This window comes from Vibrio sp. FF266, from assembly GCF_041439695.1.
Lineage (GTDB): Bacteria > Pseudomonadota > Gammaproteobacteria > Enterobacterales > Vibrionaceae > Vibrio > Vibrio tasmaniensis_A.
In genome coordinates, this window is record NZ_JBGOOO010000013.1 from 57,672 (window position 1) to 114,814 (window position 57,143).

Below are 57,143 nucleotides of genomic sequence, written 5' to 3' on the forward strand. Positions count from 1 at the left end.
CGAGAACATCAACCTTAATACCAGAATCCTTTTCGAACTCAGGCAATAAGTAGTCCAGTAAGCCTGAGTGGTAGGTACTTGTGGTTGTCGCCAATTTGATATGAGTGGTGTCTTCCGCGCTGCTAGCCGTGTAACTGACGATAGATAGAGCTGCAATAGTTAGAGGAATTGCTTTCATTATTATTATGTCCATTCTGTTATAAATGAATGACATGCCTCTATTTTTAAAGGGCTCAAAGAAGGGCATGTGCATAAGACGCTAATTGTTGTAATTAGGAATCTACACCTAATAAGCAAGCTTAATGCCAATAAATAGTGCATCAAATTTCATTAAATTGCTGTTATATCGAACAAAACTGCGTCATTTAGGCTAACAAAATGCATTAAAATATGAGCTAGGACAAAATGTCGCACATTGTCCCTGTCGCACAAAAGGTTAATTGGTACACTCTGTCCCAACTTTCCCCATCGGTTAATCATTATGTCTTTACCTAGTTCACCTGCATCGAACCTCAACCCAAACACATTGACTCAATATCAAGCGTTTTCCGTCTTGGTCGTGGACGATGAAGTAGGGATGCAGGCTATTCTAAAGAAGGCTCTGGGTAAGTTCTTTGGCAAGGTATCGAGTGCAGGATCCGTTGAAGAAGCTGAAATACTGCGTTCAAGCGAACATTTTGATCTCATTGTTCTTGATATCAACCTGCCAGGACGCTCCGGCATTGAGTGGGAAGAGGCTTTTAACAACAACGACAAACGTGCTGATGTTATTTTCATGACTGGCTATGCTGATCTAGAGATGACCATATCCGCGCTTAAGCTTGGCGCTTCAGACTTCATTCTTAAACCTTTCAATTTAGAACAAATGATACAAGCTGTACTACGTTGTATGGATAAGCGACTCGACCAAAGAATGCAGTACGCGTTGAAGCGTGATGTTAGTCGTCATATCAAGACCGAACTGATCGGCAATTCAGACAAGACCAAACAGCTTAAATTGCTGATCAGTCAATTTGCTCCGTCTCGAGCTTCCGTTTTGATAGAAGGTGAGTCGGGTACAGGTAAAGAGTTGGTTGCGCGAGGTGTACATGAAGCCAGTAAACGCACAGGTCCATTTGTGCCAATCAACTGTGGTGCGATTGCTCCAGAACTTCTAGAAAGTGAACTGTTTGGACATACATCAGGCGCATTTACCGGTGCGAAGAAAAACCGTGAAGGCCTTTTCCGAGTCGCAAGTGGCGGCACCTTGTTCCTAGATGAAATAGGTGAAATGCCACTGCCAATGCAAGCAGCGCTGTTACGTGTGTTAGAGCAACGTACTATTCGTCCAGTTGGCAGTGAGAAAGAGATCGCTGTCGATGTACGTGTCGTCGCAGCAACAAACCGAAACCTTCAAGAAGAGGTCGATAAAGGCCACTTCCGTCGCGATCTGTTCTACCGACTCAATGTACTTAAGATTGATGTTGTGCCATTGAGAGAACGACCGTCTGATCTGATAGAGCTTGTTCCATACTTCACTCGTCTTTTATCTAGTGAACTGGGTATGCCGGTTCCAAACTGGGCACATGAAGATATCTTGGCAATGAATGAATACGAATGGCCGGGCAATATCCGCGAACTTAAGAACTTAGTCGAAAGATGCATTCTTTTAGACAAGCCACCAGCACACTATTGGCGAGAAGTGAATGGTGATCCAGCCCCAACCAGCATTTCAGTGACGGTGTCACATGGGGCGGAAATACCAAACTTGAATAATGTAGACGCAGCTGAGGGTTACCCGAACACTTGGACACTCAAAGAAGTCGAGAAATCTCACATAGAACAACTGGTGAGTTTTCATGATGGCAATAAATCTGCAGCAGCGAGAGATCTCGGTGTGGCGCGTAAAACACTAGAGCGTAAGTACAAAGAATGGAACACAGAAGGCTCTGAATATGCCGATTAGACGTCATTGGTGGACAAAGTGGGCGTTCCGGTTCAAAACCATGGTGCGTTATCGCCTGCTATTTCTAACATCCGCTCCCATCATTCTTACTTTGTGTGCGCTTGTCGCTATAACACTGTATTGGTCAGTACATTACACGTGGCAGGGTGCTCTGATTGATGTCGATGAGCGTTTGGATGTTGCCGACAACAGTATCCATTTAATTCAGAACCAACAGGCCTATAACGTTCAAGCATTTGCTGAGTCTTACAACTTCCGAATCAAACTCACGAGTGATATTTCGAAAGAAGAGCTCACACGTTGGGTTTCAGAAAACAAATCTCGCTATGAACTCGATTTTCTACGCTGGCGTAGCGTCGAGAGCATGGAGAAAAAGCTTGAATACCTCAACCTGACACACAAAGAATCGTTCTTTAGTGTATTGAGCCAAAACGAACTCAACGATTTAGACCAAAACCTTGCCAGGCAAGCCGAAGTCCCAATGCTCAATAGTCAAAATGTTGAAACTCGAGGTTTAGTTAGCCGCACCGTTGTGTCGATTCGTGACAAGAATGATCATGTAATTGGTTTTCTTGATGGCGGGATCCTCCTTAATAACAGCACACAGTTAGTTGATCAGATCAGCAATCTCATTTATCCGCAACGCGAGGGCTTTAATCGCCGCATTGGTACCGTCACTGTGTTCCTTGATGACCTACGTGTCAGCACTAATGTACCGTTGAGCAGCGAAGAAAGTGCAGGGCGCGCAATTGGTACTCGTGTTTCTCACGAGGTTCATTCTAGAGTATTGAATGAAGGCAAAGAGTGGCTAGATAGAGCGTATGTTTACGACGCTTGGTACATCACTGCGTATCAACCGATTCATGACCAATTCGATAACGTCATCGGCATGCTCTATACCGGTTATCTGATTTGGCCATTGGTGGAAACGTACTTAACCAACCTTGGTGAAATCAGCCTTACGATTGTGTTGTTGTTACTGGCTTCTGGTTTGATCGTTCACCGTGGTGCGCGTGATCTTTTTAATCCTATTGAACGCATCCATAAAGTCGTCAAGCTAGTGCAGATGGGGCAAGACAAGCGAATTGGTACTCTTGGTTTGAACGATCAACACGAGCTGACTTTGCTCGCTAAACAATTCGATAAGATGTTGGATTTGCTGCACGAACGTAATCAAGAGATCCAACAAGCCGCTTCAGAACTCGAATGTAAGGTTCATTCTCGTACTGCTAGCTTGAAAGAGAAAACCGAAGAACTCGAACTACATATCAAACTATTAAACCAAGCTCGAGACAAGCTGGTGGTCAACGAAAAGTTAGCCGCGCTAGGCGAATTAACCGCGGGCATTGCCCATGAGATTAATAATCCGACAGCGGTGATTCTTGGCAATGTCGAATTAATGAAGTTTGAACTCGGTGACGAAGTCGCTCGTGTAGATGAAGAAGTCCACGCGATCATGGAACAGATTGACCGAATCCGAAATATCACACGAAGCCTGCTTCAGTATAGCCGTCATGGCGGTGTACAAGATGAGATCACTTGGCAACACATTAATCCAATCGTGGATGAAAGTATTACGCTCGTAAAAACAGGCGCGAAAAAGAAAGGCATTGTCTACGTATCACAACTGCATGCTAAAACGTCTGTGGAAGTTAACCGAAACCAACTTTTGCAGATTTTGGTTAACCTACAGATGAACGCGATTCATGCCATGGACGGACAGGGCACATTGACTATCTCAAGTGAAGACTGGGTGGAGAATGGCGTGTCTCATGGTGCAATCGTTCATGTTGAAGATGAAGGGTGTGGTATCAAAGAAGAACAATTGAAACGCATCTTTTCACCTTTCTACACCACCAAACGTGACGGTACAGGCTTAGGCTTATCAGTATCTCAAAGTATCTTGAGCCAAACGGGTGGCGAGATACGTGTCGAATCAGAAGTAGGCAAGGGAAGCCGCTTTAGTATCTACCTTCAGCAAAAAGCGACGCCACAGTTGTTGGTGTCTAACCTATAACTTTTTAGCTTTAACCTCGAATCGAATCCAACCATATTATCACCCGATAATATTTCTACTGCGTTTGGGCTGTTACATGAACGTTTCAGCCCAAGCACGAAAATCCCGCACTACTAAACTATCGCCAACTAAATCTCAACCTCTGCCTGTTTGACGAGTACCTCTTTTTTAATATGTAACACAGTGTATATCTTTTGATCTTGATGCATATCATCTGAACTGTAAGGATTTTTGATACATTGACCCCAAATTCATAATCAAAAAATATAATAAAGTCAGTCAGCTATGAAATTAAGTAATCTATCTATTAAATCAAAACTTATCTCCATCGTCATTTTATCGGTTGTTCTATTGGTAATGGCGTCATCTTTCAACCTAATGCAACAACGTGAAAGCTCAATGCAAGAGCGCCAAGATAAACTCAGTGCCCAAGTCGAAACCGCGGTCAGCTTAGCGAGCTACTATTACAGCCAACGTAACGTGCTCGGTGAAGAAGCAGCAAAGAAACAAGCACTGCAAGCAATTGAAACGCTTCGTTACGACACCACCAATTATTTCTGGATCTTAAACCAACAACTCAACGTTGTTATCCATCCATTAAAACCTGAACTCAATGGCAAGAACGCAGGTAACTTTAAAGATGGTGCAGGTAAACACCACTGGCGTGAGATGGTCACCATTTCACGTACCCCAGAGGAGAAAGGGTTTCTTGATTATCAATGGATGAGCCCGCAAGGTGAACTCAAAGACAAGATCTCATATGTACAGCTATTCCCTGAGTGGAATTGGATTGTTGGCTCGGGAATCTTAGTTGCGGATATTCAAGACGCTTTCTATGCATTAGCGCTCAAAGAGGGACTGGTCGCGGTTGTATTATCAGGCCTGTTATTTGCTATGGGCTACGCGATTTCTAACAATATCCTTGTGCCACTTAACAAGCTTATCGACAACACTCACAAAATTGCCGATGGCGATCTTCGTGTACGCATGAGCATGACACGCAAAGATGAACTGGGCGATATGAGTCAGCAAATTGATACCATGCTCGACAAACTGCAAAGCACGCTTCGCACAGCCAATGAATCGGCGGATTTGTCCAGCAACATGGCGAGCCACATTGCTCAAGCCAGTGAAGAAGCAGCAACCAGTGTTAACTCACAACATGCACAGCTTGAATTATTATCGACTGCAATGACAGAGATGAGCGCGACCATTTCTGATGTCGCTGTGAATGCCGAAAATACAGCCGCTAGCACCAATAAGGTTGTCGACCACGCAAACCAGAATGACCAAAACATGCAGGTAACGTCTGAGACTATATCTCAGGTTTCAGAGAACATTTCGACCGCGAACAACTTAGTCAGAGATCTGCAATCAGGCGTGACTGAAATAAGCCAAGTTGTTGGAGTGATTCGTGATGTATCAGAACAAACGAACTTGTTAGCGCTCAACGCAGCAATCGAAGCGGCGCGTGCAGGAGAGCAAGGAAGAGGATTTGCGGTTGTTGCTGATGAAGTCCGTAACCTTGCTAGCCGCACTCAGAATTCAACCAACGAAGTGCAATCCACGATTGAGAAACTGACTCAACAAGCAGAACGCACCTTTAAGGCAATGCAAAGCAGCAACGAGAAAGTTGATCACAGCGTTAACGCGTCTAACGAAACTCGCCAGCAACTCGATGTGATTGTGAATGAACTGCATAACGCTAACGACATGGTCGCACAGATCGCCGCAGCCTCAGAGCAGCAAAGCACGGTAGCAACTGAAATGAGTGAAAGTGTCACTGGGATTCATCTCGCTGCAAATGAAGTACTGCAGGCCTCACAATCGCTCGCAGAAGACAGTCAGAAAATGGCGAACACTACAGAACACCTTACTGAGCAATTGAAATACTTTAAGGTTTAGCCTCAATAGGACTATTAGCTTGAAGATAAAAAGCTCATAAAAAAACACCTCCGCACTTGCTATAAGTTCGGAGGTGTTTTTATTTATGGCTAGTCATTTGCTATAAGAAACAAACATCAAAAGCATCAAGCCTAATGCGCTGCCACTGAAATCTTCGGTGGGTTGATGTTGTGCTTCTTAAACTCTTTCATCACACGCAAGGTAATGTCGGTTTCAAATAGCTTCTCATACGCAGTATCCACAACATAAGCCTTACAGGTTAGCTGTATCGCTAGGTAGTTATCGGTAATCGTCTGTTTAACCAAAACCGTTACAGGTTTCGGCAAGTGGATATAACGACTAGAAGACGCCGCTTCTTGAATCAGGTCGCGGGCTAGGGTGATGTCTTCATCCATACCGACGTAAAACGGAATCACCACCTGCATGTCCAATGCGCCATAGTTACCACTGGTGGTCACTTCATTTAAGAACTTGTTGTTCGGAATAGTAATGATGTCATCGTTCAGGGTTCTCATTCGTACCGAACGTAAACCAATGGTGATGATGTCGCCGTAGTTGCCTTCGAACGTGACGCGGTCACCAACCTGAAAGGGTCTGTCAATCATCACAGTGATGCCGGCGATAAACGATGCTGCCAAGTCTTTAAGCGCAAAGCCGACCGACACGGCGAGGGTACCACCAATCAAAGCTAAGATTTGGTCGTTGATTCTAAAGCTCATCATGAACACGATAAGACCGGTGCTCACGTAGATAAAGAACTGAGTAAACGATTGCAGTTTTTGTAGCAGCATTCGATATTGCACGAACTGACTACCAAAACTGGTCACTAACGAATTGATGAACTTAAGCAACAACCACATTGCGGCAATAACGATCATGGAGAAGAACACGCCGCTCCATCGCACCAAGCTCGCTATCTTAGAGATGTTTTCTACGTTGGCTAACTCTTCCGTCGCAAAGGTCGGGAAACTGACAGCACTTGCCAAGCCAACAAATAGTAGGATAAATAACTTCTTCATTTTACTTCACCAGTAGATGTTGACGATCAAGAACGTTAGTAATGTGGCGGAACCAGTGCTCGGAAATTCGAGCCTTTTCTTCATGCCAACCAATATAACCACGGCTTTCAAAGTAACGCAGAATCCCCGTTATCTCTGCCGTGCTCAGCTGTGTACATTCAGACAACACTTCCGGCGAAGCGATTTCCAGTTGCACGATAGAACGAAGTACAGCCAACATAGGTTTCGGCATATTCTCTAGTTCCTGCGCTTCAGGGACATGGAATAAACGTACTACCGCTTGATCTGTCTCTTTATTTCGGTTCAAAGAGAGTCGGAAGAAACGCAGCGCAACGGTAGGGTTGCCATCAGAGTAGTGCCACAAAATTCGATAGAAACCTTGGCGTGCACGTTCTTCTTCACTCATATCATCTTGGTCCCATTGCTTAGGGACCACTAAGCCATCAAAAGACAGCGGCTTCTCAAGCTCCGTATTGATACGGCTATTTAGAAGTTCACCCACTTGTTTCTCTGTCCAACGCGGAAGGAAGCACACCAAATCAAACAGCAGACGCTCACCACGCGCTCTATCCACAAATCGCCAACTTGATTTGGCGATCGATATCACGACACGGTGGTTCTTTTTAGAACGACGCAGAAGGTTGGTCAAACGAATCAAATCAGACAGACCGCCAACCATTGGTTTCACCAGTCGTTGAGCGTTATCTATCGCGATAAGGTAAGTGGTATTGCTCTTACGAAGGTGCGCTAATATTTGAATTTCAGTTGCTTCTTCTTCCAAGCCAATGCTCACGGCTAAATGCGCTAAGAGCTCTTGGTAACCCGCGTAAGGGCAGCTTACATATACGGGCTCAGCGTTAGATACTTTGTGCAGCAAGGTATAAAGCAGCGTTGTCGCGCCCACACCACGCTCACCTGAAACAATACAGATAGCCGGGCTGTCTGACATCAAGTAGCGAGACAGTTGCTTAACCTCGTCACCGGCATAGTCAATTAACGTACTGTCTATATTACCTGGCAGAATGTATTCATAGGTTTGATCGCCTTTGATTCGAACCAAGTTTTGCTGATTCTTATCGAGATCTGACTGCTTAGCCACTTCGATTCTAAACAGATACGCCAAAGCTTGGCTAAACAGCGTGTAGTTAGACAGAAGGGCCATAATTCGGTGTTGGAAGTTGTAAACGCTCAGCCACACGATACCAATGGCTGTCGCCAATATATTAAGTAACAACGTATCCTTACGGTTTACTGCCCAATTCACCCAAACCGGACGATCAGAGATGTGTTGAAGTGTATCGAAGACCTTCGCTCTCCATAATCGGAGTACTGAAACCGTAACCAATACAAACCAGAAAAACAGAGCACTATATATCCAACTATAAATCGTGCCTTTGCCTAGCGTAATACTTGATATTTGCAGAATCACACCCGCCACGATGAAGCTCCACACGTAACGGCGGATAGTCGATAGGCGCAGCGCGATCACTTCTTGATTGGATGTACGACCCAAACGGTAGGCAAATTCCAAAATAAAGCTGATGGCAATCGAACCACCTAGAATCCACCACGTGAAGATCTCCAGGAAAATCAAATGTTGCAGACTAGGGATACTAGAAAGCACTCTCAATGACAATGTGATGGCAATTAGCCAAGCAATCGCACTTTCAGCGCGGCTGATGTACCAAATGACACGAACCAGAAGAGGAGGGTTCGTTTTCGCTTCAAGAAAGTTAATTCGAAACAACTCAATTAAGCGAGTGCTGTTAGCAAGCCACCACACTAAACCGAAATAGATGAACAACACTTTTAACGACGCACCAATCACAGGCACGGGCGAAATAAAGATATCGTTAACTAACGCCTTGAAGCTTCGGATTTGGAAGTATGCAAGATACTCAATATTGAGCTTAGTTAATTCCCATTCTTGCTTAAACTGGGTAACACCATAAGGGCCAAAACCGGTTAGGCGCTCTTTGTTCGCAGAGTTCGTCTGTTCCAGAAGATGTTGTTTACTGACGTTTAAGCTATTCAAAGTGACGTAACTGGTTTGAACCTCAAACCATTGAACGACGTCGTTGTTATCTCTATAAGCTTTTATCTGTTGCTCGAAGATTTTGATTTCCTGCTTTTGAACTCGCAGAACTTCAGCTAACAAGATATTGACTTGGCGTCGGTCCGACGACTCCATAAAGAGGGGATCGGGTAACGAATCAATTCGAGCATCGAGGTCAACAGCAGAATCGGATACCTGCGGCTGAGATTGTAAGTCATATTCCAAGTTGGCATGACTAGGCCATGAGAGAATGGCTAAAGTGAGGAGTAAGAAGCGCGATAGTGAACGCATAAAAGTCTCTTAGAATTATGAGGTTAGGATTACTATAGTTAGATAATCTTACTTTGTGAAATCCAACCCCGTATCGGGGGCGAGTACTTTATTCCTGTTTCGATCGATTTTGTCATGAAATTGTCAGGGATTAGGCTAGTATTTGAGCATCTTGGCTATGTCTGTGCCTGCTTTGATCGGGTTGGTTTTACTGTAACTGATCAGCATACGATATATTCAATGGTCGGCATGATTTGGGACGTTATATCTCTCCCATTTTAGGGCGCCGTTTGATATTTTGTTTTCCCTGAAAATCAGCGGCTTTTCGTCGATAAATAGAAAATCAAAAGTGTGAGTCAGCTCAAACTATGATTTGGTTGGGTTATCACTCACTTAATAGCGGGTAATTGCAATCAAGACTTGCAGTTAAAGCCCCGAACAAGTAACGTTGCGGCGTTTTTCACATTAAAAAGGTAACGGCATTGATCTCCACAGCAAATATCACCCAACAATTCGGCGCTAAGCCACTTTTCGAAAATATTTCAGTTAAGTTCGGCGAAGGCAACCGCTACGGTTTAATCGGCGCGAATGGCTGTGGTAAATCGACGTTCATGAAGATCCTATCTGGTGAACTTGAGCCAAGTGCTGGTAACGTAAGCTACGATCCAAACGAGCGCGTAGCTAAACTAAACCAAGACCAATTTGCTTACGAAGAATTCACGGTAATCGACACGGTTATCATGGGTCACAAAGAGCTTTGGGCTATTAAGCAAGAGCGTGACCGCATTTACTCTTTGCCTGAAATGAGCGAAGAAGACGGCATGAAGGTAGCTGATCTTGAAGTTCAGTTCGCTGAAATGGACGGTTACATGGCAGAAGCGAAAGCGGGTGAGCTTCTTCTTGCGGTAGGTATTGAAGAATCTATGCACTTCGGTCTAATGAGCGAAGTAGCACCAGGTTGGAAACTTCGTGTTCTATTGTCTCAAGTACTGTTTGCAGACCCGCATATCATGCTTCTTGACGAACCAACGAACAACCTGGACATGGACACCATCAAGTGGTTGGAAGATACGCTAAACCAACGTAACTGCACAATGATCATCATTTCGCACGACCGTCACTTCCTAAACTCTGTTTGTACACACATGGCTGACCTTGATTACGGCGAACTTCGTCTATTCCCTGGTAACTACGATGAGTACATGACAGCTGCGACTCAAGCTCGTGAGCGTCTACTGTCTGACAACGCTAAGAAGAAAGCACAAATTGCTGAACTTCAAACGTTCGTATCTCGTTTCTCTGCTAACGCATCTAAAGCGAAGCAAGCAACGTCTCGTGCTAAGCAGATCGATAAGATTCAACTAGACGAAGTTAAAGCATCTAGCCGTCAAAACCCATTCATCCGTTTTGAACAGTCTAAAGAGCTATTCCGTAACGCACTTGTGGTTGAAAACCTATCTCAAGGTTTTGAAGAAGACCTATACAACAAGTTCGACGGTATTTTCGAAGTAGGTGAGCGTGTTGCTATCATCGGTGAGAACGGTGTGGGTAAAACAACGCTACTTAACACACTAGCTGGCGCTCTTGAGCCACGCACTGGTGAGTACAAGTGGTCTGAAAACTCTAACATCGGTTACTACGCTCAAGATCACGCACACGATTTCGAAACAGACATGAACTTGTTTGATTGGATGAGCCAATGGCGCCAAGAAGGCGAAGACGAGCAGGTTGTTCGTGGTTTCCTAGGTCGTATGTTGTTTGGTCAAGACGACATTAAGAAATCTGTAAAGGTTATCTCTGGTGGTGAACAAGGTCGTATGCTTCTTGGTAAGATCATGATGCACAAGCCAAACATCCTGCTTATGGATGAACCAACGAACCACATGGATATGGAATCTATCGAAGCGCTTAACTTGGCTCTTGAGAACTACAAAGGCACATTGTTCTTCGTATCTCACGACCGTGTGTTCGTAGACTCGCTTGCAACTCGTATCCTTGAAATCAAAGATGGCAAGATCAACGATTTCCGCGGTACTTACGCTGAGTTCTTGAAAGCACGCGGCTAAGCTTTAAGTTAGCCTTAGTTTTCAACTCAATGCGTTGGAAATTCAGGCATAAGCTATAAACCGAAAATTAAAAATTAAAAACGCCGTCATACTGAAAAGCATGACGGCGTTTTTGTATCTTGTATCTAGCTAAGTTTCTATGTATCTATCCTTGAAGGGTCACTAACTCTTTACATCAGAACTTTACAATTAGAAGCGGTTAGTGAATCTCCAATCGAACCTACGCTTTTTTCCGACTGCTGATTATTCACCTTTCACATCAAATTCAATCTTCTCTGCGCCAGTGAACACTTGGAAACGCAGGCCTTTAGCGCGAGCAATGGTCGTGATACCAAATTGCTGAGCCAAGTCTAAACCCATTTGCGTTACGCCTGAACGTGATAACAGAACAGGAATACCCATCTGCGCCACTTTGATGACCATTTCAGAAGTCAGGCGGCCAGTAGTGTAAAAAATCTTATCTTCACCAGACTCTTTGTTAAGCCACATCTCACCAGCCAACGTATCTACTGCATTGTGACGGCCAACATCTTCAACAAACGATAGAACCTTGTCGTCTTTGCAAACAGCGCAACCATGTACCGCGCCAGCTTTCTTGTACGTGTCGTTGTAATGAGTCAGTGCTTCTAAAGCCGTGTAAATTTCAGATTGCTTAATTTTGGTCTGAGGCACTTGGTAATCTTCCAACTGCTTCATCACGTTACCAAACATGGTGCCCTGACCACAGCCAGAGGTCACCGTCTTCTTCTTAAGCGCTTGCTCAAGCTGGCTCGTATCTTCATTGGTAATGACCGCTGCAGAGCTGGTTTCCCAATCGATGATGATAGATTCAACTGCTTCAGGGTCAGAAAGGAAGCTTTGGTTCTTCAAATAACCCAAGACTAAAGATTCAGGACGCGAGCCGAGCGTCATCAGAGTTACGATCTCTTTCCAGTTCAACATGACGGTAAGAGGGCGTTCACAAGCGATCTGTTTGGTTAGCTTCTCACCATATTCATCAAACACTTCAACTTCGATTGTTTGAAGTGGGTTTTCACTAGTTTTTATTATGTTTGGTTTTACCACAGTCACGTCCTACTTAATGAGATAGCGATTTAAAGAGATAAGAAGTTAACAAGAGGGTCTAACGCCGATCTTGTTCATCGATTCTTTAACTCATGCTTAAAGCAAATCTTATTCCAAAATAACGGGTATTCAGGAAAACATGAAGCATTTGATTAAAATAGCGCAAAATATGGGAGTTCACCGAGTGGAGTTGTCTGAAATAACCAGTATCGACTAACGTTAAGTGACAACTTGATGACGAACATCGTAGATGCGCTATTGAAGTTAACCTGTATTGGCGTGTTTATTGCTTTATAGCGCTTATAGGATTGAGCTAAGTACAAAATGTCCTAAGCACATTCAGGCCAAAGAAAATCAATTGGGTGAAGTATGTCTGAGATAAAAGAATTCAAAGAACAATACGAAAAAACAGAAGCAGCTTGGCCAATAGGTGTCCAAAGAATAGAGAAAGAGATCAAAACAGGTATCTGGGTAACCACTCAATGGGAATTGAAGGGGTTTGAATTGTCACCAGAAGATGACGCCCCAGACGTTTGTTTACTTCAATTACATAAAGATGAACGTACAGACTATCGATTCAACCTAAGCTCTCAGCAACCTAAGCTTTTCTTAGTAATGGATAATGTCGATTCTGATGTTAAGCCCGTCATTCAGTTACTTACTGCCTCACAAACCGTTGCAGGGCAATACATGGACGGTGACAACCAAGTACTTTCCTACGACATTCCATTACCAGTACAAGCTTGGATGGAAGCGTTCATCGGTCGTCATGGCGAGTTATTAGAAACAAGACGTAAGAAACGCAAAGGCGCGGGAAGATCAAATGGCAACTAACTTCTTTAGCCGTTGGTCTCAACGAAAGCTTGATGAATCCACTGACGAACCTTTGGAAGTAGAGCAAACACTGGAAGCAGCAGCGCCTCAGTCTTTAGAGAGTGAAGCTTCAGAAACCAATGAAGATGTTCATGTTGCTGACGTTCAAGATCCCGCACCAGAAGCCACTGAAGATTTGTCTGTTGCCCAATTATTGGTATCAGAAGCCTCTGAAAGCGTAAAAAAAGCGGCATTGCGTAAACTATTCCTCTCAGAAGAGTTCAACGTTCGTGATGGTTTAGATGATTACGACGACGATTACAGCAATTTGAAGTCTCTGTCTGAAGGAGTTGCAGAAACTCTTCGCGATTGGGTAAAAGACAAGACAGAAGAAGACACAGTAAACGAACCTGAACAAGCCGCTGATAATGAAGAAGAAACTTTGATTGATGAGGTTGATGACTCTATTAATGAAGCCGAAGAGACCGAGTCAGAACTCAGTGAAAGTGACGAAATTGCGGGTGAAGAAAAAGGACTGTATAAAAACACAGTGACCGATAATAAAGCTACAATGTCAGACGAAGCTGACCTAAAAAATGTGGGACAAAATATACCACACAAATAATAGGTACATTTTGACTAAACACTCAATGAACCGCTTGCGACAAAATGTCCCAAGCGGTTTTTTTATACGCACAATAAACGCTATAAACCATTAAGTCACTGATATATAACACTTATTAAATTGGCATGGCATTTGCTAAATAACGTTCATTATCAACTTTTTTGTAGATAGACGAGTTCAGGGTCTAACGAATGGCACACTAGCTAAAGAGTTAGTTGTTAACGGATTACTCAGCAAGTTCTCTATCGCTTACTACAATGAAGGTTGAACAGATTATCCATGTCCATAGATGGAACTGAGCAATGCTTAAACAATTATTAGAACAAGCAACTTCAAATAACGCTAAAGCAAGACTGTATGCATTTGAAAATACAGTAGAGTTAACAAATCTGATTCCACCTACTGTTAGCTACGAAAGCGGCGGTAACACACTTGTTATTGGTCCAACTGCGATCATTGAAAGTGCTGCGGCGCAATTACCTCAATTAACGAGCTTAACCTTATTGTCAACAGACGGCGAAAAGGGCACAAACCCAGAACTGTACTTCGCGAATTCGGTTCAAGTATCGGGTTTCCTCGGCACGTTTGAAGTCATGATTGAGAGTAAAGGCACATCAAGCAACCTAGCGAAAGTCGCCATTAATCACGATTGTTTCGATGTTGTTCTAGACCTATGTCTGAACAGCTGCATGACAGAAGAAGTACCTGTTCCTGGTTATTACCCAGTAGGGCGAGGCTATCCAAAACTGGCCGAAGCACTGGAAGAGATTCCAACGCTAATGGGCACGTTCGATAAGCCTAAGTTCTTCCGTTTAGACACCGACCTTTGTGCGCACAGTTCACGTGGCGTTAAAGGCTGTGAGCGTTGTGTTGATGCTTGTCCTGCTGGCGCACTATCAAGTGAAGGCTCAGACAAGACAGGTCACAAGATCGAGATTAACCCTTACCTATGTCAGGGCGTTGGGACTTGTGCAACAAGCTGTCCTACAGAAGCGATTACCTATGCGCTTCCAAATCCTGACGATACGCAAAAGTTCATTGAACGTACGCTAGCTAACTATGAACATGCAGGCGGTCTGGACCCAATCGTACTTATCTGTAGCTCACGTCATGAAACTTACAACGTGATGGCTCTTAAAGCGCTACCAGATAACGTGATTCCAATCGTTGTTGAAGAATTGCCTTCTATTGGTATTGATACTTGGTTTGCAGCGTTAGTGAATGGCGCAACTCAGGTTCTGTTTGCTGCTTCTCGCTTTATGCCAGAGACGATCATTCGTGTCCTAAATAACGAAGTAGGGATCGCTCAAGAGTTACTAGACCAAATCGGTGTTCCAAAAGAAACCATCGATATCCTGTATTTGGAATCTCTACGTGAAGGGCCTCCAACACTGTGTGTTGATTCGTTCGATCTTGCACTTGGCGATCTTCAAGGCAATAAACGTCAACGTCTATTCACAGCACTTGACGCGATGTCTTCATCTCGTATTCCTGTTGAAAACATTGTTGAGCTTCCTTCGAATGCGCCTTATGGCACGGTTTCATGTGAAAGCAAAGATTGTACTTTGTGTATGAGTTGTGTGGCGGTTTGTCCTACACGTGCTCTTCATACCGATGGCGCGTCTCCATCACTTAAGTTTGTAGAACAAGACTGTATTCAATGTGGTCTGTGTGAAAAGGCATGTCCTGAGAATGTTCTTACTCTGACTCCTCGTATGAATTGGGTGAAAGAAGAACGTCAGAAGGCTGTTGTGATTCATGAAGAGAAAGCAGCGGAATGTTTACGTTGTCATAAACCATTCGCACCGCAGTCTATGATTGACATGTTACAAAGCAAGTTACGCGGTCACTCTCATTTCTCAGATGAGACAGCAATTAATCGTATTGCGATGTGTGAAGACTGCCGTGTGGTAGACATGTTCGATTCAATGGCTCAAGACCCATTGAAACAATTGAAATACTAGGAGTTGGCCTTGGATACTCATTTGGATCAGGCACAAGAGCCTGAGCTCGCAAAAGAATTAAAGCAAGAACAGACACTAAGAACTGAAATCTATCTGGTTCTTTCTGCATTGTTTCGTAGCGCACCTTCTGAAGAGGTGATCAACTTTCTCAAGACGCTAGACATTGAAGCGTCTGAGAGTGCGATGCAAAAGGCTTGGATTGCGATTCAACAAGCCGCAACCGAATCAAACCGCGAAGCACTAGAAGATGAGTATCAGAATCTTTTCATTGGCATTGGCCGCGGAGAGATTGTTCCATTTGGCTCTTGGCATAGAACTGGCGCCATGATGGAAAAACCATTAGCAGAGATTCGTCATGACCTAGAACTTTTAGGCATTGAACGTGATGATCAAGTGAAAGAACCAGAAGATCATATCGCGGCTCTTTGTGAAGTAATGGCGATGCTAACCGATGAAGAAGACGCGCTACAACAAGCCGTTTTCAATAAACATATCGGGCCTTGGTTTAACTCTTTTACACGTCAGCTTGAAAGTGCAGAAAGTGCGAACTTCTACAAATCAGCAGCACAGCTATGTGAAGCATTCTTAACGTTGGAGCAGGTTCGTTTCAGCGTGAATACAAAAAGCAGTAAACACAAATTAAAGATTGATGTGAAAAACGTCACTGATTACGAGTAATCGAGCAGTACGCGATTATATCGATAGAGGGGCATGAAGCCTCCAAAAAGATCTACCGCAAGGTAAGGAAGCAATGATGAAAGATAACAAAGAAATAGATACAAGCCGTAGAGACTTACTCAAAGGTTTAACGACTGCAGCCGTTGCTGGTGCCGTTGTCGCTGGTACAACGAAAGTGGCAACTGCTTCAGAAACGGTTGAAATGCCGAAAGAAGACGTGAAGAAGACGGGCTATCGTGAAACGCAACATATTCGCGATTACTACGACACACTTTAGGAGATAACGGATGAAACTTGTCAAACGCTCCGATAGTGTGAGCAAAGAAACCAATCAACTGGGTGTGTCTCGACGTGCCTTCATGAAAAACACCTCATTAGCAGCTGGTAGCGCGGTAGTAGGCGCAAGTCTATTCGCTCCAGGCATGATGAAAAAGGCGCAAGCTAAGTCAGTCGATCCTGAAGCAAAAACAGAAGTGAAACGCACTATCTGTTCTCACTGTTCTGTGGGTTGTGGTATTTACGCTGAAGTTCAAAACGGTGTTTGGACGGGTCAAGAGCCTGCATTCGATCACCCATTCAACGCTGGTGGACACTGTGCTAAAGGTGCAGCTCTGCGTGAACACGGCCACGGTGAGCGTCGTCTTAAGTACCCAATGAAATTGGAAGGCGGTAAGTGGAAGAAGCTTTCTTGGGAACAAGCGATTGAAGAGATCGGTAACAAGGCACTAGAACTTCGTAAAGAGTCTGGCCCTGATTCGGTTTACTTCCTAGGTAGTGCAAAACACAGTAACGAGCAAGCTTACGCATTCCGTAAGATGGCGTCTTTGTGGGGAACAAACAACGTTGACCACCAAGCGCGTATTTGTCACTCAACCACAGTAGCCGGTGTTGCAAACACTTGGGGTTACGGTGCGATGACAAACTCGTTCAATGACATGCACAACTGTAAATCGATGCTGTTCATTGGTTCAAACCCTGCAGAAGCTCACCCAGTAGCAATGCAGCACATCCTAATCGCGAAAGAGAAGAACAACTGTAAGATCGTTGTGGCAGATCCTCGTCGTACGCGTACGGCTGCGAAATCTGATCACTATGTTTCTCTACGCCCGGGGTCAGACGTTGCGTTTATCTGGGGTGTGCTATGGCATGTCTTTGCTAATAAGTGGGAAGACAAAGAATTCATCCGCCAACGTGTATTTGGCATGGACGAGATCCGTGAAGAAGTCGCGAAGTGGAGCCCAGCAGAAGTTGAACGCGTAACAGGCGTAAGCGAAGAAGACGTTTACCACACAGCAAAACTGCTTTCTGAGAACCGTCCAGGTTGTATCGTTTGGTGTATGGGTGGTACTCAACACACGACGGGTAACAACAACACACGAGCTTACTGTGTACTTGAGCTTGCGCTAGGTAACATCGGTAAATCAGGCGGCGGTGCAAACATCTTCCGTGGTCACGATAATGTACAAGGCGCAACTGACCTTGGCGTACTGTCTGACACACTTCCAGGTTACTACGGCTTGTCTGAAGGTTCTTGGCGCCACTGGTCTAAAGTTTGGGACATCGATTTTGACTGGGTGAAAGGACGTTTCGACGACAACGCATACGGCGGTCAAAAACCAATGAACAGTGCAGGTATTCCTGTATCTCGTTGGGTTGATGGCGTACTTGAAGACAAAGACAAGATCCGTCAGCGCGAAAACATCCGTGCCATGTTCTACTGGGGTCACGCGGTGAACTCTCAGACTCGTGGTCCAGAGATGAAGAAGGCGATGCAGAAGCTGGATATGATGGTTATCGTTGACCCATATCCAACAGTTGCAGCAGTGATGAACGATCGCACAGATGGCGTTTACTTGCTTCCAGCAACCACTCAATTTGAAACCTACGGCAGCGTAACGGCATCAAACCGTTCTCTACAGTGGCGCGACAAGGTTGTTGATCCTCTGTTCGAATCTAAGCCTGATCACGAAATCATGTACCTTCTTTCTAAGAAGCTTGGTTTCTCTGATCAACTGTTCAAAAACATCCGTGTTGAGAACAACCAACCGTTGATTGAAGACATCACTCGTGAATTCAACAAAGGTATGTGGACGATCGGCTATACAGGTCAAAGCCCAGAACGTTTGAAAGAACACCAGCAAAACTGGCACACGTTCCACAAAACAACGCTTGCTGCAGAAGGCGGCCCAGCGAATGGCGAGACTTACGGTCTTCCTTGGCCATGCTGGGGCAACCCAGAGATGAAACACCCAGGTACGCATATCCTTTACGATACGTCTAAACCGGTTGCTGAGGGCGGCGGTAACTTCCGTACTCGTTTCGGTGTCGAATTTGAAGGTCAAAGTCTATTAGCTGAAGACAGCTACTCAAAAGGCAGCGAAATCAAAGACGGTTACCCAGAATTCAGTGACAAACTGCTGAAACAACTGGGTTGGTGGGACGATCTAACCGCAGAAGAGAAAGCTTCAGCGGAAGGTAAGAACTGGAAGACTGACGTTTCTGGTGGTATCCAGCGTGTGGCTATCAAACACGGTTGTATCCCGTTTGGTAATGCGAAAGCGCGTGCGATTGTTTGGACATTCCCAGACCGTGTACCTCTACACCGTGAGCCACTTTACACGCCACGTCGTGATCTTGTTGCTGATTACCCAACTTGGGACGACAAAGAAGCGATTTTCCGTGTTCCTACGTTGTACAAGTCAATTCAAGACCAAGACAAGTCTGCTGAATACCCAATCATTCTGACTTCTGGTCGTCTGGTTGAGTACGAAGGTGGTGGTGAAGAAACACGTTCAAACCCATGGCTAGCAGAACTTCAACAAGAGATGTTTGTTGAAGTGAACCCGAAAGACGCAAACGACATTGGCTTTAAAGATGGTGATGATGTTTGGGTTGAGGGTGCAGAGAAAGGCCGTATCAAGGTGAAAGCGATGGTCACTCGTCGTGTGAAACCGGGTTTAGCGTTCTTGCCGTTCCACTTCGGTGGTAAGTTTGAAGGCGAAGATTTGCGTTCTAAATACCCTGAAGGCACTGATCCTTACGTTATTGGCGAAGCAGCCAATACAGCAACCACATATGGTTACGACCCTGTCACGTTGATGCAGGAAACGAAAGTAACCCTTTGTAATATTCGTAAAGCGTAAGGAGTCTTAAAATGGCTAGAATGAAATTTCTTTGTGACACCAAACGTTGTATCGAATGTAACGGTTGTGTCACTGCATGTAAGAACGAAAATGATGATGCTCTGGAATGGGGTATTCAACGTCGCCGCGTTGTGACACTGAACGATGGTGAACCGGGTGAAAACTCTATCTCAGTCGCATGTATGCACTGTACTGATGCCCCTTGTATGGCAGTTTGCCCAGCAGACTGTTTTGAACATACAGAAGACGGCATCGTACTTCATAATAAAGATCTATGTATCGGTTGTGGTTACTGCTTGTTTGCTTGTCCGTTTGGCGCACCTCAATTCCCTAAACAGGAAGCCTTTGGTGAGCGCGGTAAAATGGACAAATGTACCTTCTGTGCTGGCGGCCCTGAAACAGAACCAGGTTCTGTGGAAGAGCGTCAGAAGTACGGTGCGAACCGTATTGCTGAAGGCAAGCTACCAATGTGTGCTTCGCTTTGTTCAACAAAAGCGCTGCTTGCAGGTGATGCTGAGCAAGTCTCTGATATCTTCCGTCAGCGTGTTGTAGAACGCGGAGCGAAAGGTGCTGGTTGGACAGACGGCAACGACCTTTCTTACGATGCGATGAAGAGCTAGTTAGGAGAGACATATGCTTACAATGTTTAAGCGTCTCTTCCTTGTTGTGCTGCCGATGTTGGCAGCACTAGCAATGCTGTCTCCTTTGAGTCATGCATCTGAGACGAACTCATCACAAACTCAATCGAGCTCTGCTGAAAGAGAAATCACACAACTTGCTGGCGCTGATTTTTGGCGACAAGTAAGAAACGGTGAGGAAGGTTACACCACATCTCAATCTGCTGAGCACGGTGTGTTAATCAGTACGCCCGGGCAAACGTGGTACATATTGAAAGAGAAGTGGATGTCGCCAGCCGGTGCCGTCGCTATCTTTGGCAGTATTGCTTTCGTTACTCTAATGTACGTTGTGATTGGCCCATTAATGCTGAGTGCGCCAAGAACTGGCCGTAAGATCAAGCGTTGGTCTCGACTGGATCGTGCGTTGCACTGGAGCATGGCGTTTACTTTCTTAACGCTCGCGTTCAGTGGTTTGATGTTGGTTTACGGCAAGCACTTTTTGAAGCCGTATATTCCAACTGACCTTTGGGGCTTTATCGTTCTATTGGCGAAGCAATACCACAACTACATCGGCCCGATTTTCTATGTGCTATTGATGGCTGTTCTTATCAAGTGGTGGCGCAAGTCGATCTTCAAAATGGTCGATATTCAGTGGTTCATCAAACTAGGCGGCATGGTAGGGAAACACAAAGGTTCTCATCCATCGGCAGAGTTTTCGAACGCGGGTGAAAAAGCGCTATTTTGGCTGCTTATCGTTATGGGCAGTGTCGCAGCGATCAGTGGCTTGGTGTTAGATTTCCCAATCTTTGGCCAAACACGACGTGATATGGAGCTTTCGAACTTAGTTCACATGCTTGCTGCTCTGATCCTTATCTGTGGTTTTGTGTTCCACATCTACATCGGCCTGTTCGGTATGGAAGGCGCACTAGAAGGTATGGTAACGGGCGAAGTCGATGAAACTTGGGCTAAAGAACATCATGACCTTTGGTACAAAGAAGTGATGGAACAAGAGAAAAACGGCGTTGAACAAAGCGCTAACGTAGCAACAGAGAAAATGGAAGGGGTGAATAAGAATGAACAAACCTCATAAGGGTATTTGGGTTGCTTACATCCTAAGCTGCTTTACACCATTTACTTGTCTTCTCTCTGGTGTGATTGCCATTATCTACGCGGGCTATCGTTTAGATAAAGGCGAAGACGGCGAAGTAGTGGATACCCATTACTACGGCTTGATTCGCTCGTTCTTTTTGAACCTGACGTTTTTTGTTGTGCTTATCGTCACGGTAGCGACCTCAAACGGCGTGTTAATTGGTGTGAACGATTACTGGTATCAAAACCATATTATCGATGACATCGCTTACTACATTCCATATGTGGGCATGTTATTTGGTGGTGTGGCGATTGTGGTGTGGTTTATTCGTATGTATCAAGGCATGCAGCGTTTAAGTCAAAACCTACCGCAAAACCCGACAACAGGTCCAAACCTTTAAGCGTTTATATGTAAGCCGTTCGGGTTACCAAACTCGATAATAGCTCCTTTGCGATGAGTTAACTGTAATCAGCGAAAGACCTTAAAAGCCCTGTGATTCATTTCACTGGGCTTTTTGTCGTTTGGGCGCTAGGTAACTGATCTAATGCCTTATATTGACCGCATCAATATGGTGCAATTCCCACAATTGGTGCAATCAGTTATCGAATGTTTTCTCTCTCTGAGAACCAATAAAGTGCACCTAAGAAATTAACCACAAAGAATCAATAACTTAAAACCAAACTCTGTTGCACGTTTTTTGCGTAACCAAGTTGGAACGCATCTTGCGTTTACTGTTGAGTCTTTAATTAATTACGACATCAATTCGCACGGTTCTAGTGCAATTGAGACAAAGCTAAGGGAGAGAGCTTTAATGAGTCAAACGGTTAACCAAGTTCATAGCGCAGTACAGAGCTTGACGCAGAGTTCGGATACTCTGTTTTTATTATTAGGCGCCATCATGGTCTTCTTAATGCACGCAGGCTTTGCATTTTTGGAAGTAGGTACAGTTAGAAAGAAGAACCAAGTTAATGCGTTGGTTAAGATCCTCTCGGACTTTGGAGTCTCCGCCATTGCTTACTTCTTTATCGGTTATTGGGTCGCTTACGGCGCGCACTTTTTTGCCGACGCAGAAACGCTATCGCAAGGGAATGGATACGAGCTAGTTAAGTTTTTCTTCCTAATGACCTTTGCCGCAGCAATCCCTGCGATTGTATCCGGTGGTATTGCAGAACGTGCACGTTTCTATCCAATACTCATCGCAACACTGTTCACCGTAGGCTTTGTTTATCCATTCTTTGAAGGCATCATCTGGAACGGTAATTTTGGTTTCCAAGATTGGCTTGAGGCGCAATTCGGTCATGGCTTCCATGACTTCGCGGGCTCTGTTGTCGTTCATGGTGTTGGCGGCTGGATTGCATTGGTCGCGGTTTACTTCCTTGGCATGCGTAAAGGCCGAATCCGCGCTGGCAAACACACCAACTTCGCACCATCGAACATCCCTTTCTTAGCATTAGGTTCTTGGATCTTATGTGTGGGTTGGTTTGGCTTCAACGTGATGTCTGCTCAAGCAATCAATGGCATTAGTGGACTCGTGGCGATGAACTCACTCATGGCAATGGTCGGCGGTATTCTTGCGGCTCTAATTGCAGGTAAAAATGACCCAGGCTTCATTCACAATGGACCTTTAGCTGGTCTCGTCGCTATTTGTGCGGGTTCAGATTTAATGCACCCACTTGGCGCTTTGGTGACTGGCGGCGTGGCAGGCGCGCTGTTTGTTTACCTATTTACTTACATGCAAAACAAAACACAGATAGATGATGTACTGGGTGTGTGGCCTCTACACGGCGTATGTGGTGCTTGGGGTGGCATAGCAGCAGGTATCTTCGGTTCGCAAACATTCTGGGGGCTAGGGGGCGTAAGCTTTACTGCTCAGGTGATTGGTACACTAGCAGGCATTACGGTAGCTTTAATCGGTGCATTGGTTGTCTACGGTGTGTTGAGCAAAGTAACTGGCCTAAGGTTAAGTGAAGAAGATGAGTTTAATGGCGCGGATCTTTCAATCCATAAGATCTCGTCTATCAACGAAGACTAACGTCGTTCGTTTTGATGGGGTAAAGCTACATCTAGTAGACATCAGTTAACAAATCTAAGCGGCTTCGGTCGCTTTTTTATTTCTGTGAAAAGCAAAACAGAGAGTTTGAGTAAGAACGGCAACAACTATCAAGCGAGTTATGTCACAAATAGCCAATGAATTCAGTTGGCTAAGACTATGGTCTAATCCCTAAAACTATTGTTGGAATTTGAACAGTGCTAAGCTGTTACCAAGTGACATATTGAAAAGGACGTTATATGCATTTCCCATATCGAAATATCGTAATTCTTACTGGCGCCGGTATCTCTGCGGAGTCGGGGATACAAACATTCCGAGCACAAGACGGATTATGGGAAAACCATAAAATCGAGGATGTTGCGACACCTGAAGGTTTTGCAAAAGATCCTGACCTTGTACAAGCGTTTTACAACAAGCGTCGTCATGGATTACAGAGTGAAAATATCTTTCCAAATTCAGCCCACAAGGCGCTAGGAGAGCTTGAAGATAAGCTCGATGGCAAAGTAACTATCATCACTCAGAACATCGACAATCTGCACGAGAGAGGCGGTAGCAGCAATATCATCCACATGCACGGTGAGCTTCTTAAGGCACGTTGTAGTGAGTCAAACCAAGTTCTAGAGCACAAAGACGACATTCATACTGGTGAATTGTGCCATTGTTGCCAGATACCAGCTCAAATGCGCCCTCATATTGTGTGGTTTGGCGAAATGCCATTGAGGATGGGCGACATTTATTCAGCGTTAGAAGAAGCTGATTTGTTCATCTCGATCGGCACGTCAGGTGTGGTTTATCCAGCCGCAGGTTTTGTACATGATGCTAAAATGCATGGAGCACATACGATCGAGATAAACCTCGAACCCAGTGCGGTAGAGAGTGAGTTTGAAGAGAAACGTTACGGTAAGGCGAGTATCGAGGTACCTAAGCTAGTCGGTGAGCTATTGCTGTCAGAGAAGGGGTCTCTAACGGCCTGACCTTGTGCCAATAAATTGATTGACCCGCTTAAGGTTGGAACTTGAGAGCTCGTTATCAGCAACAGTTATCATTTATCAGTGGCAAACTGACATTTATTCAGATAAGGCTCTAGTCATCGGTTTGCCTTGTTGTTTCTATATTCAGGCAATTTGTCTCTAGATTAGGACAAGACGTGCACCAAGAGTTTTGAACAGGTCGTTGAGCTTTTTTCATTTCGTACATCGCCTTATCGGATTCAACCAATGCCTGTTTAAAATTATCTCGGCTGGTCACTTCGATACCGTAAGAAAAACTAATGTTCTCACCATGCAGTAAGTTATTGACTTGGCTGACAAACTCACCACCACGACCGAGCTGAGCCGTTGCAACAAACTCATCACCACCCACTCTAAACACCATTTCATCTTCCAAAGCAGTTTGCCTCAGAGCCTGAGAGAAACGAACAATCATTAAATCTCCAACTTTGTGGCCTTTAAGGTCGTTTGCCTCTTTTAGTCCATCTAAGTCGAAGTAAATGAGCTCAAACTCTGCAAGTTTGATCGCGTCAAACTTCTTGCGATTATACAAACCAGTAAGCTCGTCGCGTTTACCTTGGTCTTTGATTTTTCCAGTTAATTCTGTAATGCCGTAAGCGATCAATAGAAATGCGATTTGTAGCAACCCGTCTTCCAAGAAGGTATCTATTAGTTCATTTTGGTCAGCCCACTCATCAAGATGTTTAAGCTCGGTTGATACGTCATAAAATAGGTTAAAAATGAGTAATAGAGCGCCGTAGCGAAGAACTTTGTGGGGACGAATTGAATGACGCGCAACATAATAGATGTACATAGTGATCACGAGGGTATTTGTTTCGAAAAACAAATCATAGTTTGAATCAATATGAATAAATGAACTCAAGCCAAGCATCAACAGTGATGCTAACAGCATAAAAGTCACAACTAACAGGATAGGGTTTGCTTGCATATGTAATCGCACTTCGTATTGTTTGCTCAATCCTATATAAATTCTGAATAAAAATAAAGCGGCTTACGCCGCTTTATTTAACTTACTAGCAACAATTAAATTTTTGCTAACAAATTAGTTGTCTACTTTAAGTTTTTGAAAGTACTCGTCATAAATAACGCTCGCTTCGCCAACTTCGTCTTGCCAAACACCATTATCCATCACTGATTGTGGCGGGAAAACGTTCTTATCTTCAGAAAATTCTTTCGGAAGAAGAGGGTAAGCAGTTTTAACGGGTGTTGGGTAACCGATCTCAAGAGCAATTTTCGCAGCGTTTTCAGGGCGAAGTAGGAAGTCGATCATCTTATGTGCCGCTTCAGTGTTCTTAGCACCAGCTGGAATCGCTAGGCTATCCATCCAGAAGATAGCGCCTTTCTCTGGCCAGATAATGTCAATCGTTGCGCCTTCTTGACGTGCCATGTAAGCAGAGCCATTCCAAAGCATACCAAGAGACACTTCACCCGCTAGGTAAGGGTTTGCTGGGAAATCTGAGTTAAATACCAATACGTTTGGCATTAGCTTACGAAGTTCTTCGTACGCTTCTTTGATTTCTTCAGGATTAGTCGTGTTTGGAGAGTAACCCAGTTTAGACAGTGCGATATGGAAAACTTCACGAGAGTCATCCATCATCATCAGTTGACCTTCCCACTGTGTATCCCACAGATCGCCCCAGTTTTTAACTGAAGACTTGTCTAGCATATCTGAGTTGATACCAATACCCGTTGCGCCCCAGATGTATGGGATCGAGTAGTTGTTATTTGGGTCAAATGGCTTATCTAAGTAATTTGGATCCAAATCTGCAAAGTGGCTTAGCTTAGTTTTATCAAGCTCTTGAAGCATGCCTTCTTTACGCATCTTAGAAACGAAGTAAGTAGAAGGAACGACCAAGTCGTAACCCGTACCTTGAGTTTTTAACTTAGCGTACATGCTTTCGTTAGACTCATAAGTTGAGTAATAGACTTTAATGCCAGTCTCTTCGGTGAAGTCTTCTAGTACTTCATTTGGAATATATTCAGACCAGTTGTAAAAATACAGTTCTTGGTCAGCTGCGAAAGAGGGTGTAGAAAGTAAAGTAGCAGCACACAATGCGCCGGTATACAGTGTTTTTTTCATTACTGTTCCGTTCATTTGTTTGATTTGGAGCTGGGTATTGAACCCAAAGTAAATGGATTTCTAAAAATCGCGCTAAATTATAGCAGTGATATAACAAAATAGGCAGCCTAAGCTGCCTATTCATTGATATTCTTATTTTTAGTTTGTTGATTACCTAACTAGGCTTGTTAAGTAAACCAGTTACTTATTAGCCTCTTTTGACCGGAGCAATTAGATAACAAACTCGCTTACTGACCGGCTTTAAGTTTCATGAAGTAATCTTCGTACTTCACCGTCTTATCACCAACCGCAGCTTGCCATTCCACACGATCAAGGTCTTCTTGAGATGGGAACAGCGCAGGGCTGTCTTTAAACTTCTCGTTAGACGCTTTAACGGCTGTTAGGTAGCCTGTGTCACGAGAGATTTGCTCTGCAATTTCTGGGCGAAGTAGGAAGTCGATCATCTTATGAGCTGCATCTACGTTTACCGCACCAGAGCTAATCGCAAAGTTATCAACCCAACCGATACCGCCTTCTTTAGGGAAAACCAGTTTGATTGGTAGACCTTCGTTTTGCGCAGCAGCAGCAGAACCATTCCAAAGCATACCAAGACCCACTTCACCAGACATGTATGGCGCACCAGGGTTATCTGAGTTAAATACTAGAACGTTCGGCATTAGCTTTTGTAGTTCAGCGTAAGCTTCGTCGATCTCTTTCTCGTTGGTTGTGTTACCAGAGTAACCTAACTTACGCAGTGCGATGTGGAACACTTCACGCGTGTCGTCCATCATCATCAGTTGGCCTTCAAGCTCTGGCTTCCATAGATCAGCCCAGCTTTGGAAGTCTTCCGGATCGTATATTTCAGTGTTAACAGCAAGACCTGTAATCGCAACTACGTGTGGAATAGAGTAGTCGTTGCTTGGGTCGTACGGCTTATCTAAGTAGTTAGTATCTAGGTTCTTGAAGTTGTACAGCTTAGTTTTGTCGATTTTTTGTAGCATACCTTCGTCACGCATCTTAGAAACGAAGTAAGTCGACGGCACAACTAGGTCGTAGCCTTTGTTGTGTGTTTTTAGCTTTGCGTACAAGGTTTCATTCGACTCGTAAGTTGAGTAGATAACCTTGATTCCAGTTTCATCAGTGAACTGTTCTAGAATCTCACTATTGATGTAAGGTCCCCAGTTCATGAATACCAATTCTTTGTTATCTTTTGCAAATGATGATGCAGATAACATTGAAAGCGCACATGCACTACCAGCTAATAGAGTAGCCCATTTTTTCATTGACGTTAGCTCCAAACTAAACGTTGCCTAAAGGCAGTAGATAGAAAAACAGAATGGCAATTTACCATTCTGTTTATGAATAACACTTTTGTTAAACTTGAATCTTATCAAGTCCGTCTCAGTAAACAGTAGGAGACTTACTTGATTTTCTCTCTCGCTAACAACTGAGAAATAATCACCAGTATTAACGACACCACTAACATCACTGTTGCTAGGGCGTTGACCTCTGGAGATATACCGACTTTAACCATCGAGTAAATCTTCAGTGGCAAGATTTCGTAAGTTGGACCTGTTACGAAAGAGCTGATGATCACATCGTCCAAAGACAGAGTGAAGCTCAATAACCACCCCGCAGCAACCGCTGGCTTAGCAAGAGGCAGGATGATCTGTTTTAGAATCGTCCACTCACTTGCACCTAAGTCTTTTGCTGCTTCTAGCATCTTCACATCAAAGCCATTCAAGCGACTGTAAACCGTTACCACAACGAACGGTTTACAGAAAGTAATGTGCGCTGCAAGTAGGGTAAAGAACCCAAGTTGCACACCCATAACCAAGAATAGCGCAAGAAGCGAAATCGCCATTACGATATCTGGTGACATCATCACGATGAACAACATGCCATTGACGATGCCTTTACCTTTAAATTGGTAACGGAATAGGGCAACGGCTGTCAGGCTTCCGACAATCGTTGCGGCAGTCGCTGAGAACACCGCTACGTTGATCGAATGCCACGCAGCCTGCATTAGGCTGTCGTTGTTAATCAGCGCGTCATACCACTTGGTGGTAAAACCACCCCATTTCATGCCGAATTTATTGGCATTAAATGAGTTTGCAATCAATACGATAATAGGTAGGTATAGAAAAGCGTATACCAACGCCATAAAGCTGAACTTAACTGTGCGACCCATTAGTCTAGCTCCACTTTCTTATTCAATAACTTGCCTGCACGGTAGTAGGCATAAAGCATCACAGCCATTGCCACGGTCAGTGCAATACTCGTCGCAGCGCCAAACGGCCAGTCCCGAGCATTGAGTACTTGGCTCTTAATCACGTTACCAATCAGCAGGTTCTTTGCTCCGCCTAATAGGTCAGAGATGTAGAACATACCTAATGCAGGTAATAACACCAATAAACAACCGCCGACAATACCTGGCATAGTCAGTGGTAACACGACTTTCAATAGCGTTTGCAGTTTGTTCGCACCTAAATCTTTAGCCGCTTCTAAATAAGTGTCGTCTAGCTTTTCGATTGCTGAGTACAACGGCAAAATCATGAACGGGAGTAGGATATACACTAAACCGATCATTACTGCCGTTTCTGAATACATAATACGAAGTGGCTTATCGATAATGTCTAACGCCAACAAGCCTTTGTTCAACACACCTTGAGTACCCAGAACCACTTTTAATCCGTAAGTACGAATCAGTGAGTTAGTCCAAAATGGCACAATCACTAAAAACAACATGATTGGACGCCACTTCGCAGGCATCTTTGCCACGATATAGGCGAACGGGTAACCAATGATTAAACAAAGCAGGGTAGCAACGATTGCCATATAGAAAGAGTGCATCAGCACTTTAAAATACAGCGGATCAGCCAAACGCACATAGTTATCGAGAGTAAAGGTCATCTCAATCAAGTTAGCTTCATCACGAGTTAAGAAGCTAGTACCGATGATCATGATGTTTGGAATCATCACGAACAGCACTAACCAACCTGTGATTAAAGCAACAATTGCGTTTTGTAAATTAAACTTCTTGCTCATCTTCTAATACCACTTCCCAGCTCTCAACCCAAGTTACTGCAACTTTTTGGCCCAGTGAGTGATCAACATCAGGGTCATCTTCGTTGAAGAATTCGCTAACCATGACACGCATACCCGACTCAAGTTCTACGACTGAATCTAATGTCATGCCTTTATAGGTTCGCTCGACAATGTAACCAACAATACCGCGTTGCTCAGATTCTTTGATTTCTTCGATACGAAGATCTTCAGGGCGAAGCAATACTTGCAGTTTTTGACCCGGTGTTACGTCTTTATCGTGATAGATAATGGACTCTTCACCTTCGATTGTCGCAACAATGCGCTTTTCATCTTGACGAGATTTAGCTGTCGCTTCGAATACGTTAATTTCACCAATGAAACGCGCTACGAATAGGTTCTTAGGCTCTTCGTAGATCTCTCTTGGTGTTCCGTCTTGTTCAATCACGCCATCACGCATAACAATAATGCGGTCGGACATAGAGAGTGCTTCTTCTTGGTCATGCGTTACAAAAATGAACGTGATACCAAGTTGGCGTTGCAGTTGTTTCAGCTCGATTTGCATCTGTTTACGTAGTTTGTAATCAAGAGCAGATAAAGATTCATCCAACAAGAGAACTTTAGGCTTATTAACGACAGCACGAGCGATTGCGATACGTTGCTGTTGGCCGCCAGATAGCTGGTGTGGCTTTCGTTGTGCCATTTGCTCTAAGCGCACCATTTTCAAAGCATCCATTACACGAGGTTCAATCTCGCTGCTTGGAACTTTCTGCATGCGTAAGCCAAATGCCACATTATCGAAAACGGTCATATGCGGGAATAGGGCATAGCTTTGGAAAACAGTGTTTACATGCCTTTGTTCAGCAGGAACTTGGGTTACGTTCTGTCCAGCTAATAGTATTTCACCACTATCCGCCGTTTCAAAACCCGCAATCATTCTTAGCACGGTTGTTTTACCACAACCTGATGGGCCTAAAATCGTGAGAAACTCACCATGATTTACGTTTAAATCCAGATTGCCGATGACTTCCTTACCATCGAAACTTTTACTGATGCCAGTTAGCTGTACTACTGGCTTCCCTACTGATTTTTTAGCGTTCAACGTCTGTTTTTCTCCACCTTGGTTCTATTTGAGACCTGTTGCTATACACCTCTAAGGCGCGCATCATAATCACCAAAAACGTGAATTCAAAGCATTTTTTATCTTTCGAAGACAAAAAAATTCGCAGGTAAAAGTAAACATCCTTTACCATACTGTTATTTGTTGGGTTCACACCCTAACAAGTGTCTAATTATTAACCATTAAGACGTAAAAGCAAGCCTTGTTACAGATTCATATTTTAGTTTGCATCCGACATATGGGTATAATGAAGGTAATTTTTTATCAATAAGTTAGGTGCCTTCGTTTAGTTGGCGCACCTAGGTATCAATATGAACAACGACATCGAAAAAGATTTTAATTTGGGCGGTAGTATCGACCGTGCACTTTCCGGCGATTATGAGCTCAAAGCAACGGCTGTATTCCAAGAGGCTTGGAAACATACGATAAGTCACTTTCTTTCGTTTTCCCCTGCGATTGTTGCGCTAATGTTCGTACAATTGGCTATCTTTTATATCGCACTAAAACTGCAACTTGGTGACCCTGCAGTTATCTTAGATGCGGTAATCGACCCTGAGGCCTTTACACCCCAGATCGTTGAATCGATTTTCATTGCGAATTTTAGCTATGAAGTCGTCAGTGCACCTATCTATGCCGGCATCTGTTTAATGGCAATGAGCCATGCTGCAGGTCTTCAAACTAAAGTGCGCCACATAGGCAAAGGTTTACAGTTTACGATCCCCGTTATTCTAGTGACTTTGTTCAGCCTAATGCTTCAAGGCATCGCTGGTATGATTCTGCCATTTCTGTCTATCTACTTCTCACTTGCGTTCAGCAACTCAATTCTGCTGATTTGTGATAAAAAAGTTCCACCGATGCAATCGCTATTACTTTCTCTAAGAGCAGTAAATAAGAAGATCTTCGTAGTCGCGTCTATATACCTAATGGTTATGCTGATGTTCATCGTTGCTGCGATGATGTACGGCATTGGCTTGATCTTCGTTCTTCCATTCTTCTTCCACGTGAAAGGTATCGTTTACCGTGAAATGTTTGGCATCAAGCTGAAGATAATTGCATCAGACCGCCCAATGAGCGATGACGATAGCGATGGCGGTAACAATAACGGCAACAACAGTAGCCATGGTAACAAGAACAAAAACCCGCAGGTCTTCGATGCGTAATAACGACAAAGGCAGCGCGAGTAAATCTCTTGCGCTCAAGGTAACAACACTAGCAATCGTGGGTTCTATCTCACTGATTGGCCCATACCTTTACCAAGAAGAAGAACGCCGACGTACGACAGAACAGAGCTCTACTTCAGCAGACCAATTTGATGACTTGACTGTTGCTTCAAGCGCACCAAACTTTGCGGCTATTAAGGATGTAAACGAGAAAAAAGACGCGTTTTTCTCGTTCCTACGCCCAAGCATCAAGATTGAAAACAAACGTATCACCAAAGAGCGTGCGTTTTTAACTAAGATCTCTGAATCAGGTATTACGAATATTGATTCAGAAGACATGTCGTATGCGAAAAGGCTAGGGAAGTTATACAGCTTGCCAGTGCCATCTTCAGGATTAGATCAAGCTTGGCTTACGGAAATGCTTAGTCGCGTAAACGTACTGCCAGAGGCGCTTGTATTAACACAGGCTGCCAATGAATCGGCTTGGGGGACATCACGTTTCGCCACCAAAGCAAACAACTATTTCGGACATTGGTGTTACAGCAAAGGTTGTGGCCTTGTTCCGCTACAACGTAACGAAGGCAGCTCGCATGAAGTAGCAACATTTTCTTCAAGCCAAGAATCCGTACACCGTTACTTCATGAACCTTAATCGTAACCGTGCCTATGCAGATTTAAGAGCCATTCGTGCGCAACTGGCAGCAAATGGTAATGATCTGTTAACCAAAGAAACGGCGACCGAATTGACCAATGGCTTGTTAAAATATTCTGAGCGAGGTTCAGACTATGTGACTGATTTACAAGCTATGATCCGTCACAACAAGGTATACTGGGAAAAGTAACTCATTTGGATATCCGTTTGATTGACTTCTTTAGTCAATTTGACACCAAGCAATATCGCAAAAGAACAGCTCATTGGCTGCTCTTTCTATTTATAAACGCTCAACTTCAACAAGATTATAATAATGAAAAAGACAGCACTCGCTTTATTAGCCACTTTAAGTTTTGGGGTTTCTCTTCCAGCTTCGGCGCAAGAATACATGTTCACGTATTCTAAACTCTATACTCAGCTGAAAAACAACACCAAAGAAGGGCACGATGATGTCAAAGTTGCGGTGTTCTTTGTTGACCAACAAGCACAGAAAACCTGTCACATCAGCAAAGCTTGGATGGAGAAAGAAGAGCACTACGAAGAGCTAAAAGTGTCTCCTGCGAATGAGCTGCTTCTACCTGTAGATCAAAACCTGCGCTCAGCAAATCCTCTTATCTTTGTGCAAACCCAAGAACAAGAGTGCGCATATTCGCTCGTTGTAATGACTCAAGAGCCTTTAGCTGGCAATGTTGAAGTTGCACAACTAGAAAGCCTGTTACCACAGATGCAGGCAATGCTAGAAGACGTCAGCGGCATGTTCTCTAGCTGGTTCACACCTGATATCCAAGGGTTAACGTTGGAGTTCAATGACAAGCTTGAAGGCAACATTGCTCTATCTAACGGTAAACAGATCCCAATTAAAGAAGGGCGTGCTAAATTCACCTTAGAAGAGCTGAATGGAAGTGACAGCATCACTTTACCAGAGCCAACGGTTCGCGTATTACCGTACATTCCCGCGCAATAAGTCTAGCTAGAAGCACTCCCTACGCTTTGAGGAAGTAGTTCTTAAGCAGCCTGGTCTTTTAGAGAAGGCTGCTTTTCTTTGTCTACTATACAAACCTCGAATTTGTTAAGACGCGTTTATCTAACCGTTTAGAGAGCTTAAAGCTCAAAAGAATCGGAATCTTTCCAATACTCAGCTTGTTAATCCTGCCGTTACTATTTCAACATCAAATAAAAATCCGTATAATCCACGCCCTAAAACAGTCCCACTAGCAATCTACAGTCGGTAATACGACGGTGTGAGAGTCGCAATGAACCAAAACGAAAATAAAAAAGAAACACTTGAATTCAACAAGCTTCAGAAACGTCTGAGACGAAATGTTGGAAATGCCATCGTTGACTACAACATGATCGAAGAGAATGACGTAGTAATGGCATGCATTAGTGGCGGTAAAGATTCATTTGCGATGCTAGATATTTTGCTACGTTTACGTGAAGCTGCACCTATCAAATTCGATGTTGTTGCCGTAAACCTAGACCAAAAACAACCTGGCTTTCCTGAGCATATTCTTCCTGAGTACTTCGAAACTCTGAACATTCCTTACTACATCGTAGATAAAGATACGTACTCCGTAGTTAAAGAGAAAGTGCCAGAGGGTAAAACAACTTGTGGTCTATGTTCTCGTCTTCGTCGTGGTACTTTGTACTCGTTTGCAGAGAAAATTGGGGCGACTAAGATTGCTCTTGGCCACCACCTAGACGATATTGTTGAGACGATGTTCCTGAACATGTTCCACGGTGCACGCTTGAAAGCAATGCCGCCAAAATTGCGTTCTGATGATGGCCGTAACGTTGTTATTCGTCCACTGACTTATTGTCGTGAAACGGACTTAATCCAATACGCAGAGCACCTAGATTTCCCAATCATTCCTTGTAACCTGTGTGGCTCTCAAGAGAACCTACAGCGTCAGAACATTAAAGCGATGTTGATTGATTGGGATAAGCAAACGCCAGGTCGTGTTGAGAAGATTTTCAAGTCAATTCAGAACGTAAGTCCAAGCCAACTGGCTGACCGAGAATTGTTTGATTTCGTAAACCTTCCACTAGACCGTAGTGAAGATCGCAAGGCCTACGAATTCGAAGAAGCTGAAATTTCCTCTTCAAATATTGATGAGTCAATGTTCATCGACGTGACTAACGTATAATACCAATCGTAGTAAATAACTGTTCATCCTAGCTGGTTAAAACACTCGATAACATCGTTAGAAATTTTGATTGTAGAATAACTACTTATCGAAAATTTCTGCCTTGTTCTCAAGCATTTTTCCTGCGCTATTTATTATCACTTACTTACTGTGATTGGTATAACGAGATATTCGCGATTCTGTATTTGGAATGGCGGAAGCTCTAGATAAATAAAAACGCCTCAAGCAGTGCTTGAGGCGTTTTTTTATGATTTTAAATCAGCTATAGGGGATTAACCTATAGACAAATTGGGATCAAGTGGACTTACATAACCCGACGGTTTAAGTGCAAGTACGTCACAGTTAATCTTGTCGATTACATGTTCCGCAGTATTACCAATAAACACAGCAGACAATCCGGTACGGCCGGTGGTACCAAGAATCACCATAGCAGCGTTGTTTTCAGACGCGACACGAGGAATAACATCTTCTGGCAAGCCTTGCTCAACAACAGTTTGCTCTTCACTCATACCGTGTTTCTGGCGCAACGCTTTCATCGCTGTTAAGTGATGACCACGAACCGCGTCAGTATAAGAGGTTGGGTCAAACTCTGGCAGCTCGATTGTGATATTAGCAGGTGTCACCGGGTAGGCGTTTACCAATAGCGGCTCAGCATCTAAACGACCTGTGATTTCAAGTAACCTGTCGACCATCGTATCATTGAGCTCTAAGTGAGCTTCGGTTTCAGAGCCAACATGGACTGAAGCGTAAATCTTCGCGTGTTCTGGCCAGAAATCATTTTTAACCAATAGCACTGGGCTAGGGCATTTTCTCAATAAGTGCCAGTCGGTAGGAGTAAAGATGACAGATTCTAAGGTATCGTGCTTACGCGTACCTTTGATTAGGATGTCATGCTCGCCACTGTAAACCTCTGCAATGATCGCTTCATACGGGCGGTTATGCCAAACCACTTGCACGTTAAATTCAATGGAATCATCAAGGTAAGGAGCCGCCACTTTATTCATCCAAATTTCACGTTGATGAATTACACCTTTACGCATTGCGTCTCTTTCATCGACAGAGAGCATAGATGTCATGTCATACGAGAAATCGTAGATCGATAAAAAGAAAGTGATGTGGCTTGTTGATGTGCTTTTCTTGGCAAGTTGGATAGCACGAACTAGAGCAGGTTGCTCATCGTGATTAATGTCTGCGACAACTAAAATTTTGTTATAGATACTCATAACTAAGCCTACTTTTCAGACCGAACATATAAATAATGTAGCGTAGTTATGGAGAGAATAAGAGAAATATAAGAGGTTTTAAGAGAGAAACATGATGTAGCTCATTATTGAACTACATCATTGATATCTAGACTATTCTTTTGAAACGCCAGCAAGTTCCATCAACGCATCGTGATCTTCGATAGTGATATATTTGCCTTTAACGCTCAAGATGTCTGCTTTTTGGAAGCGACCTAAAAGACGGCTAATTGTTTCAACAGTCAAACCAAGGTAGTTACCAATATCGCCACGAGTCATCGTTAGGCGAAACTCACGTGGGCTGAAGCCACGTTGAGAGAAACGAGTAGAAAGGTTGTAAAGGAATGCAGCAAGACGCTCTTCCGCGTTCTTCTTAGAAAGAAGCAGAATCATTTCTTGGTCACCTTTAATCTCATTACTCATCAGACGCATAATTTGCTGACGCAATTTAGGCATTTTGCCTGATAGGTCGTCTAGAATTTCGTATGGAATTTCACAGACCATAGAAGTTTCTAACGCTTGTGCGAAACTAGGGTGCATGTCACCAGTAATCGCATCGAAGCCAACAAGATCGCCCGCTAGGTGGAATGCAGTAATCTGCTCATCACCTTGCTCGGTAATCGTGTAGCTCTTGATCGTTCCAGAGCGAATAGCGTATAGAGATTTAAGCTCGTCACCGGCTTTAAATAACTCTTGGCCTTTTTGAATAGGCTTTTTTCTCTCAATGATCTGATCAAGTTGATCGAGTTCAGATTCATTCAAAGTAAACGGAATACAGAGCTGGCTAATACTACAATCCTGGCAATGGATCGCACAGCCACCAGACTGAACACGTTTCGTCACAGGCTTTTCAGAAATCATAACAATCTTTCACTATTTGATATACGTCAATATTTTAGCATTCCTTAATCCTAAAGGGTAGTAAAAAAACCGGATTAAAGACGCCGCTATACGGTATAAATAATAAGCTGTAGCGCCATATAACCGGTATAGAAGCCGTAAATGAGGATTAAAATTGCACCAAACTGACGAAATAAGTCAGCTTGTTGCAGTTTTTTGAGGAAATTTGCACCCATTCCAACCGTGAGCATCGCAGGGAGGGTTCCTAAACCGAAAGCAAGCATGATACCCGCTCCGTTATACCAACTTCCTGATACGGCCGCCCATGTCAGCATAGAATAAACAAGGCCACATGGTAACCACCCCCAAATGAAACCAAATGGTAGAGCGTGACTAGGATGCTTCAATGGTAGAAATGATTTACCGACAGGAGAGATATAGCGCCATAGTTTTTGTCCGACTTTTTCAAAAAACAACAAGCCGAACCACCATTTTCCAATATACAAACCTAAGACGATCATAAAGCCAGCAGCAAATAATCGCAGCCAACCAAGCAGAGCGTTAAAATCGCTTAGCTGACCTATAGAAGAAATTGCACCGCCAACCACACCGCCAATCACGGCATAGCTTAGCAAGCGTCCTAGGTTATATAGCAGGGGAATGACAGGGGAAGGTTTACTGTTGCCAATTGAAAGAAGCGACGCAATGCCACCACACATTCCCATGCAGTGACCTGCGCCGATCAACCCAACAACAAAAGCTCCGATCCAATCAGGCGTCATCGTTCTTTTTGTCTAAGTTAGTTTGGCTTTCTCCGTTAGCTTTCTCGTTCTTAACAGGTTTACTATCAGAATGATGATGAGCATTAGTGTCTTCATCAAACAGAATGTTGTGGCCTTGACGCTCAAGGTCTTCAAACTGCTCACTCTTAACGGCCCACAGAAAGATACCGACAGCGATGCACACAAGTACGATCGCAATTGGAATAAGTATGTATAAACTTTCCATTATTTACCTTGCTCTTTTAAGAGCCTTAACGAGTTAGACACAACAATAATAGAGCTAGCAGACATGCCAACAACGGCAATGTATGGAGCAACCAAACCCGCTACGGCCAATGGAAGAATAAGTAAGTTATACCCCAACGACCACGCTAAATTTTCACGGATTATCTTACGCGTTTTAAGCGCTAATGTTCGTGATTTAAGTAATCTATCGAGTTTGTCACCCAATAACACCATATCCGCTGAGGCTTTCGCCACGTCGGTACCGCCGCCCATAGCAACCGAAAGGTGTGCACCTGCAAGAATCGGCGCATCGTTAATACCGTCACCAACCATCATGGTGATGTCACTAGCGTCTCTAGAGTTTAAATAAGCCAGTTTATCTTCTGGCTTCGCGTTAGCAACAATGTCAGTAATACCAATCTCTGCCGCAACAGCTTTCGCGTTAATCAAGGAATCGCCAGTCAGCAGCGTGGTTTTGATTCCCGCTTCTTTGAATTGCTTAATGAACTCAATACTTTCTTTACGAATCGGGTCTTCATAAGTGAATGTTGCGATATGTCGACCAGACATCGACAAGTAAATACCATTGCTTTCCGATGTTTGTGCATCACCAAGAATGAATTCACTGCTGCCGATAGCGACTTCTTGTCCATTCCACTCACCAGTGATACCAGAGCCAATTACGTTATTGACAGACTCTACTTCGATATCATCAGAAAGATGAGTCTTGAACGCTTTCGCAATAGGGTGGTTAGCATGTTGCTCTAGGCTCGCCGCTACTTTCAGACAGGTGTCTTTGTCAAGTTCTGCGAAGGTTTCAACTTGGCTGATACGAATATCACCCTCGGTCAACGTACCTGTTTTATCTATGATCAAGTGATTCACTTTGCACAAAGTTTCAAACACATGGCCTTTGCGCAGCAAGATACCGAAATTACCCATACGAGAAGTTGAGCAGGTGATGGCTGTCGGTGTTGCAAGCGATAGAGCACAAGGACATGTCGCAACAAGTACCGAGAGCATAATCCAGAAAGCATCTTCTGGACGTGTTTGGTGCCAGTAAAACCAAGTGCCGAACGAGATAACCAGAATCACAGCAACAAAGTATCGAGCAACCACATCGGCAATCTCTGCGATGCGAGGCTTAGACAGTTGCGCTTCATCCTGAAGGCGAACGATATTGGAAATCACGGAATCCGCTTTAGACGTCATCACTTCCAATTCAAACGATTCATCACCATTCAATGTACCAGCAAAGACGGTATCGCCTTCATTCTTAACCACATGAATCGATTCGCCAGTCAGCATCGATTCATCAATATGAACTCTACCAGACAGTACTTTACCATCCGCAGGGATATGCTCACCGGGTAGAACCCGAATCTGATCGCCAACCTTCAAGGTTTTTACCGGAACTTGCTCACCGTCTAAAGTTGTCGCCATCGCAGGAACCAACTTAAGCAGGTTACCACTCGCGGCTGCTGCTTTACGACGCGCGCGCATCTCAAGGAAACGACCAAGCAACAAGAAGAAGGTGAACATCGAGATAGATTCAAAGAACACTTCGCCTTGCTCTGTCACCGTTGCCACTAAACTCGCAACATAGGCAAACAATAGAGCGATCGACACAGGAACATCCATGCCCAAGGTTCGGCCTTTAATACTACGCCAAGCGTTAATATAGAACGGTAATGCAGAGTAGAGAAGAACTGGCGTTGCGAAGATCAAACTCACCCAACGAAAGTAGCTTTTGAATTCCGGCTCAAGGCTGCCAAAAACTTCGAGATAAAGCGCCACGGCTAGCATCATAACTTGCATGGTCGCTAAACCCGCGACACCAAGACGATAAAGGTAGTTTTTCATCGAACGATGATAAGCAGCTTCTTGTTGGTCAGCCTCGAATGGTGCGGCTTTGTAGCCCAACCTATGAATCGCGGATAGCAAATCGCTCAGTTTGGCCTGAGTGTTGTCCCAGCTAAGCAGGGCACGGTTAGTCGTGGTATTAACACGAATACTCACAACGCCAAGCTTTGAAGAAACTTGCTTCTCAATAAGCCAAGCACAAGCCGCACAAGAGACACCATCTAGTGACAATGTCACCTCAGAGATGTTTTCGGAGTTACGGACGAACTCAAGTTGAACATCTTCATTGTCATAGTGACTGAGAGCCAGAAGTTGCTCTGGCACCAGATCGGCTTTTTCAGCCGGAGCAGTACGGTATTGGTAATAAGAGACCAAACCGCTATCTATGATTGTCTGGGCTACGGTTTCGCAACCCGGACAACACATCGGACGAACCGATCCTAAAATTTCCACTTTAAAATCCGTTTCCGCTGGTACATCTTCACCGCAGTGATAACAGGATTCACACATAAGCTTTAATTCGTTAGTTGAGTAGGAGTATCAATAGGGAAGTTCATGCGACCTTGCACTAACCATTCAGAATCATGCGGAGAAAGCTCAATAAACCATGGTCCTTGCATTTCGTGATCCAAAGTCATGGTGTAGTTGCCTTTCGCATCCGCTGTCAGTAGTTGAGTAAAATCGCGGTCAGGCAGTGTTCTGTGAACAAACATTGCGTTAATCGCAGGGAAGTGATCGAGTTTACCTTTCTCAAGAGTAATGATAACGGAGTTACCTTTCTCGTTAACTGAAGCTGAAAGGCCGAGTTCCTTTGCAATATTTACTTTTGAAATGTCGACATTAATGCCTTTTCCTTTTTTATAGTAATCCTCAGTCACTAGGTCTACAGAGTTCTGTGTGAACACAATAACCGTCATGATGGTCCAAATAACTACTGTCGCTGGCAACGCGATTAAGAACCACGGCCAAAACTGTTTATACCAAGGCTTTACCATAAAAAAGATCTCAAAAAAGAATAAAAAGAAGGGGTTATAAAATAAAGGAAAGACAGCCTCTTAGAAAGAGGCTGTTATTGAAATGTTACTTATTATCCGAGTTGCTTAAGCTCCACACGTATGATGAAATCAGTTGTACTTTATCCTCGCCTAGAATGTCTTTCCAAGCAGGCATAACGCCAGAGCGTCCGTACATTACTGTTTCCGTCACAGCAGCGCGAGAGTCGCCAAACAACCAGTCGCGGTCGGTCAGGTCAGGTGCACCTACAGCAGGGTTACCCTTACCATCTGTACCGTGACATGCAGCACATACAACAAAGCGTGCTTTACCAGCTTCAGCTTCACGAGCATTCACACTACGTCCAGAAAGGCTAAGCGTGTAGCTAACCACTTCTTTAACGCCTTGCTCACCAAGTGCATCTTTCCAGCCAGGCATTTGGCCAACACGACCATGCATGATTGTTGTCACGATAGCTTGTGGTTCACCACCATATAGCCATGCGTCATCAGTTAGGTTAGGAAAACCTTTTTGACCACGAGCATCAGAGCCGTGACACTGAGAACAGTTTTGCAAGAATAAACGTTGGCCCACTTTAATTGCGTCAGCATCTGATGCAATGTCAGGGACAGAACGTAAACCATTTTCGTCGTGAGCTAGCTTTTTGAATGCTTCACCAAAATAGGTGTTGGCGTCATCAAGCTCTTTCGCGTACTCGTCTAACTGCTTGTTCGCTTGAGCCGCAGCAATCGAAGAGCGAGACTCTTCAATACTACGAACTTCTTGGTTTGAACTTGTCCACCCTAGTAGACCTTTAAAATTGCCAAGGCCAGGGTAAAGAGCAAGGTAAACCGCTGCAAACACAATCGTACTGATGAAAAGGTATGTCCACCATTTTGGTAGTGGGTTATTAAGCTCACGAATACCATCGTATTCATGGCCCATATCATGACCTTCTTCTACGCCAGTTCGATCTTTAAAACACCAACGAAGCAAGACAGCACAACCAATTAGGGTACCAATCGTAATCGCACTAACCCAGATACTCCAGAATGTACTCATTACTTTGTCACTCCTTGATTTTTAGAACTTGTTGCCGGCTCGTCGTCTGCAAACACTAGGTTCGCATCTTCGTCGAAACGTGATTTACGATTCTTGCCGTATGCCCACCAAACGATGCCGATGAAGCAAGCAAAAACAGTAACAGTCCAAACACTTTGAAATGTAATAATGTCCATAATTATTCCTTATTTCATTGCGTGGCCAAGCGATTGAAGGTAAGCGATGATTGCATCCATCTCTGTTTTTCCTTCAACATCTTGTTTAGCGTTAGCAATTTGTTCGTCTGTGTAAGGAACACCAAATTGATTACGGAAGAGTTCAAGCTTCTGTTGAGTCAATTTGCCATCAAGTACATTCTCAGCAAGCCATGGGAAACCAGGCATGTTTGATTCAGGAACAAGTTCACGAGGGTCGATAAGGTGAACACGGTGCCACTCATCAGAGTAACGATCACCAACACGCGCTAGATCTGGACCAGTACGCTTAGAACCCCATAGGAATGGGTGTTCCCAAACGCTTTCGCCCGCTACAGAGTAGTGACCGTAACGTTCAGTTTCAGAGCGGAAAGGACGAATCATTTGGCTGTGACATACGTTACAACCTTCGCGGATATAAATATCACGACCTTCCATTTCCAGAGCAGAGTAAACGCGTAGGTTTTCTACAGGTTCAGTCGTCTGCTTTTGGAAAATAAGAGGGGTAATTTCTACTAAAGCACCAAAACTGATAGCAATAACGATCAAGATCGCCAGTAGGCCAACGTTCTTCTCTACCAACTCATGGCGATTATTTGAATTTGAGCTCATTCTAAATCTCCTTAAGCCGGTTGAGGGATAGCTTTAAGGCTATCTTTAGGTGCAGAAACAGTTTTGTACGTGTTGTATGCCATTAGGAACATACCAGATAGGAAGATAAAACCACCTAAGAAGCGTACAAAGTAGAACGGGTAAGATGCTTCTACAGATTCAACGAAGCTGTAAGTTAATGTACCGTCAGAGTTAACTGCACGCCACATCAGACCTTGCATCACACCAGAAATCCACATTGCAACAATGTAGAAAACCGTACCAATCGTTGCTAACCAGAAGTGAACATTGATTAGAGATACAGAGTACATACGCTCTTGACCAAATAGTTTAGGAACTAAGTGGTAAACCGAACCGATAGAAACCATCGCAACCCAACCTAGCGCACCAGAGTGAACGTGACCGATAGTCCAGTCCGTGTAGTGAGATAGTGCGTTAACCGTTTTGATTGCCATCATAGGGCCTTCGAAAGTCGACATGCCGTAGAATGATAGAGAAACGATTAGGAAACGTAGGATAGGGTCGTAGCGTAGCTTATGCCACGCACCAGATAGAGTCATAATACCGTTGATCATGCCACCCCAAGATGGAGCAAACAGAACCAAAGACATAACCATACCTAGAGACTGAGTCCAGTCTGGAAGTGCTGTGTAGTGTAGGTGGTGAGGACCAGCCCAAATATACAGAGACACAAGAGCCCAGAAGTGAACAATCGACAAACGGTAAGAGTAAACAGGGCGACCAGCTTGTTTAGGAACGAAGTAATACATCATACCTAGGAAACCAGCTGTCAATAGGAAGCCTACCGCATTGTGTCCGTACCACCATTGCACCATTGCATCGATCGCTCCGGAATAAATCGAGTACGATTTAAACGCAGATACAGGAACAGCCAGGCTGTTAACGATGTGCAACACGGCAACCGTGATGATGAAGGCTCCGAAGAACCAGTTAGCTACATAAATGTGCGATGTCTTACGCTTAATCATGGTTCCGAAGAACACGACCGCATAAGCTACCCACACAAGAGTAATAGCAATATCGATTGGCCATTCAAGTTCTGCGTATTCTTTACCAGAGGTTAAACCTAACGGTAAAGTAATTGCAGCGGACAGGATAATCGCTTGCCAACCCCAAAAGGTAAAGGCTACGAGAGGGCCACCAAAGAGACGCGTCTGACAGGTACGTTGCACAACATAATATGATGTTGCAAACAGCGCACTTGTACCGAACGCAAAAATAACCGCATTAGTATGCAGGGGACGTAAACGACTGTACGTCAGCCACGGCGTATCAAAGTTTAGCTGTGGCCAAACTAATTGAGCGGCAATCAAAACACCAACGCCCATACCGACAATACCCCACAAAATTGTAACGAGGGTAAATTGACGGACGACCGTATAGTTGTAGTTTTGTTCAAGCTGCTTTTCTTGGCTCATTTGCATGCTTCCAATTTCTTATTTACTACACTTTACTTCCAACACGACTCACGTCGTAATGCCACCCAAATTAGAAAAGGAAATTCAGCCTATTCAGAGCTTTATTTCCACTTGCTGATTTTAAAAAAAAGTGGCATTTTCAACGCGACACTATACTTGAATTAACAAATCAATGACAGAGTAGTAACCTTACGCTTGGTCTGGAATTGGATTTTTATTTAAAAACTTTGAACTTTGTAACAAGGAGTAAAGATTATAATGGCGGCACAAAAGCTAACAAAAGGCAGGCTTGTTCAAATTATCGTCATGTTGGTTATTTTAATAGCTGCATTTACTTGGAGAACAGTGACATACGACAATGACGAAACAGTAAACTGTATAATTTCTAAACCTTGCCAAATTACTATTGATAAACATAATGTTTTAATTTCGGGTGATAACCTAGGGTATTCGATCGAAACATCTAAAACTGGTAAATTTATCATTAACTATAATGAGAGTGGAACTCTAGAAGAAAAAGGGGCATCAATTTGGCTGTTACGAACGAACGCTCAGAACTCCTCAATAACGGTTACATTTCCACAACAGATAGCCACATTTTCTGTAAACCTTTCTAAGGAATAACACAGTAACAAATTAGTCTCGCCTCAATTCTTTTGATAGAAATATGTACTAAGTCAGTGAAATAGATTGTATAAAAGTGTTATAAAGAGAGCATTAATAAAATCTTCCGAGATCTATGAAATTTCTATCAAAAGTCTCTTATTCCCTAGACGATAAAATCGCAGTAGATGAGCTGCTCAGTGGGGTGGTAAACCCTGACGATATTGCCTGTCTTATCTGCTACTGTACAGAAGAGTACTCCACACTCGCAGTGCAGAGATATTTCGTAGATGCGCTCCCGAATACGCCAATACATGGCTGCACCACTTGTCACGGTATTATGACCGAAACAGGGTTCCATTCAGGCCCTGTGATTGGGATACTCATCATCTATGATTCCGGAATCAATGCCTACGGTACTGGCATCAGTCACTTTGGCGATTCCATAGAACGTAGTACGTTCAGCGCCATCGATAAAGCATTAAAGAACGCCAACCGAGAAGGTGAAATACCCGATCTTATCTTGCTCCATTCCACCCCAGGAAATGAAGAGAAGGTGATGGCGGCCATCGATAACAAATTTGGCACAGAGGTGCCGATTATTGGTGGAAGCGCAGCAGACAATCAAGTGTCTGGAAATTGGAGTATCTTTACCGAAGAAGCTCTTGCTATTAATGGCGTCTCTTTAACGGTGTTTTTTGCGTCACAATCCATCTATTCATCTTTTAGCGCCGGTCATACACCCACCCAGTATTCAGGCACCGTCACCAAAGTAAGAAATCGAATATTGTTAGAGATCGACCATAGGCCTGCGACCACCGTTTATAATGAATGGACTGATTTTCATTTAGGTGGCAGTGATGATGGGTATATTTTTGAAAAGTCGACAGTTTATCCATTAGGCCGAAAGGTCGGCTCTTCTTACGACTACCCATATTTCAAGTTATCGCATTCGATCAGAGAAACTGAGTGTAACGGTATCGAGTTGTTCACTGATATAAATGAAGGTGACACCATCTATTTGATGCAAGGCTCTAAGCAACAACTTATAAGTCGTGCCGCTAACATCATTCATTCGTCTTACTATAATGATATGGATCTTGAAGAAAAATTAGGGGCGATCAACATATTCTGTGCAGGACCAATGCTGCACCTAAAACAAGATATGGATGAGGTTTGTGACCAAATCAATCACGCACTTGGTGGGCTTCCATACATATGTCCATTTACGTTTGGTGAGCAAGGCAGACTCTCTGGTGGTGAGAATGCGCACGGAAATTTGATGGTATCTTCTGCAACGTTTTATAGGCTGAAAAAGTAATGGATACTGAAGACCAAGAAGCGCTGCAAGAAGCTCGTATTGAACTGCAAAAACTAAAGGTCCGTGAACGTAAATTAGCTGAAGAGAATAGGGTGATCCTATCGACTATCTCTGCGATCAGTAAGGCGAGTAACATATCTGAAATATTTTCTAGTCTCGAATTTGCACTCAAAAAATACATTAAGTTTGATGATTTTATTGTGGTATCAAGAGTAGGGAATGAAGGTAGTTTCAAAACCCTGTTAACCAATAACAAAGTATTTGAACAAATGAATTGGACAGATTGTGGCAAGCTATCGCGAGTCATTAATGGAGAATGCGCCATTCTTTTTGAACCCAAATCTCTGGGTGAATTCAGCACTTTGCATCCCATTATCCTAGACCAAATTAACTCTGTACTGATTACTGGTATTGATAGCGGACTAACACAATCCGTTATCATCTTTATCCATTCCAATACCAAACACTTTAGTATTGAAACCAAAGCTACTCTAAACCGATTTCGACCGCTGATTGAGCGTGCTGTTTTCGATATTGAAAACAAAGAAAAACTTGAAGCGACAGTCCGAGAACGTACAGCAGAACTCGTAGCAGCAAGAAAAGACGCAGAAAGAGCCAACAAAGCCAAATCTGAATTCTTAGCAATGATGAGTCATGAGTTAAGAACGCCGCTAAACGCTACCATAGGCTTAATCGACACGCTAAAGTCCACACCGCTGAATGATGAACAACAGTCTATATTGTTAAATATGAGTACATCATCTGAACTCCTATTGGCGATCATCAGTGATGTATTGGACTTTTCAAAGATTGAATCTGGATGCTTCTCGTTGGCTCCTCAATGGAGTAACGCAAGAGACACTGTAACTTTTGTTTTGTCTGAACAAAAGAAGATAGCAGACGATAAAGGGTTGTCGTTAACCCTAACTAGCGACATTCCAGAAGGTGAACTACATTACATCGACCCAAGTCGCTTAGCACAGATCCTTTTTAATCTCATTGGTAACGCAATAAAGTTCACTGAACACGGGCATGTACATGTTTCTATTACATACCAGCACAGTTCATTCCGTATTAGCGTAGAAGACACCGGAATTGGCATCAGCTCACAGCAACTTTCGTCGTTATTCAGTCCGTTCGTGCAAGCCGATAGCACAATCACGCGTAGGTTTGGTGGCACCGGCTTAGGTTTAGCAATAACAAAACGACTAGTAGAACTGATGCGCGGGCATATATTGGTCGAGAGTGAGCCAGGAAAAGGCTCGAAATTTGAAGTGCGGTTACCAGTTCTAACGAAAGTTACGAACAATCAAGATCATGCTGCAGAAGATAAATACTCGCAAGTTCCAAGAACCCGTTATTCAGTGTTAGTTGTTGAAGACAACCCAACGAATCAGATGGTGATTAAATTGATCCTTGCGCGTCAAGGCCACGAAGTTTTCATCGCAAGCAACGGTGAAGAAGCCATTGGCTTTGTAGAAAGAGGTAATGATCCGATAGATATTATCTTGATGGATGTGTCGATGCCAGTTATGGACGGAATAACCACAACCAAATACATGAGAGACGCAAACATCAAAACACCAATCGTCGCGCTAACGGCACACACATCAGTAGAAGATAAATTTTCTTGTTTAGATGTCGGTATGAATGATTTCATTACCAAACCTGTAAGAACCAAAGAGATCATTGAAGCAATTGATAGGTTAATGCTTGAAGTCTAATAAACGTATTCTTAATCGAAGATTAGGAAATATGTTTATTAGGTATTTTATGGTAAATAGACTTACTGTTAAATAGAACGTCAGTTTGGTAGTCAAACAAGAGGCAGGGCATCACACAAAGATACCTGCCTTATAAATACTAAACCCAATTTAACATAATATACATAATACGCAGTGTGATAGGCAAAAAATAAAGGCATCTTTCTCAACTAAATCAATTAGATACCCTTACTTTTTGCCTATCTGATTATGCTATTTTCTTATCTTGTAAAGCTCGTTCAACTGCATTGATTACACGGTCACTTTTAGAACGTTCCGCTATATTTGCCAGTAAGACAAAGTCCACATCTAAACCTAGTATATCAGCCACTTCACAAGCATGTTCTTCGCTCATTGTGCCACCGTTTCGCCATTTATTGACTGTACTGTGGTGTAACTCTAAGTATTTAGCTACTTGTCTATCGCTAACTAATTGTTTTTCAACACGTAAACGATTGAGTAAGTCTAACGTAGTTATCATATAAAGCCCTCCCAATCACAGTATAGTCTAGAGCGCAGAGTGACTGTAAGCAGTAGACACCCATGTGCAAATGATCTTTAATCGACCTCGTCAAGTCGGGAGACTTTGCGAACACCTTTTTAGCCCCCTTAGTAGATTGCAAGCTCTTTGGGGGCTGTCTGAAAAGCTGTGTTCACACTCAAGTATTGACCAGACTTATTAAAAAAGGATCAACACCATGTCAAATCAAAGTAAAACCCCTGTCGATATAATCAAAGACCGTATGGATGTGTTACAGAAACACGCCGATGAATACCAATCAAACCCGTCTTTGACCCAGCATGCAAAAGAAGCATCAGCTAATTACTACCGTGGTGCTTTAAATGAGCTTTACCGCCTTACAAAATGGCTAAGCGCGAATTAATCAACCATGGAACTCACGCCGTACCAGCAAGAAATCACCAAATACAACAAAGCAGCCGCTAAGAAAGCCGCTGATGGTGGTTCTCCATACCTACACAAAGGTAAAGCTGACGTATTTAGATACTTCTCTAAGAATGGCGCACTAACACAACCCTCTATAATCAACCGTCTACGAAAGTATCACGGTATCGATACATTCAAGAAGCAAAACCGCCGTAATAACTTCACTGAGGTTTGTAAGTGGATCGTTGCTAACGTCTGCTTAGAAACACGTACTTTCTCAAGTAACGGTACTCAAGGCCAGATAGCCGAATCTATCGGCGTCAATCAAGCTACAGTGTCTCGCATTATTGCTCTCATGATAAAAATGGGAGTTATCCGCCCTGCTTTCACCGACGATGAGAACCCAAGCGTACAGAACGCGGGTGTGGTTGGAGACAAAGACGGGATCCCACTTAATAACGTTTATGTCGTTCAAGATGATTTCTGTTTTCTTGCTGGCCCTACGGCCGGAATGAAGCTTGAAAAAGCCTTTAAAGATGCAGACGAGAAAGCCTACGCAAAAACAAACTGGACGCTTAAAGAGCGTTTGCTCACGGTGCGCAATACACTGTGGGAAGGTACGATTGAAAGACGTATCAAGCAAATCACAGAGGGCTGCTTTAAAAAGGTTGTGGCAAAGGCTACGGACCGCTCTAGAGCCGTTCAAATCATCATGAAACGCATGATAGACCGTGGTGAAGACCGCGAGCTAACAGACAACCAATTCGACCGCATAGTCAATTACAGGCTCAAATCCTGCGGCTTTTCTGCATAATCTACACCCCGTAGAGAACAACGCGATCCCCCTACTTTATATCTAGCTCCAAATCCCTTTATATGTGCCTCAGAACTATCCACAAGGCGCATTTGTCCGCAGTTATTATCTCAGCATTCAAAAATTATCTACAGCCAACAGGTTCATTCAGTGAGTTATTATTATGTAGTGCATAAGGAGTTTTAGGGTTTAAGGCATACCACGGGATTTTAAAGGCATAACCTTTCTTAACAGTTAATAAATATATAAGAAGACTATAATTACCCCTCGAAACTCGGGGATAAGTGATACCTCCCATTAAATCGCTGGTGAGGCTTGTGGGTAACGTCAGATTCATTGAGGCGATTTAACGGGCCCCAGGTGATACAGGGAACTTATACACAAGAGCCGAAGCTGCGCATGCTTGATGAGTTGGACGTGATTCTAAGAGCCTATCGCTTCGCGATGATTCTGGCAGGAAGAAAAGGCGAGATTTAAGGGCGGTACTTAAAAGCCCACCTCATGGTGGTTGCTGTTAGCAATGCACATACATATATAAAACAAGTACCTTATATATATAAAATATGTATAATAAACCTCGTTCGTAAAACCTCCGGCTTGTTTCTTTTAACGTCAGTTAAGGCAACGAGCTATGGAACCATCCAAATATAAGTACCCTATTACGGCTAAACTGATACGTGATGCACGTTTACGTTCAGGCCTACAACAGAAAGACTTCATTTCTCAAAACAACCTTGAAATCACTCAAGCGACCTTTTCGCGTTGGGAAACGGGACAGATACAGGTGCCCGCTAATGTCCTACTCAAACTTGGGTTAGTTAGCGAGGCCATTGTCCTATGAGCCTCAAAAATACACCCCTTACTTCCCCAAAAGCTAACTTTATAGTGATCGCCCTTTTTGGGTTTTTGCTCACTGGCTGCGACAAAGGCAGCATGTTCAACACAAAGCAACTTAATCCTGATGATGTATCTAGAATTGAAGCGGCAGGAACAGACCTACGTTTATATGAGTTCACACCTGTAACAGCGCCAAGCAAACAATGCTTGTTTGTTGCTGGAGAACGTAAAGGCGGCCTAACCTGTTTTGATAAAGAGGTGCAGCAATGAGCCTCAAAAATCAATTCACCAAAATCATAAACGGCATCAAAGAATCGCGCCGCGTTCTCGAGGACGCGTCCCCAGATTGGCCAAAAGTCTCCCCCCTTAAATTGGTCGGTACCGTAAAGGAATACGCGATCACAAACTTCGAAGCTGCCCGCGATATCTTCGACAGCAAAGTGGCCGCGCTCGAGAACCTACAGCAACAAGTCGATGAGCTAGAAAAGCAACTCGATTTAATTAAGTTTGCAATTCAAGCCGACCTAGAAGCAACAGCTCTTGGGGCTGTTGCTTCAGCAGATCAAGCCAAGACAATCGCAGAGCTCGAAAAGCAGCTGGCTACCCTAGCCCCTCAAGCTACGAAGACCGATGAGCTATGCGAACCGCTCAAGAAGATTCAAGGAGAAGAACAATGATTCTAGGTTATGTGAAATGCACCGCCCCTAATTGTGATGAAGCGATGGAAGTCAGTCAGTGCAGCGGTAAACGTTCAGCTTATCTAAAGGGACGCTGTAACGCTTGTAAGTGTACCGAGCAGCGCAGCAATGCCAATACTCAAGACTATCTAAAGCAGCACAAGCCTTTGGAAGAGTTGAACCCTGTAGCCGAAGTGCAACAGGAAGACACATCGACGCAACTCGAACCGCAATTAGTGCAATCAGAAGTGCCAAACGAGCAACAATCTGACCAAAACAGTGAATCACGCGAGATTTCCAGTTTGGTCTGTGCTGGCATTGGCGCGTTTATTGGCTTAACCCTTGGCAAAGCCGTTACTGTATTGAAAGTTATTTAAGGACACCCTATCCCATGAGCAAGCAAGACAAGCAAGAATTAGAACAGCCTATCCTCGAGAACAAAGAACTTGAGACGCATACGGATAAAGACAAAGCCGAGTTCTTAGACGAACTTGAAAGCGACTTCGATCCACAAATCGCGATCGACAAAGCAGAAGAGAAAGTCGAAGCGGTGAACGCGCAAAAGCTTGCGCTGCAGGCAGCAGAAGAAACCGTTCTTGTCGGTGCTGGCATGGCTGACTTCGCGGTTAAGGAAATGCTGGACGAACGTCTGGAGATTGGAGAAGACAACGCCCACGCTTTAGCTAAGGCTGCCGCGCCCGTCATCTTAAAATACAACGTATCTCCCCCACCTTGGGCGGTAAAATACAAGGAAGAGATATCCTTGGGTGTGGTTGCGCTTAGTATCGGTGCCTCGCTGTACATGCAGTATCGCGGCCTCAAGAAAGCCGATAAACAAGCGGCCATTGATGCGACAAAGGAAGCACAGGAAGAAAAAGAGCAGCATACCGCCCATTAAGCTGTTAAGTGATGCAAATCACACTTAATGCATATCTAAGCCGCTTGATGTTAGGCATCTAAGGCACATAAAGCAGTAACACTAAGGCCGCCCACTTTCGGGCGGTCTTTTTATTAGGGTTAGATATGGAACCAATCAACAATAACAACAAACTCGATAACCACCACGCCTACATTGTCGGCATGTCGGGTTCGGGTAAATCGTCCTTAGCCAAAAAGCTCTTGATTGCTGCGACTGACCAAGTCGCTATCTATGATCCAAAGCGTGAGTATGACGGGCTTATCGTTGGCCGGAAAATTCGCGTTTATAGCAACTTACGCACCTTTGCGAGTGCACTCATGGCCGGACGAGAAACCAAGCAAGGCTTTAAGATAGCTTATCGCCCCTCTGAGCCTTGTGCTAAAGACTTCGACCTGTTTTGCCGTGTTGTATGGGGCTGCGGAAATGGCAAGCACAAGAAGCCGCTCAAGGTCATCTGTGAGGAAGTCGCGGAGAACTCAACAAGCGCAGGCAAAGCAACGGGCTATCATGGCAAGCTGCTTCGCCTTGGTCGTTCGTACAACATCCACACCGTCAACCTATTCCAACGTGGCCAAGAAGTACCAAAGACCATCGTCGATAACTGTGAATATGGGTACATCATGCTAACCAAGACACCCAAGAGTCGCCGATACCTAGAAGACTTGACCGGAATATGTGCCGATGAACAGTCAAAATTAGTCAAATTTGACTACTTCAAGCAATACGGTGTGGTCGTGGAAAAAGGCCGAATCCGTTGGTAAATGTGAAATAAATCACACTTAATGCATATCTAAGGCATATGACCATTAGGCATCGAAGGCACATAACGCAGTACCAATAAGGCCTCTTTGGCAAGCGATGACGTTTACGCGTACAGACTCCGTTTACGAACTTCCTTCCATATGGACGCCCACTTTCTGGGCGGTTTTTTTCTTATTGGAGTAAATCAAAACATGAAATTAAATCCGAAGAACATCGGCATTATTGCAGGTATCGCGGCACTGGTTGCTGCTGGTGTGGTTTGGGCGTCAAACAACGTTGACGCTGTTGAAGACACAATCGGCTAAGGGGTAGCTACATGAATTCAATTATGAAGCTTAATTCGTTTACTGGTGGTGTTTGGGGTGAAAAGGCAATCTTGACCATTCCAACGGGTCCTACGTATGAAGAAATCTTTCTTGAAACGAACCTGACGCCAGCGCAAATCAAGCGCGTGTCTATCACGTTAAACGCTGAAGAAATCATTGTACTTGATGGCGAGCTAATGAAAGCACTTGAAGCTTACAAAGGCATGCCAGCTGCAAGCGGTTTCTACCATATCCCTCTTGCGGATATCACAGCGAAAACGAAAAACGGCATGCGTTACACATCGCTAGTAACAGAGCAAGGCGACAACATCACTCTTGAAGTTGAGATTGTTGATAAACCTGCGGCTGACTCTCCTGATGTGCAACTCAAAGGCCATGCGACTGTCTCCCCAGGACAACCCGCACGAATCGTTGTGCCAATGATTCAGAAGCAGACCATGCAAGCCAGTTCTACCGAGAACGAATTCCTAGACCTTAAAAGTGGTCCATTGATTCATTTGCGCCGCTTGCACTTTATGAGCAATGAAGTAAACGGCCTAGAAATTCACAAAGACTACGTGAAGCTCTACGACTCAACACGGTCTGTTGAAACGATGCGCGCAAAACGTAACAAGCGTTTCTGGCAAGTGGGCTGCTTCCACTTCGATCCAATCATGCGCGGTTACTACCTAGACGAACTGTTCAATACGGCTCATGCCAATGAACTGAAGTTCACGGTTAAGACGGCCTCAGCGGTTGGTTCAATTCCAATCATTGTCGAATCAATCAAAGTCGTACGTCCAGACCTTATTGTTGAGTAAGGAGGGCTTATGTCTCTTTGGGATGATTTAGGTAATTTTGGAGCAGGCTTGCTAGATACAGTCGGAGAAGGCGCGGACGCTCTTGTCAAAAACGCCACAACCGAAAAGCAGCAAACTGTGAACGCCGGAACATCGGCACAAGTCACCAAGAAAGCAGACGACCACGGGAACAAGGTCACCCCCGCTAAACCACAACAAGAAGACGATAAAACGCTTCTTTATGTGGGCGGTGGTGTGGCGGCGGTGTTCACTCTGGGTTTGCTGATTGTATTGGCGAAAAGCTAAAGGAGTACGCTTATGCCTTTAGTTTGGGTAGCCCTAGCCGCTGGCGGCGTGGGCTTTGGTGGGGGCTTCTTTGCAGGTTCGACAGCATCGAAAGTCCTAAAACTCGCCGCCCTTGGGGGCGGTGGTTATATCGCTTACAAAGTGATTAAGGGGAGCAAATGATTCCTGCATTAGGTGCGGCGGCTGGCGGTTTATCAGCGGGTGGCTCTATGCCAATTAGCGCAGGCGGTGGCTCTGCGGGTCCAAGTGAAGCAACTGGGACTAACTCAATTGGCGGTATCCGTAACGCAGCGATTAACTTTGGTGGCGGAGCGATGCAAAACATCACCAATAACCTACCAATCATTGCAATCGTTATTGTTGCGGGTATCTGGGCGGTGAAGCGATGAAGTTAATTTTATTAAGACCTAATCGCCCTGACCTACCCGCTTTATTTAAGCTGATTAAGCGAGCGTTTAACGGCGTGACAGACGCAAAGGTTGAGTTTGAATTTTGCCGTGAAGCGGTGGAAAACAAACGCGCGAGTTTTTACCACCTGTTTGACCGTGAGCAAGGCGTATCACTGCGTTTTGTCGGTTATGTAACAAGTGAAAACGACTACTTGATTTTAGCGATGACGGGCAAAGGCTTGTTAAAAGGTGCGCCGACAATCATCGATGCGGTTAAGTCTAAAGGCTATCGCTCAATCAAGTATCACACGGTTCGCTTAGGTATGTGTCGTGTTTTACGACAGTTCGGCTTTGTCATGTCTCATCAATCAGAGCATGACTCTGTGATGACGCTTAATTTGGAGGGCGTGTAATGGGCGGCGGCGGCAGTAGTAGCAGTGCAAACACAACCAATACCACCAACACTAACGGCACCAGTGCGGTTAGTGGAGATAACTTGGGCGTCATCATCTCTGGTGTGAATGGCAACATCGGTAACATTACATCAACCGACCACGGTGCAATGAAAGCGGCTGGAGATATTGCTAAATCAGCCCTATCGGGTAACGCTGACGCGATGCGCCGAGCGGCTGAATTAGGCTCCAATGCACTTCGAAGTAATGAACGAGTTTCAAGTGACGCACTTCGTAGTAATGAACGAGTTTCGAGTGATGCGCTTCGAAGTAATGAGCGAGTGTCAGAAAAAGCACTTCGCTTTGGTGAGAAAGCTCTAGGCTTTGGCTCTGATGCTCTCAAAAGTAATGAACGAGCAACAGATAAAGCTCTGGCCTTTGGTGAGAAGTCGCTAGGGTTTGGTGAGAAGTCACTCGATGCCGTGTCAAAGACCAACTCTGAAGCAATCCAAGCAATGAAAGCCTTATCAGCTCAAAGCAGTGAAAACGCTAGAACAGCCATGAAGATGGCAGAAACGGCGAAAACGCACGAGCAAACAGGCACAGCCCCACAAATGACTAAAGTCATTCTAGGAGTTTCGGCTGCGCTAGTTCTTGGCTTTGGTGCCCTTGCATGGAGTCGAAGCTCATGAAACTAAATCCAGACACTCAAACCCCCATTTCTGTGGGTGGTAAAGGTAAATACTTGATTGTGCGCTCGACAAGCGCACCTGTATTTATCAGTGCCGATAACCTCAAGCCGCAACGACTTGAATCGGGTGACCGAATCAATGTCACTGAGTTCGATAAGATGTTCTTAGAACACCGTCAGTCACAGACAGTGACCATTGACTATCAAATCTCAGACGCAGAGATAAGACCAGCCTCTACAAGCGGTATTGAAGTTCAGCGCATTGTTGAACCCATTCAATTTAGCGCAACGGTCAGTGTTAAAGACGGCCTGAAAGTCGAACCGCTTTCACCAAACACATTGACCACGACGCCAGATATCGAAATTGCCCCGAATACCAAAATGAAAATCGGTAATAGCGGCTTTAAAAAAGTATCTGTTCAAGTCATTAGCGATGACGTAACAACACTGCGAATTGGGGATTTTAGCGTCGCCTCAAATCGCGGCCTATTGGTGATGGGAAGCAAACAGGCAACTGGTGCCCTATCGTTGGATTTTAGCGGTGAGCTTTATGCGTATAACGCAAGTCAAAGCACAGCTCGCCTTTCGGTTGTGGGAGTTAAGTAATGCACGTAAGCAACCCATTCTTTAATACACAAACCAAGATTGCAGACATCGACCAGTTAACAGACCGTTTACTGACTTTGAGTAATCAAGATACACAACTGATTAGTGACGTGTTGGATCTAACCAAGAAAGACACGGCATTATTAAAATCAATACATCAACAAGCGACTCAAATCACAGCATTAAAAAATGATGTCAGCAAGGCGCAATACACGGCGATTGCCAGTAGCGAAAACCTACTGATTAACCCTCGCGGTAAAATCAACCAAGCCAACGAAAGTGACGGTGTACTGGCAGCGGGTCAATACTTTTGTGACGGCTGGAAAGCTGGCGCAGCTGGCGCGGAAGTTTACCGAGATGCAGACGGCTTCCGCTTGGTGAGTGGTTCAATCGTACAGCTAGTTCCAAATACGATTGATGTCGGGCTTACGCTTCGCGGCAATATGGATACAGTCAGTGGTACACCTCAAATCCATATTAACGGCGGTACGGATACAGCGACAGCAGACAGTCAGCAGTACATTAAGTTTGAAGTGTCGGGGAATGGCTCCAAGTTCACTCGCTTAATTCTAGCTGAATCTTCAAGCTTACCGATTTATCAGCAGCCATCAAATGAGTTACCCCCCTGTCAAAGGTTTCTGATTGTCTCAGACAGAAGCGTGCGCTGTGCTGTGGGACAGTTGCACCAAGGGCAATCTTGGATATTAGGTGTCGCAAATGTTGGTTTTGCTTCAATGGTTAAAAAACCTGCCGTATCTGTAACACCCCGCACAGGGTGTCAAGTTGTCGTCTCGGACGTTAGACCGGATGGTTTCACTTTAACTAATGCGTCAGGCACACCTACAGCAATAGCCGGAATCACCGCTTTTGTCGCAGACGCGAGGCTTTAGCATGAAATACACAGACCAAGACAAAAACGCTGTTATCTGCAATCACCCAACCAACGGCCAAGAATGGACAGTCCCTCGCGGACACCGTTTTTGGACTGAGTTTGGCATCGACCAAGCTGAGAAGCGTGGCGAGATTGCAGACGCTGACCCACAACCACAGCAGGCGCAGTAATGCGCCCGCTTTTCCTTTTACTCGCAATAGGAGCCACTGGAGGGCTTTTATACATGGCGCATCAAAAAACATTACCTCGAGGTGTTCGCAACAATAACCCGCTGAACATTCGTGAAAGCAAAGGTGACACCACTCAGTGGAAAGGTGAAGCCCTACTCGATAGCGACAAAGCATTCGAAGAATTTAAAAACCCAGCGTTTGGCTTTCGTGCCGGTGCTCGTGTCTTGCGTTCTTACGAACGACA

61 protein-coding genes (2 of these 61 cut by a window edge) are annotated in these 57,143 nt (G+C 44.2%); 40 read left to right on the forward strand and 21 right to left on the reverse strand.

Annotated elements, in window-relative coordinates; all coding sequences use genetic code 11:
- A protein-coding gene (locus tag ACED59_RS12020) for a substrate-binding domain-containing protein (protein WP_009846741.1) crosses the window boundary here: on the reverse strand, positions 1-178 show its start. 629 nt of this gene lie to the left of the window's left edge; the window shows 178 of its 807 coding nt (coding positions 1-178); its start codon is at positions 176-178; the stop codon falls past the left edge of the window.
- A 303-nt stretch (positions 179-481) separates the two neighbouring features.
- Between ACED59_RS12020 and ACED59_RS12025 the strand changes: the two genes are divergently transcribed.
- The 3 genes from ACED59_RS12025 to ACED59_RS12035 all read left to right on the forward strand — a co-directional run bounded on the left by ACED59_RS12025 (position 482) and on the right by ACED59_RS12035 (position 5,867).
- Complete coding sequence (locus ACED59_RS12025) at positions 482-1,945, forward strand: sigma-54 dependent transcriptional regulator (protein WP_032499808.1); 1,464 nt, start codon at positions 482-484, stop codon at positions 1,943-1,945.
- Positions 1,935-3,962: a cache domain-containing protein gene (locus ACED59_RS12030; protein WP_371704780.1), complete on the forward strand. Its 2,028-nt coding sequence runs from the start codon at positions 1,935-1,937 to the stop codon at positions 3,960-3,962. The genes ACED59_RS12025 and ACED59_RS12030 overlap by 11 nt, the downstream gene beginning before the upstream one ends.
- 285 nt (positions 3,963-4,247) lie before the next feature.
- A complete protein-coding gene (locus tag ACED59_RS12035; protein ID WP_017097849.1) occupies positions 4,248-5,867 on the forward strand; it encodes a methyl-accepting chemotaxis protein in 1,620 nt (539 codons plus the stop codon).
- A 131-nt stretch (positions 5,868-5,998) separates the two neighbouring features.
- Here ACED59_RS12035 and ACED59_RS12040 read toward each other — a convergent pair whose 3' ends face one another.
- Positions 5,999-6,886 (reverse strand): mechanosensitive ion channel family protein, encoded by an 888-nt coding sequence (locus ACED59_RS12040; protein ID WP_017063876.1) that lies wholly within the window; start codon positions 6,884-6,886, stop codon positions 5,999-6,001.
- A gap of 1 nt (position 6,887) precedes the next feature.
- Positions 6,888-9,233, reverse strand: coding sequence for an ATP-binding protein (locus tag ACED59_RS12045; RefSeq protein WP_017097850.1), 2,346 nt, complete (start codon positions 9,231-9,233; stop codon positions 6,888-6,890).
- Positions 9,234-9,694: 461 nt separating this feature from the next.
- Between ACED59_RS12045 and ACED59_RS12050 the strand changes: the two genes are divergently transcribed.
- On the forward strand, positions 9,695-11,278 hold the full coding sequence (locus ACED59_RS12050; RefSeq protein ID WP_009846736.1) for an ABC-F family ATPase: 1,584 nt from the start codon (positions 9,695-9,697) through the stop codon (positions 11,276-11,278).
- 243 nt (positions 11,279-11,521) lie between these two features.
- On the opposite strand, the gene fdhD is transcribed toward ACED59_RS12050, so the two are convergent.
- Positions 11,522-12,343, reverse strand: coding sequence for a formate dehydrogenase accessory sulfurtransferase FdhD (fdhD, locus tag ACED59_RS12055; RefSeq protein ID WP_009846735.1), 822 nt, complete (start codon positions 12,341-12,343; stop codon positions 11,522-11,524).
- Between the two features lie 369 nt (positions 12,344-12,712).
- Between fdhD and ACED59_RS12060 the strand changes: the two genes are divergently transcribed.
- The 11 genes from ACED59_RS12060 to cobB all read left to right on the forward strand — a co-directional run bounded on the left by ACED59_RS12060 (position 12,713) and on the right by cobB (position 24,297).
- Complete coding sequence (locus tag ACED59_RS12060) at positions 12,713-13,177, forward strand: DUF3305 domain-containing protein (protein WP_009846734.1); 465 nt, start codon at positions 12,713-12,715, stop codon at positions 13,175-13,177.
- The gene (locus ACED59_RS12065; protein ID WP_017097851.1) at positions 13,167-13,781 is read left to right on the forward strand and encodes a DUF3306 domain-containing protein; all 615 of its coding nucleotides are present in this window, start codon (positions 13,167-13,169) and stop codon (positions 13,779-13,781) included. The genes ACED59_RS12060 and ACED59_RS12065 overlap by 11 nt, the downstream gene beginning before the upstream one ends.
- Before the next feature lie 302 nt (positions 13,782-14,083).
- Entirely contained in the window at positions 14,084-15,745 is a 1,662-nt protein-coding gene (locus ACED59_RS12070; protein WP_017097852.1) for a 4Fe-4S dicluster domain-containing protein, read from the forward strand.
- A gap of 9 nt (positions 15,746-15,754) precedes the next feature.
- Positions 15,755-16,423 (forward strand): molecular chaperone, encoded by a 669-nt coding sequence (locus ACED59_RS12075; RefSeq protein WP_029223933.1) that lies wholly within the window; start codon positions 15,755-15,757, stop codon positions 16,421-16,423.
- Positions 16,424-16,499: 76 nt separating this feature from the next.
- The gene (locus tag ACED59_RS12080; RefSeq protein ID WP_029222953.1) at positions 16,500-16,700 is read left to right on the forward strand and encodes a twin-arginine translocation signal domain-containing protein; all 201 of its coding nucleotides are present in this window, start codon (positions 16,500-16,502) and stop codon (positions 16,698-16,700) included.
- Positions 16,701-16,710: 10 nt separating this feature from the next.
- On the forward strand, positions 16,711-19,566 hold the full coding sequence (locus ACED59_RS12085) for a formate dehydrogenase subunit alpha (RefSeq protein WP_371704779.1): 2,856 nt from the start codon (positions 16,711-16,713) through the stop codon (positions 19,564-19,566).
- A gap of 11 nt (positions 19,567-19,577) precedes the next feature.
- Entirely contained in the window at positions 19,578-20,186 is a 609-nt protein-coding gene (gene fdh3B / locus ACED59_RS12090; protein ID WP_010440854.1) for a formate dehydrogenase FDH3 subunit beta, read from the forward strand.
- Positions 20,187-20,199: 13 nt separating this feature from the next.
- Positions 20,200-21,273, forward strand: coding sequence for a formate dehydrogenase subunit gamma (locus tag ACED59_RS12095; RefSeq protein ID WP_017097855.1), 1,074 nt, complete (start codon positions 20,200-20,202; stop codon positions 21,271-21,273).
- Entirely contained in the window at positions 21,257-21,673 is a 417-nt protein-coding gene (locus tag ACED59_RS12100) for a hypothetical protein (RefSeq protein WP_010440849.1), read from the forward strand. Before ACED59_RS12095 ends, ACED59_RS12100 begins: the two co-directional genes overlap by 17 nt.
- A gap of 411 nt (positions 21,674-22,084) precedes the next feature.
- Entirely contained in the window at positions 22,085-23,305 is a 1,221-nt protein-coding gene (locus ACED59_RS12105) for an ammonium transporter (protein WP_029223934.1), read from the forward strand.
- A gap of 257 nt (positions 23,306-23,562) precedes the next feature.
- Positions 23,563-24,297 carry a Sir2 family NAD+-dependent deacetylase gene (gene cobB / locus ACED59_RS12110; protein ID WP_017097857.1) on the forward strand — a complete coding sequence of 245 codons (735 nt, stop codon included), beginning with the start codon at positions 23,563-23,565 and terminating at the stop codon, positions 24,295-24,297.
- A gap of 109 nt (positions 24,298-24,406) precedes the next feature.
- Here cobB and ACED59_RS12115 read toward each other — a convergent pair whose 3' ends face one another.
- The 6 genes from ACED59_RS12115 to potA all read right to left on the reverse strand — a co-directional run bounded on the left by ACED59_RS12115 (position 24,407) and on the right by potA (position 30,539).
- Positions 24,407-25,273 carry a GGDEF domain-containing protein gene (locus ACED59_RS12115; protein WP_017097858.1) on the reverse strand — a complete coding sequence of 289 codons (867 nt, stop codon included), beginning with the start codon at positions 25,271-25,273 and terminating at the stop codon, positions 24,407-24,409.
- 102 nt (positions 25,274-25,375) lie between these two features.
- A complete protein-coding gene (locus tag ACED59_RS12120) occupies positions 25,376-26,413 on the reverse strand; it encodes an extracellular solute-binding protein (protein ID WP_029222954.1) in 1,038 nt (345 codons plus the stop codon).
- Positions 26,414-26,640: 227 nt separating this feature from the next.
- On the reverse strand, positions 26,641-27,675 hold the full coding sequence (locus ACED59_RS12125) for an extracellular solute-binding protein (protein ID WP_017097859.1): 1,035 nt from the start codon (positions 27,673-27,675) through the stop codon (positions 26,641-26,643).
- A 137-nt stretch (positions 27,676-27,812) separates the two neighbouring features.
- Entirely contained in the window at positions 27,813-28,583 is a 771-nt protein-coding gene (gene potC / locus ACED59_RS12130; protein ID WP_017097860.1) for a spermidine/putrescine ABC transporter permease PotC, read from the reverse strand.
- Positions 28,583-29,440, reverse strand: coding sequence for a spermidine/putrescine ABC transporter permease PotB (gene potB / locus ACED59_RS12135; RefSeq protein WP_012603924.1), 858 nt, complete (start codon positions 29,438-29,440; stop codon positions 28,583-28,585). The genes potC and potB overlap by 1 nt, the downstream gene beginning before the upstream one ends.
- Positions 29,424-30,539 carry a spermidine/putrescine ABC transporter ATP-binding protein PotA gene (gene potA, locus ACED59_RS12140; RefSeq protein ID WP_017097861.1) on the reverse strand — a complete coding sequence of 372 codons (1,116 nt, stop codon included), beginning with the start codon at positions 30,537-30,539 and terminating at the stop codon, positions 29,424-29,426. The genes potB and potA overlap by 17 nt, the downstream gene beginning before the upstream one ends.
- Before the next feature lie 329 nt (positions 30,540-30,868).
- Here potA and ACED59_RS12145 point away from each other — a divergent pair, with 329 nt between their 5' ends.
- The 4 genes from ACED59_RS12145 to ttcA all read left to right on the forward strand — a co-directional run bounded on the left by ACED59_RS12145 (position 30,869) and on the right by ttcA (position 34,515).
- The gene (locus ACED59_RS12145) at positions 30,869-31,717 is read left to right on the forward strand and encodes a membrane protein (RefSeq protein ID WP_009846719.1); all 849 of its coding nucleotides are present in this window, start codon (positions 30,869-30,871) and stop codon (positions 31,715-31,717) included.
- Entirely contained in the window at positions 31,710-32,558 is an 849-nt protein-coding gene (locus tag ACED59_RS12150) for a glucosaminidase domain-containing protein (protein WP_029223935.1), read from the forward strand. The genes ACED59_RS12145 and ACED59_RS12150 overlap by 8 nt, the downstream gene beginning before the upstream one ends.
- A gap of 123 nt (positions 32,559-32,681) precedes the next feature.
- On the forward strand, positions 32,682-33,332 hold the full coding sequence (locus ACED59_RS12155) for a DUF2987 domain-containing protein (protein ID WP_017097863.1): 651 nt from the start codon (positions 32,682-32,684) through the stop codon (positions 33,330-33,332).
- A 289-nt stretch (positions 33,333-33,621) separates the two neighbouring features.
- Positions 33,622-34,515, forward strand: a complete 894-nt coding sequence (gene ttcA / locus ACED59_RS12160) for a tRNA 2-thiocytidine(32) synthetase TtcA (protein ID WP_029222956.1) — start codon at positions 33,622-33,624, stop codon at positions 34,513-34,515.
- A 272-nt stretch (positions 34,516-34,787) separates the two neighbouring features.
- On the opposite strand, the gene uspE is transcribed toward ttcA, so the two are convergent.
- The 10 genes from uspE to ccoN form a co-directional block, all read right to left on the reverse strand.
- Positions 34,788-35,738, reverse strand: a complete 951-nt coding sequence (uspE, locus tag ACED59_RS12165) for a universal stress protein UspE (protein ID WP_017097864.1) — start codon at positions 35,736-35,738, stop codon at positions 34,788-34,790.
- A gap of 132 nt (positions 35,739-35,870) precedes the next feature.
- A complete protein-coding gene (locus ACED59_RS12170) occupies positions 35,871-36,617 on the reverse strand; it encodes an FNR family transcription factor (protein WP_009846714.1) in 747 nt (248 codons plus the stop codon).
- An 86-nt stretch (positions 36,618-36,703) separates the two neighbouring features.
- Positions 36,704-37,378 carry a sulfite exporter TauE/SafE family protein gene (locus ACED59_RS12175; protein WP_017097865.1) on the reverse strand — a complete coding sequence of 225 codons (675 nt, stop codon included), beginning with the start codon at positions 37,376-37,378 and terminating at the stop codon, positions 36,704-36,706.
- Positions 37,368-37,604, reverse strand: a complete 237-nt coding sequence (gene ccoS / locus ACED59_RS12180) for a cbb3-type cytochrome oxidase assembly protein CcoS (RefSeq protein ID WP_012603916.1) — start codon at positions 37,602-37,604, stop codon at positions 37,368-37,370. The genes ACED59_RS12175 and ccoS overlap by 11 nt, the downstream gene beginning before the upstream one ends.
- On the reverse strand, positions 37,604-39,976 hold the full coding sequence (locus ACED59_RS12185) for a heavy metal translocating P-type ATPase metal-binding domain-containing protein (RefSeq protein ID WP_017097866.1): 2,373 nt from the start codon (positions 39,974-39,976) through the stop codon (positions 37,604-37,606). Before ACED59_RS12185 ends, ccoS begins: the two co-directional genes overlap by 1 nt.
- Before the next feature lie 5 nt (positions 39,977-39,981).
- A complete protein-coding gene (locus tag ACED59_RS12190; RefSeq protein ID WP_009846710.1) occupies positions 39,982-40,461 on the reverse strand; it encodes a FixH family protein in 480 nt (159 codons plus the stop codon).
- Positions 40,462-40,546: 85 nt separating this feature from the next.
- Entirely contained in the window at positions 40,547-41,521 is a 975-nt protein-coding gene (gene ccoP, locus ACED59_RS12195) for a cytochrome-c oxidase, cbb3-type subunit III (RefSeq protein ID WP_009846709.1), read from the reverse strand.
- Positions 41,521-41,697, reverse strand: coding sequence for a CcoQ/FixQ family Cbb3-type cytochrome c oxidase assembly chaperone (locus ACED59_RS12200; protein WP_009846708.1), 177 nt, complete (start codon positions 41,695-41,697; stop codon positions 41,521-41,523). Before ACED59_RS12200 ends, ccoP begins: the two co-directional genes overlap by 1 nt.
- 9 nt (positions 41,698-41,706) lie before the next feature.
- Positions 41,707-42,327 (reverse strand): cytochrome-c oxidase, cbb3-type subunit II, encoded by a 621-nt coding sequence (gene ccoO, locus ACED59_RS12205; protein WP_004742292.1) that lies wholly within the window; start codon positions 42,325-42,327, stop codon positions 41,707-41,709.
- Between the two features lie 11 nt (positions 42,328-42,338).
- On the reverse strand, positions 42,339-43,772 hold the full coding sequence (gene ccoN, locus ACED59_RS12210) for a cytochrome-c oxidase, cbb3-type subunit I (RefSeq protein WP_009846707.1): 1,434 nt from the start codon (positions 43,770-43,772) through the stop codon (positions 42,339-42,341).
- A gap of 252 nt (positions 43,773-44,024) precedes the next feature.
- Here ccoN and ACED59_RS12215 point away from each other — a divergent pair, with 252 nt between their 5' ends.
- From ACED59_RS12215 to ACED59_RS12225, 3 genes are all read left to right on the forward strand, one after another.
- The gene (locus ACED59_RS12215) at positions 44,025-44,390 is read left to right on the forward strand and encodes a hypothetical protein (protein WP_017097867.1); all 366 of its coding nucleotides are present in this window, start codon (positions 44,025-44,027) and stop codon (positions 44,388-44,390) included.
- Between the two features lie 115 nt (positions 44,391-44,505).
- On the forward strand, positions 44,506-45,690 hold the full coding sequence (locus tag ACED59_RS12220; RefSeq protein WP_017097868.1) for an FIST signal transduction protein: 1,185 nt from the start codon (positions 44,506-44,508) through the stop codon (positions 45,688-45,690).
- Entirely contained in the window at positions 45,690-47,414 is a 1,725-nt protein-coding gene (locus ACED59_RS12225; RefSeq protein ID WP_017097869.1) for an ATP-binding protein, read from the forward strand. Before ACED59_RS12220 ends, ACED59_RS12225 begins: the two co-directional genes overlap by 1 nt.
- Positions 47,415-47,661: 247 nt before the next feature.
- Here the strand turns inward: ACED59_RS12225 and ACED59_RS12230 are convergent, their stop codons facing one another.
- A complete protein-coding gene (locus ACED59_RS12230) occupies positions 47,662-47,934 on the reverse strand; it encodes a helix-turn-helix domain-containing protein (RefSeq protein WP_371704778.1) in 273 nt (90 codons plus the stop codon).
- 217 nt (positions 47,935-48,151) lie between these two features.
- Here ACED59_RS12230 and ACED59_RS12235 point away from each other — a divergent pair, with 217 nt between their 5' ends.
- From ACED59_RS12235 to ACED59_RS12320, 18 genes are all read left to right on the forward strand, one after another.
- Complete coding sequence (locus ACED59_RS12235) at positions 48,152-48,337, forward strand: hypothetical protein (RefSeq protein WP_371704777.1); 186 nt, start codon at positions 48,152-48,154, stop codon at positions 48,335-48,337.
- Between the two features lie 6 nt (positions 48,338-48,343).
- Positions 48,344-49,153 carry a helix-turn-helix domain-containing protein gene (locus tag ACED59_RS12240; RefSeq protein WP_371704776.1) on the forward strand — a complete coding sequence of 270 codons (810 nt, stop codon included), beginning with the start codon at positions 48,344-48,346 and terminating at the stop codon, positions 49,151-49,153.
- Positions 49,154-49,784: 631 nt separating this feature from the next.
- Positions 49,785-49,994, forward strand: a complete 210-nt coding sequence (locus tag ACED59_RS12245; protein WP_371704775.1) for an XRE family transcriptional regulator — start codon at positions 49,785-49,787, stop codon at positions 49,992-49,994.
- Positions 49,991-50,260, forward strand: coding sequence for a hypothetical protein (locus ACED59_RS12250; protein WP_371704774.1), 270 nt, complete (start codon positions 49,991-49,993; stop codon positions 50,258-50,260). Before ACED59_RS12245 ends, ACED59_RS12250 begins: the two co-directional genes overlap by 4 nt.
- Positions 50,257-50,667, forward strand: coding sequence for a hypothetical protein (locus ACED59_RS12255; protein ID WP_371704773.1), 411 nt, complete (start codon positions 50,257-50,259; stop codon positions 50,665-50,667). The genes ACED59_RS12250 and ACED59_RS12255 overlap by 4 nt, the downstream gene beginning before the upstream one ends.
- Positions 50,664-51,044 (forward strand): hypothetical protein, encoded by a 381-nt coding sequence (locus ACED59_RS12260; protein ID WP_371704772.1) that lies wholly within the window; start codon positions 50,664-50,666, stop codon positions 51,042-51,044. Before ACED59_RS12255 ends, ACED59_RS12260 begins: the two co-directional genes overlap by 4 nt.
- A gap of 14 nt (positions 51,045-51,058) precedes the next feature.
- Complete coding sequence (locus ACED59_RS12265; protein ID WP_371704771.1) at positions 51,059-51,565, forward strand: hypothetical protein; 507 nt, start codon at positions 51,059-51,061, stop codon at positions 51,563-51,565.
- Between the two features lie 125 nt (positions 51,566-51,690).
- Positions 51,691-52,347, forward strand: a complete 657-nt coding sequence (locus ACED59_RS12270; RefSeq protein ID WP_009846695.1) for a type IV secretory system conjugative DNA transfer family protein — start codon at positions 51,691-51,693, stop codon at positions 52,345-52,347.
- 317 nt (positions 52,348-52,664) lie between these two features.
- On the forward strand, positions 52,665-53,474 hold the full coding sequence (locus ACED59_RS12275; protein WP_371704770.1) for a major capsid protein P2: 810 nt from the start codon (positions 52,665-52,667) through the stop codon (positions 53,472-53,474).
- Positions 53,475-53,483: 9 nt separating this feature from the next.
- Positions 53,484-53,759 (forward strand): hypothetical protein, encoded by a 276-nt coding sequence (locus tag ACED59_RS12280; protein WP_009846692.1) that lies wholly within the window; start codon positions 53,484-53,486, stop codon positions 53,757-53,759.
- Positions 53,760-53,771: 12 nt separating this feature from the next.
- Complete coding sequence (locus ACED59_RS12285; RefSeq protein WP_371704769.1) at positions 53,772-53,921, forward strand: hypothetical protein; 150 nt, start codon at positions 53,772-53,774, stop codon at positions 53,919-53,921.
- The gene (locus ACED59_RS12290; RefSeq protein WP_371704768.1) at positions 53,918-54,148 is read left to right on the forward strand and encodes a hypothetical protein; all 231 of its coding nucleotides are present in this window, start codon (positions 53,918-53,920) and stop codon (positions 54,146-54,148) included. The genes ACED59_RS12285 and ACED59_RS12290 overlap by 4 nt, the downstream gene beginning before the upstream one ends.
- Positions 54,145-54,561, forward strand: a complete 417-nt coding sequence (locus ACED59_RS12295; RefSeq protein ID WP_371704767.1) for a hypothetical protein — start codon at positions 54,145-54,147, stop codon at positions 54,559-54,561. Before ACED59_RS12290 ends, ACED59_RS12295 begins: the two co-directional genes overlap by 4 nt.
- Positions 54,561-55,232, forward strand: a complete 672-nt coding sequence (locus ACED59_RS12300) for a hypothetical protein (protein ID WP_371704766.1) — start codon at positions 54,561-54,563, stop codon at positions 55,230-55,232. The genes ACED59_RS12295 and ACED59_RS12300 overlap by 1 nt, the downstream gene beginning before the upstream one ends.
- Entirely contained in the window at positions 55,229-55,837 is a 609-nt protein-coding gene (locus ACED59_RS12305; RefSeq protein ID WP_371704765.1) for a hypothetical protein, read from the forward strand. Before ACED59_RS12300 ends, ACED59_RS12305 begins: the two co-directional genes overlap by 4 nt.
- Positions 55,837-56,727, forward strand: a complete 891-nt coding sequence (locus tag ACED59_RS12310) for a hypothetical protein (protein WP_371704764.1) — start codon at positions 55,837-55,839, stop codon at positions 56,725-56,727. Before ACED59_RS12305 ends, ACED59_RS12310 begins: the two co-directional genes overlap by 1 nt.
- 1 nt (position 56,728) lies before the next feature.
- Positions 56,729-56,899 (forward strand): hypothetical protein, encoded by a 171-nt coding sequence (locus ACED59_RS12315; RefSeq protein WP_371704763.1) that lies wholly within the window; start codon positions 56,729-56,731, stop codon positions 56,897-56,899.
- A gap of 53 nt (positions 56,900-56,952) precedes the next feature.
- Positions 56,953-57,143: the 5' end (the start) of a virion protein gene (locus ACED59_RS12320; protein ID WP_371704762.1), read on the forward strand. 229 nt of this gene lie beyond the right edge of the window; the window shows 191 of its 420 coding nt (coding positions 1-191); it begins with the start codon at positions 56,953-56,955; the stop codon falls past the right edge of the window.

Excerpts from the sequence above, each read along its gene's own strand:
- ACED59_RS12285 (WP_371704769.1), top strand. The coding sequence starts at position 53,772 with ATGCCTTTAGTTTGGGTAGCCCTAGCCGCTGGCGGCGTGGGCTTTGGT.
- ttcA (WP_029222956.1), top strand. The coding sequence starts at position 33,622 with ATGAACCAAAACGAAAATAAAAAAGAAACACTTGAATTCAACAAGCTT.
- ACED59_RS12315 (WP_371704763.1), top strand. The coding sequence starts at position 56,729 with ATGAAATACACAGACCAAGACAAAAACGCTGTTATCTGCAATCACCCA.
- ACED59_RS12310 (WP_371704764.1), top strand. The coding sequence starts at position 55,837 with ATGCACGTAAGCAACCCATTCTTTAATACACAAACCAAGATTGCAGAC.
- ACED59_RS12220 (WP_017097868.1), top strand. The coding sequence starts at position 44,506 with ATGAAATTTCTATCAAAAGTCTCTTATTCCCTAGACGATAAAATCGCA.
- ACED59_RS12175 (WP_017097865.1), bottom strand. The coding sequence starts at position 37,378 with ATGACGCCTGATTGGATCGGAGCTTTTGTTGTTGGGTTGATCGGCGCA.
- ACED59_RS12025 (WP_032499808.1), top strand. The coding sequence starts at position 482 with ATGTCTTTACCTAGTTCACCTGCATCGAACCTCAACCCAAACACATTG.
- ACED59_RS12155 (WP_017097863.1), top strand. The coding sequence starts at position 32,682 with ATGAAAAAGACAGCACTCGCTTTATTAGCCACTTTAAGTTTTGGGGTT.
- ACED59_RS12150 (WP_029223935.1), top strand. The coding sequence starts at position 31,710 with ATGCGTAATAACGACAAAGGCAGCGCGAGTAAATCTCTTGCGCTCAAG.
- ACED59_RS12270 (WP_009846695.1), top strand. The coding sequence starts at position 51,691 with ATGGAACCAATCAACAATAACAACAAACTCGATAACCACCACGCCTAC.
- ACED59_RS12145 (WP_009846719.1), top strand. The coding sequence starts at position 30,869 with ATGAACAACGACATCGAAAAAGATTTTAATTTGGGCGGTAGTATCGAC.
- uspE (WP_017097864.1), bottom strand. The coding sequence starts at position 35,738 with ATGAGTATCTATAACAAAATTTTAGTTGTCGCAGACATTAATCACGAT.
- ACED59_RS12080 (WP_029222953.1), top strand. The coding sequence starts at position 16,500 with ATGAAAGATAACAAAGAAATAGATACAAGCCGTAGAGACTTACTCAAA.
- ACED59_RS12305 (WP_371704765.1), top strand. The coding sequence starts at position 55,229 with ATGAAACTAAATCCAGACACTCAAACCCCCATTTCTGTGGGTGGTAAA.
- ACED59_RS12190 (WP_009846710.1), bottom strand. The coding sequence starts at position 40,461 with ATGGTAAAGCCTTGGTATAAACAGTTTTGGCCGTGGTTCTTAATCGCG.
- ACED59_RS12280 (WP_009846692.1), top strand. The coding sequence starts at position 53,484 with ATGTCTCTTTGGGATGATTTAGGTAATTTTGGAGCAGGCTTGCTAGAT.
- ACED59_RS12125 (WP_017097859.1), bottom strand. The coding sequence starts at position 27,675 with ATGAAAAAATGGGCTACTCTATTAGCTGGTAGTGCATGTGCGCTTTCA.
- ACED59_RS12035 (WP_017097849.1), top strand. The coding sequence starts at position 4,248 with ATGAAATTAAGTAATCTATCTATTAAATCAAAACTTATCTCCATCGTC.
- ccoS (WP_012603916.1), bottom strand. The coding sequence starts at position 37,604 with ATGGAAAGTTTATACATACTTATTCCAATTGCGATCGTACTTGTGTGC.
- ACED59_RS12060 (WP_009846734.1), top strand. The coding sequence starts at position 12,713 with ATGTCTGAGATAAAAGAATTCAAAGAACAATACGAAAAAACAGAAGCA.
- ACED59_RS12250 (WP_371704774.1), top strand. The coding sequence starts at position 49,991 with ATGAGCCTCAAAAATACACCCCTTACTTCCCCAAAAGCTAACTTTATA.
- ACED59_RS12120 (WP_029222954.1), bottom strand. The coding sequence starts at position 26,413 with ATGAAAAAAACACTGTATACCGGCGCATTGTGTGCTGCTACTTTACTT.
- ACED59_RS12065 (WP_017097851.1), top strand. The coding sequence starts at position 13,167 with ATGGCAACTAACTTCTTTAGCCGTTGGTCTCAACGAAAGCTTGATGAA.
- ACED59_RS12255 (WP_371704773.1), top strand. The coding sequence starts at position 50,257 with ATGAGCCTCAAAAATCAATTCACCAAAATCATAAACGGCATCAAAGAA.
- ACED59_RS12260 (WP_371704772.1), top strand. The coding sequence starts at position 50,664 with ATGATTCTAGGTTATGTGAAATGCACCGCCCCTAATTGTGATGAAGCG.
- ACED59_RS12275 (WP_371704770.1), top strand. The coding sequence starts at position 52,665 with ATGAATTCAATTATGAAGCTTAATTCGTTTACTGGTGGTGTTTGGGGT.
- ACED59_RS12245 (WP_371704775.1), top strand. The coding sequence starts at position 49,785 with ATGGAACCATCCAAATATAAGTACCCTATTACGGCTAAACTGATACGT.
- ACED59_RS12235 (WP_371704777.1), top strand. The coding sequence starts at position 48,152 with ATGTCAAATCAAAGTAAAACCCCTGTCGATATAATCAAAGACCGTATG.
- ACED59_RS12295 (WP_371704767.1), top strand. The coding sequence starts at position 54,145 with ATGAAGTTAATTTTATTAAGACCTAATCGCCCTGACCTACCCGCTTTA.
- ACED59_RS12290 (WP_371704768.1), top strand. The coding sequence starts at position 53,918 with ATGATTCCTGCATTAGGTGCGGCGGCTGGCGGTTTATCAGCGGGTGGC.
- ACED59_RS12230 (WP_371704778.1), bottom strand. The coding sequence starts at position 47,934 with ATGATAACTACGTTAGACTTACTCAATCGTTTACGTGTTGAAAAACAA.
- ACED59_RS12170 (WP_009846714.1), bottom strand. The coding sequence starts at position 36,617 with ATGATTTCTGAAAAGCCTGTGACGAAACGTGTTCAGTCTGGTGGCTGT.
- ccoP (WP_009846709.1), bottom strand. The coding sequence starts at position 41,521 with ATGAGTACATTCTGGAGTATCTGGGTTAGTGCGATTACGATTGGTACC.
- ACED59_RS12105 (WP_029223934.1), top strand. The coding sequence starts at position 22,085 with ATGAGTCAAACGGTTAACCAAGTTCATAGCGCAGTACAGAGCTTGACG.
- ACED59_RS12030 (WP_371704780.1), top strand. The coding sequence starts at position 1,935 with ATGCCGATTAGACGTCATTGGTGGACAAAGTGGGCGTTCCGGTTCAAA.
- ACED59_RS12215 (WP_017097867.1), top strand. The coding sequence starts at position 44,025 with ATGGCGGCACAAAAGCTAACAAAAGGCAGGCTTGTTCAAATTATCGTC.
- ccoN (WP_009846707.1), bottom strand. The coding sequence starts at position 43,772 with ATGCAAATGAGCCAAGAAAAGCAGCTTGAACAAAACTACAACTATACG.
- cobB (WP_017097857.1), top strand. The coding sequence starts at position 23,563 with ATGCATTTCCCATATCGAAATATCGTAATTCTTACTGGCGCCGGTATC.
- potC (WP_017097860.1), bottom strand. The coding sequence starts at position 28,583 with ATGGGTCGCACAGTTAAGTTCAGCTTTATGGCGTTGGTATACGCTTTT.
- ACED59_RS12100 (WP_010440849.1), top strand. The coding sequence starts at position 21,257 with ATGAACAAACCTCATAAGGGTATTTGGGTTGCTTACATCCTAAGCTGC.
- ACED59_RS12300 (WP_371704766.1), top strand. The coding sequence starts at position 54,561 with ATGGGCGGCGGCGGCAGTAGTAGCAGTGCAAACACAACCAATACCACC.
- ccoO (WP_004742292.1), bottom strand. The coding sequence starts at position 42,327 with ATGAGCTCAAATTCAAATAATCGCCATGAGTTGGTAGAGAAGAACGTT.
- ACED59_RS12200 (WP_009846708.1), bottom strand. The coding sequence starts at position 41,697 with ATGGACATTATTACATTTCAAAGTGTTTGGACTGTTACTGTTTTTGCT.
- ACED59_RS12040 (WP_017063876.1), bottom strand. The coding sequence starts at position 6,886 with ATGAAGAAGTTATTTATCCTACTATTTGTTGGCTTGGCAAGTGCTGTC.
- potB (WP_012603924.1), bottom strand. The coding sequence starts at position 29,440 with ATGAGCAAGAAGTTTAATTTACAAAACGCAATTGTTGCTTTAATCACA.
- fdh3B (WP_010440854.1), top strand. The coding sequence starts at position 19,578 with ATGGCTAGAATGAAATTTCTTTGTGACACCAAACGTTGTATCGAATGT.
- ACED59_RS12095 (WP_017097855.1), top strand. The coding sequence starts at position 20,200 with ATGCTTACAATGTTTAAGCGTCTCTTCCTTGTTGTGCTGCCGATGTTG.
- ACED59_RS12085 (WP_371704779.1), top strand. The coding sequence starts at position 16,711 with ATGAAACTTGTCAAACGCTCCGATAGTGTGAGCAAAGAAACCAATCAA.
- ACED59_RS12225 (WP_017097869.1), top strand. The coding sequence starts at position 45,690 with ATGGATACTGAAGACCAAGAAGCGCTGCAAGAAGCTCGTATTGAACTG.
- ACED59_RS12070 (WP_017097852.1), top strand. The coding sequence starts at position 14,084 with ATGCTTAAACAATTATTAGAACAAGCAACTTCAAATAACGCTAAAGCA.
- ACED59_RS12185 (WP_017097866.1), bottom strand. The coding sequence starts at position 39,976 with ATGTGTGAATCCTGTTATCACTGCGGTGAAGATGTACCAGCGGAAACG.
- ACED59_RS12265 (WP_371704771.1), top strand. The coding sequence starts at position 51,059 with ATGAGCAAGCAAGACAAGCAAGAATTAGAACAGCCTATCCTCGAGAAC.
- ACED59_RS12045 (WP_017097850.1), bottom strand. The coding sequence starts at position 9,233 with ATGCGTTCACTATCGCGCTTCTTACTCCTCACTTTAGCCATTCTCTCA.
- ACED59_RS12240 (WP_371704776.1), top strand. The coding sequence starts at position 48,344 with ATGGAACTCACGCCGTACCAGCAAGAAATCACCAAATACAACAAAGCA.